Below are 57,671 nucleotides of genomic sequence, written 5' to 3'. Positions count from 1 at the left end.
GGACACGGACGTCTCGACGAGAGCTGCCGCAAGATCGCCCTGGAGCTGGGGATCACGCTGCCGAACCAGGCCTCGCCCCAGCAGGAGGGCTTCGTGCAGACCGTGGAGTCCACCACCGGCAAGGAGTTCGACTCCGTGGCGGTGAACATCATGCGGGTGACGCACGGTCAGATTTTCCCGGTGATCGCCAAGGTGCGGGCCAACACCCGTAACACGCTGGTCCGTCAGCTGGCCGACCAGGCCAACGACACGGTGCTGGACCACATCACGGTGCTGGAGAAGACCGGCCTGGTCAACCACGAGCAGGTCAACTTCCAGCAGACGAGCCCGCCCAAGATGCCGGAGGAGCAGGTGACGCCGCCGGCCCCGGCCGCGGGCGCACCGGTGCTCGTGCTGAAGATCCCGAAGGAGCTGGAGGACCTGAACACCGTGTCACCCGCGCCGACCCCGGCGCCGACGGTGAAGTGACGGCGGGGCCGCCGTGAGGTCACGGCGGCCGGCGGACCGTCTCAGGACCCGCGTCGGGGAGTGCCCCGGCGCGGGTTCTTCGGTGCGCCGCCGGCGCCCGTCCGGCGGCCCCCGGCCGAGTCCCGGCCGCCGGCCTTCTGCTGCTGCTTCTGCTGCCCCTGCTGTTTCTGTTGCTTGTGTTTTTGCTGATGTTTCGGTTGCTGTTGTTGTTGCTTCGGTCGCTTCTGTTGCTTCGGCTTCCGCTGGTCCTGCGTACGGTCCGCCTCCTGCCGGGTCCGGCGGCCCCGGGTGCTGTTGGCGGTCCGGCCGCGAACGATGCCGATGAAGTCGTCCACCAGGTCCGTCGTCGCGTCCTCGGGCCAGGCCAGCGCCACCCCGGACTCGGGGGCCCCGGCGAGCGGCCGGTGGGTGAGGTCCCTGCGGTGGTGCAGCCGGGCCAGGGACAGCGGCACCACCAGGACACCGATGCCCGCGGCGACGAGTTCCACGGCGTCGGCCGTGGTGGCCGGACGTTCGAAGGCCGGGCGGCCGGGCGGCCGGTCCCAGCCGAGGACGTCGTCGAGGGGGTGCAGCACGATCTCGTCGGCGAGGTCGTCCGGGGACACCTCGTCGACCGCGGTGATCACGTGGTCCTTGGGGACGACCACGACGGTCTGCTCGGTGTAGAGCGGAATGGCGCTGAACACGGTCCGGTCGACGGGCAGCCGGACGAGACCCGCGTCGGCGTCCCGGCTCCGCAGCAGCTCCGGCGCCCGGGAGGCGGGGACCTGCGTGAGGGTGAGGGGGACGTCGGGCAGCCGCTCGTTCCAGATCCGCACCCACTTGCCGGGCATCACCCCGGGTGCGTACACGAGCCGGAACGAGGGGGACACTTCCGAGCCTGTCACGCGGCCAGGTTACCGGCCGTGGTCGGCGGTCGCGCACACGCTCGATACGCTGGGCGCCATGACGTCGCACCAGAACACCCAGACCATGAAGCCCGCGACCGCGGCGAAGAAGCTGGGTGTATACCTCGAGGCCACCCCCGCCGAGTTCCGCGAGGGCGTGGTGTCACGGGCCGAGCTGAACGCGCTCCAGGCCGACCCGCCCCAGTGGCTGCGGGACCTGCGACGCGACGGCCCGCACCCCCGCCCGGTGGTGGCGGCCAAGCTGGGCGTCTCCATCGCCGGCCTCGCGCGCGGCGGGGTCACGGAACCGCTCACCACGGAGCAGATCGAGGCGCTGAAGCAGGAGCGCCCGGAATGGCTGGAGCGGGAGCGCGCCACGCAGGCCGAGGTCCGCAAGGAGACCGCACGCCTGAAGCAGCGGGACGCCGAGCGCGCCGCCGGACGGGACTGAACCGCCCGGCACCTTCCGCACCGGGGCTCCCCCTGACGCCCCCGGCACCGCGAACCCCGCCTCCCCCTCGAACGCCGGCCCGCTCCACCCCTTCCGGCGGATAGAAATATCTATCAGCATGGGGCCAGCACGCGCCCGCGAGGCGCAGTCGACCGTGCCCGGGGTGGGACATGCAGAGCCTCATGTGGAAGCAGGCCGTCGAGTGGCTGGCCGCGGCGGCCACCGATCCCCAGGCCTGCAAGCGGGCCTGGGACCACGGCACCGACACCGCCCTGTTGGCCGCCGGCCGGTACTGGGACGTGCTGAGTGTGCCCGACCGCCTCGGGCTGCTCGCCCTGGACGTCCTGTGGCGCGATCCGCTCAAGACGCCCGGGCCCACGCTGGTGGACGTCACGGCCCGCCGGGTGGGCTTCTTCCTGCCACCCGACCCGGACAGCGACTGGATCGGGTTCGGCGTGCGCCACGTCGGCCGGGGTTCCTGGGTCGCCGTCCCCCCGCCGTACCGGCCCGCGGGGCGGCTGGAGTGGCTCGTCCCGCCGGACGGCAGCGGAACGCTGCACGCGCCCGGCCCCCTGGAACAGGCTCTGCGCAAGGCCACCGGCACGCTCGCCGTGCTGGCGCCGGTCAGTGCGGAGCCGGTGGGGCCGGACGGCTGGTGAGGGTCTCCTCCCCGGCCCGTACGGCGCCGGGGCGCGCGGCGCCGCCGTCCCGGCCGGGGCGACGGTCGGAGGGAGCGCCGACGGCCGACGCCGGACTGGGGTCGACCGGGCTGTGGTCGACCGGACGGTTCGACGCGTGGTCACCGTCGCCTGCCCCTTCGGCCGGGGGAGCTTCGGCGCCCCCGCCCCGACCACCGAGGGGGTCCCTTTGGCGGTCGGGGCCCTCTTGGAGGTCGTGGCCCTCTTGGTGGTCGTGGCCCTCTTGGTGGTCGAGGCCCTCGTGGCGGTCGGGGCTCTCACTGCGGCCAGGGCGCTCGCGACGGTCGGGGCCCTCGTGGCGGGGTTCGTCGGTACGGGCCTCACCACCGGGTCCGTCGGCACAGCTGTCACCACCGGGTCCGTTCCCGGACGGGGTGGCGCGTGGCTCGTCACCGCCGTCCCTGCCGGGTCCGCTGTCGCTGCCGGGTCCGCCGTCGCTGCCGGGTCCGCCGTCGCTGCCGGGTCCGTCGGGGTGGTCTTCGACGCCGGGTACGCCGTCGTCCGCCGGGGCGACGGGTGGCTGCCCTCTGCCGGCGGTGCCGTCGGGCGCGGGACGACCGGGCGGCCGTCCCTCACCGGCGGCGCCGGCGGGCACGGGACGACCGTCGGCACGGCGGTCGGCGCCATGGTCGGCGGTACGACCGGCGCGGGGGTGTGCCGGGCGGTGGTCGTCGTAGGCGTCCGCCGGCGACCGGTCGGAAGTAGTCTGCCCGGCCACCGGGGACAGCAGGGGCAGCGGGACGCGGAAGGGCACGGACCGCGCGGCCGGCACCGTCGCCGGGCGTGCCGGGGCTGCTTCGTCACTGATCGCCACGTCGACGAAGGCGGGCGGAAGGGGCTCCTGGTGGCCCGGAACCGTGCGGCCCCCGGCCGCCCACTCCGCGACGAGGGCGGAGTAGATCGGTGTGTGACCGTCGTGTCCCGCCGCGGTTTCCGCGGACGGCCGGTGCGCGGCATCGTTCCCGAGAGGGCGCCGCGCCGTCTCAGTCCTGTCCATGTGGGGGCAACGGCGCACCCCGTACCGGCGGTACGCCGGAGGCTCCCCCTCCGCCGGGTCGGGTGAAGCGGTCACCCGTTCGGCCGAACATCGCGGTCACACAGGCATGCTGGAGCGCGACCTTCCGTTCAGAACACGACCTGCTCGCACACGAAGCGACAGACCCGGGACCACCCCGCCCGAGCGGAGCGTGGCGCCTCCCGGGCCGCACCCCTTACGGGAGGCACCGCACCACCGTCCCGGAGTCGCCGCGACCACCGTCCGGGGGTCGCCGCAGCGTCGCCCGGGCAGCGCCGGAAAAGGGCGGCCTCCGGGCCACCGCCGGCAGCGCACCGGCGGTCGTCGGCGGAAGGCGATCGGCGGACGGCCGTCGGCGGGAGGCGATCGACGGTAGGCGATCGGCGGGAAGGTCCTCGGTGAGAAGGGCTTGCGCCTCTCTCCGCCCCGCCTCCCCGCCTCCGCGCCTCCCCGCCTCCGCCCGGGACCGGCCGTTACAGGCGTTCGCCGGGCAGGTCGTCCACCGTCTCCCGCCGCTCCACCGGCACCGTCGCCACCGGCCCCGGGACGGGCACCGCGTCCTGTCCGAGCGCGCGGCCACGGGTCAGGCGCAGCGCGATGGGCTCGGTGTACCGGGCGGCGAGCGGGCCGAGGACGACGAGGATCAGCACGTAGGCCGTGGCCAGCGGGCCCAGGCGCGGTTCGACACCCGCGGTGACCGCGAGGCCCGCGATGACGATGGAGAACTCGCCGCGCGCCACCAGGGTGCCGCCGGCGCGCCAGCTGCCCTTGGGCGAGATGCCGGCCCGCCGGGCGGCCCAGTACCCGGTGGCGATCTTCGTCAGCGCGGTGACGACGGCCAGTCCGAAGGCGGGCAGGATCACCGGCGGGATGGACTGCGGGTTGGTGTGCAGACCGAAGAAGACGAAGAAGACGGCGGCGAACAGGTCGCGCAGCGGGGCGAGCAGATTGTGGGTGCCCTCGGCCACCTCTCCGGACAGGGCGATGCCCACGAGGAACGCGCCGACGGCCGCCGAGACCTGGAGCTGCTGGGCGAGCCCGGCGACGAGCAGGGTGAGGCCCAGCACCACCAGGAGCAGCTTCTCCGGGTCGTCGCTGGAGACGAAGCGGGAGATGATCCGGCCGTAGCGGACGGCGACGAAGAGGACGAGTCCGGCGACGCCGAGCGCGATGGCCAGCGTGATGCTGCCCGTGGCCAGGCCGACGCCGGCCACCAGGGCGGTGACGATGGGGAGGTAGACCGCCATCGCGAGGTCCTCGAGGACGAGGATGCTAAGGATCACCGGGGTCTCACGGTTGCCGAGCCGCCCGAAATCCCCGAGGCACTTGGCGATGACGCCGGAAGAAGAGATCCAGGTGACGCCCGCGAGCACCACGGCGGCGACCGGCCCCCAGCCGAGCATCAGGGCCAGCAGGGCGCCGGGCACGGCGTTCAGGGCCATGTCCACCAGCCCCGCGGGGTACTGCGTCTTGAGGTTGGAGACGAGGTCGCTGGCCGTGTACTCGAGGCCGAGCATGAGCAGCAGCAGGATGACGCCGATCTCCGCGCCGATGGCGACGAACTCCTCGCTCGCGCCGAGCGGCAGCAGCCCGCCCTCGCCGAAGGCGAGGCCCGCCAGGAGGTAGAGGGGGATCGGGGAGAACTGGAGCCGTCCGGCGAGGCGCCCCAGCAGACCGAGCCCGAGGATGATCGCGCCGAACTCGATCAGGAAGATCGCGGAAGAGTGCACGCGATCACTCCCTGCCGAGGATCTCGGCGGCGGCGTCGATGCCCTCGCGAGTGCCGATCATGATCAGGGTGTCCCCGCCGGCGAGCCGGAAGTCCGGCGCGGGGGACGGGATCGCCTCGGCGCGGCGCAGGACGGCCACGATGGAGACGCCCGTGTCGGTGCGCATCCGGGTCTCGCCGAGCACCCGGCCGTTCCAGTGCGAGATCGCGGAGAGCTCGATGCGTTCGGCGACCAGGCCGAGGTCGGTGGTGTGCAGGACGCTGGGGCTGTGGTGATCGGGCGTGAGCGCGTCGATCAGGGCGGCCGACTCGGCGGTGGTCAGACGCAGGGACTGGGCGCAGGCGTCGGGATCGTCGGTCCGGTAGACGTTCACCGTGCGCGCGCCGTCCCGGTGCGCGATGACGGACAGATGCTGGTGCTCACGCGTGGTGAGGTCGTATTGCACACCGATGCCGGGCAGCGGTGTGGTGCTCATCCGTGGAGCAGGCACAGCCCGTCCCCTTCCAGGTCTTCTCTTCGTTGCCGTCATGGGTGCCGGCATGCATGCGCACGGTTGATCCACACCCACGTCGCACATCGTGCCATCCCCCTGTGACGCCCCGGACGTGGGTGGTGTCACGGATGGACACCAAAACCGGCACGGATCTCCCATCACTCGTGACCGTTCCCGAGCAGGTCCGGACGGGTCCCGATCGGTGGGCGACGCCTCGTGACCGGACGGTGCCACTACCGCGCGGGGCGGCGGCGCGGGGCGGGTCGGTCCCGCGGGGCCGGCCGGCCCTGGGGTGCCGGTCGGTGCCGGGGGTCGGGTCGGTGCCGGGGGTCAGGTCGGTGCCGGTCGGCCGGTCGGTGCCGGTCGGCCCGGAACGGGGGGCCGATGGTCCTCCCTGTCCGGGGGCCGGGTGGGAGATCATGGAGACAACGAGACGAGGAGGCGCAATGAGCGGTCTGGTGGTCGTCGGGGTGGACGGTTCGGACTCGAGCCTGGCCGCGGTGGAGACGGCAGCCGAGGAGGCGAGGCGGCGCGGGGCCGGGCTCCACGTGGTCCACGCGTTCCTGTGGCCCGCGATGCACGTGCCCCTGGGTGCCCCGCCGGTGGGTCCCGCCGACGGCGGCCTCCAGGCGGTCGCCGACCGGCTGGTCGCCGACGCCGTGGAGCGCGCCCGGTCGGCGGCGCCGGACGTGGAGGTCTCGCACGCGGTGATCACCGGGGAGCCGCTCTCCGTGCTGGAGGCGCAGTCGCGCCGGGCGGACCTGGTGGTCGTGGGGTCCCGGGGCATGGGCGGCTTCGTCGGGCTGCTGGTCGGCTCGACGGCGGTGCACCTGGCGGCGCACGGCAAGTGCCCGGTCCTGGTGGTGCGCGAGCCGGGCACGCCGGACGGACCGGTCGTGGTCGGCGTCGACGGTTCGGCCGCCGGAGGCCGGGCGGTCGGCTTCGCCTTCGCCGAGGCGGCCCGGCGGGGCGCCGAACTGGTCGCGTTGCACGCCTGGACGACGTGGAACGCCCCGGCGCCCGCCCCGCAGGACTCCACGGAGCCGTACGCGAACGAACCGGGTGCACTGGCCGCGAACGAGGAACGGCTGCTCTCCGAGGCGCTGAGCGGGTACACCGAGCGGTACCCCGGGGTGAAGGTCCGGCACGAACTCGTCCGGGGAGGCAGCCGCGAGGCGCTCATCGAGGCGAGCCGGGGGGCCCGGCTCCTGGTGGTCGGGGCCCGCGGGCGGGGCGGATTCACCGGGCTGCTGCTGGGCTCGGTGAGCCAGGCGATGCTGCACCACGCCCACTGCCCGGTCGCCGTGGTCCGCGGCAACGACTGAGCGGCACGGACCGGGCGGCACGGACCGGGACGTCCGGCCCCTCCCCCGTCGTCCCGTGCGGCCAGGACGTGAGCCGCCCGCGCGTCACCGCGCCACCATGGGCCCTCAGGGGCCCGGCCCCGTCCGGCGGGACCGGGTATGGCGTGGGCCGCTCGTCCGTACGGAACGCGGTGACGCGGTGACCCGGTGACCCAGTGACGTGGGCCCGCTGCGTCCTCGTTCCGTCGACAACCCCCGCGGGCGGCCCGGCGGGGCGGCTCCGCGGACCGGGTGACGCGTAGGCGTGGCGCCGGACGGGTACCCCGCACGTACTGCCGGCGTCCGGACATCGGAGCACCCGTCGGCCGGTGCGGGCGGGACGGGGACGGGAGTGAGCGGTGAAGGACACGGTCATCGTCGGACTGGACGGGTCACCGTCCAGCCTCGCCGCGGTCGACGTCGCGGCCCGTGAGGCGCAACTGCGCGACGCCGAACTGCGCATCGTGCACGCCTTCCACCGCCTGGTGGACCTGGACCCGATGATCCACGGCGTCCTGGCCCGGGCCGAACGCCGCGCGTACGACCGCGCCCCGGGTCTGGAGATCGCCAGGACCGTCGCCCCCGGCGACACCCTCACGGTGCTGCAGAGCGAGTCGCGGCAGGCGGTACTGGCGGTGCTCGGCAGCCGGGGCCGGACCGGGTTCGGCGATCTGCTGCTGGGCTCGACGGTCGTGCAGCTCGCCGCTCACGGGCACTGCCCGGTCATGGTGGTCCGGGGCCGCCCGGACCCGCAGGGCCCGGTACTGCTGGCCGTGGACGGCTCCCCCGCCGGGGCCGCCGCCGCGCGGTTCGCCTTCGCCGAGGCGGCGATGCGCGAGGCCCCACTGGTGGCCCTGCACGTGTGGAACACCTGGAGTGAGCCGACGCCGTACGACGGGCCCGCCGACCCGCTCAACGTGCTGGTGGACCTCGACCAGCTGCGGGAGGTCCACCGCCGGCGCCTGGAGGAGGCGGTGGCTCCGTGGCGGGCCACGCATCCCCGTGTCGCCGTCGACCTCCGGCTGGAGCGGGGCCGCGTCCGGCACACGCTGCTGGAGGCCTGCCAGGACGCGCAGTTGGTGGTGGCGGGGGCTCGGGGGCACGGCGGATTCACCGGGATGCTGCTCGGCTCGGTCAGCCAGGCCCTCCTGCACCACGCCGACTGCCCGGTGGCGGTGGTCCGCGGCAAGGAGTGAGGTCCGGCCGGAGAGCACGCCGAGCACCGAGTCGTGCGGCAGACGCCGACCCGGGAGGGCGGTGAAGCGGGCCGACGCCGTTCACGAGTTCGGCCGGGACTCGGGAGGGTAAGGCGCGGGGCCTGGGCCGGGAAGGCACGAGACCCGAGCCGGGAAGCCACGAAACCCGACCCGGGAGGGCACGGAACCCGGGCCGGGACACTCATGAACTCGGCCGGAGCCGGCCCCGAACCGGGGCCGCGGTTGCGGCCCAGGCTTATACAGTGCGGCGGCACGTTCCGGGGGCGGCACGTCTGGCCCGGGCGCGGCCCTGCGGGGCGGCACGTCCCGCTCGGCGCGGCGTTCCTGGCGCGGACGGGTCCTCAACCAGGGCGGCGGTCCGTGGGCGGGGCGGTCGCGCCGGGGCGCAAGCCGTCACCCGAGGGCGGAGACCCCTGGGCGGGGCGGCGCTCCTGCGGGTCGGTCGTGCCCGGGGCGGGTGACAGGTCGGCTGCCACTCGGAATGCCCCGGCGCGCTCCCGTGCGCCCCCCTGGAGAAAGGTTTCGTCGCATCAGTTGGCCGGTTCGAGTGGGCAGGAAGAGGATTCGCGCCCCCTCCAAGGGGCCTTCGCCGCACTTCTTGTGTCGCCCGAGACAGGTGGTAGCCGATGAATCATCGCCCCGCGGGACACCCGCCCACGGTCTGGAAGACCGGCACTGCCCCCGGAATATTCCCGCCTCTCACGCATGGTATTGCCCTGTTCCGCCGTCCGCTGGAGTTCCTCGATTCCCTGTCCGCGCACGGCGACCTGGTGGAGATACGCCTCGGCCCGACCCGCGCGTGGGTGGTCTGCCATCCGCGGCTGGTCCACGAGATGCTGCGGGACGCCCGCACGTTCGACAAGGGCGGTCCCCTGTACACGCGGCTGCGGGGCCTGATGGGCGACGGCGTGGTCACCTGCCCGCACGCGGACCACCGCCGGCAGCGCCGTCTGCTGCAGCCCGCCTTCCGCCCGGCTCGGGTCGCCCGGCTCACCGGGCCGATGGGCGAGGAGGCGGAGGACCTGTGCCGCGCCTGGCGGGACGGCCAGGAGGTCGACGTCAGTGCGGCCATGATGACGGTGACGACCGGTGTGGTCAGCCGGGTGCTGTTCTCGGACGCGCTGGACCCGGCTCGTGCTGCCGAGGTGCGGGACTGCCTGTCCACGGTGGTGCGCGGCCTCTTCGTCCGCACGGTCGTGCCCGTGGACGCCTTCTTCCGTCTCCCCCTGCCGGGGCACCGCCGCTACACCCGGGCGGTCGCCCGGCTGCGGGCCGTCGTCGACGAGGTCGTGGCGCAGCGGAGGCGGACGGGCGGGGCCCGCGACGACGTCCTGGGCACCCTGCTCGCCGCAGCCGACGGCCCGGAGCCCGAGGTGACCGGCGGCGAGGTGCAGGACCAGCTCGTCTCCCTGCTGCTGACCGGCGCGGAGAGCGCGGCCCTGTGCCTGTCCTCCGCCTTCGGCTTCCTCGCCCTGCACCCGGAGGCCGAGCAGCGGATGCACGCGGAGGTCGACACGGTGCTCGCCGGGCGGGCGCGGCCCACCGCGGAGGACCTGCCCCGCCTGGTGTACACCCGGTCCGTCGTCGACGAGTCCCTGCGGCTCGCGCCACCGGGCTGGCTGTTCACCCGGCTGACCACCCGGGAGGTCGAGTTCGGCGGACGCCGGCTGCCCGCCGGGACGACCGTGCTGTACAGCCCGTACCTGCTGCACCACGCACCCGAGTCGTTCCCCGACCCGGAGCGCTTCCTGCCCGAGCGGTGGCGGCGGGGCGGCCCCGACGGGCCGTTCAGCCCGATGGTCCCGTTCGCCGCGGGAAGCCGTAAGTGCCTCGGGGACACCTTCGCCCTCGCCCAGGCCACGGTGACGCTGGCGACGGTCGCCCGGCACTGGCGGCTGCGCCACCGGCCGGGCCCGGTCCCGCCGTTGCGGCCCGCGGTCACGCTGGGGCCGCGGGCCCTGGTCATGCGCTGCGAACGGCGCCCGGAGCAGCCCGGCCCGGTTCCCGCCGGCACGGCGGCCGGGGCCGCGACGGCCGTCCCGCGTGCCCGCGCCTGCCCGCCCCCCGCGGTGCGGGTCCCCCGAGAGGCAGGTGACGCCGGTGGCCACGACGCCTGAGCTGGCCGTGACGCCCGAGGGGACCACGAGGACGGGATCCAGTCTCCTGGACCTGATCGACGCCCACCTGTACATGCCGTTCCCCGACGCCCGCAGCCCGTACGAACGGGACGTCGCGGAGGGGGTGGACACATGGCTGCGGGACACCGGCCTCGCGGCGGAGCCGGGCGTGACGGAGATGATCGTCCGCACCCGGCCGGCCGACCTGGCCTCGCGCAACAGCCCGGACATGGACGTCGAGTTGCTGCACATCGTGGCCCGGCAGATCGCCTACCAGTTCGTGTTCGACGACCTCGCGGAGGAGGTCGGCCGGTGCCGGCCCGGCCGGCTGCTGCCCCTGCTGCACGAGAGCGTCGCCGTGCTGCGGGACGACGCCTCCCCCGGCACTCCGCTGGGTGCGGCCCTCGCCGATCTGCTCCGGCAGGTCCGCGAGCGGTGCACCCCGGCACAGGCGGCCCGGTGGGCCTGGAAGAGCCGCGAATACGTCCACGGCCTGCTCCACGAAGCGGTGGCGCAGGCCCACACCCCTCCGGCCGGGGCCCGGTTGTGCACCTCCATCCGGGCGCTCACCGCGGGGGTCGAACCCTTCCATCCCCTGTGCGAGGCCGCCCAGCCCCGGGAACTGACCGGGGCCGAACTGCACGACCCGGTGATGCGCCGGCTGACCCGGCTGTCGGCCGACGCCGCCGTGTGGATACCCGACCTGTACTCCGCGGTGAAGGAGCGGCAGGCGGGTGAGCTGATCAACCTGGCCCTCGTCCACCAACGCGCGAACGGCTGCTCCCTGCCGACGGCGATACTGATGTCGATCCGTCAGATCAACGCGGTTATCCGGGAGTTCGAGGAGCTGTTCGAGGAGATCAGACCGCGCCTGAGCCCTTCGGCCGTCGGCTATGCGGAAGGGATGGCCGGCTGGATCCGTGGGTGCTACCACTGGTCCAGAACCGTCCCGCGGTACGCGGACACGGCCGAGGCGTCGGCTCTCCCCTGAGCCGGGCCGCTCCCGCGTCGCCCCCTGCCCATTCGCGCCTTCCTACCCCGGCGGGGCGCACATCAACCCACCGCCGACCGTGATTCACCCGTACTCGTCCCTCCGGCCCCGGACACCCTCCCGGGGCCGGGCGGGCGGCGTACGCTCTCCTGCCACCCCGGCCGAACGACAGGAAGCGGTACGGCACATGGCGAACGAGCTGCGGCACCAGCCCACCGAGCCGAGGCCGTTGTTCGAACGCCACCGGGAACTGGAGGCCGTCGAACGGGCGCTGGCCGCCCTGCGGGACACCGGTGACCAGGTGCCGCACGGCGGGCTGCTGACCTTCACGGGCCGGGGCGGGATGGGTAAGACGACCCTGCTCAACCGGACCCGCGACCTCGCCGCCGAACACGGCGTGACCGTGCTCTCGGGCAGCGGCGGGGCGGGCGGACAGGAGCTGGCGTTCCGTGTGGTGCGACGGCTCCTGCAACCCGCGCTGGCCTCGATGTCCGAGTCCGAACTGCGCGCCTTCCTCGGCAGTTGGTACGACATCGTCGGCGCCGCCCTCGGTCTGGAGGCCGGGCACGCCACGCACGTCCCGGACCCGACCGGCGTCCGCGACGGCCTCGACTGGGTCGTCACGCGCCTGGCCGTGCAGCGGGCCCCGCTGGTGCTGCTGCTGGACGACCTGCACTGGGCGGACGCCGAATCGCTCGGCTGGCTCATCTCCTTCGCCCCACGGGTGGCGGACCTGCCCCTGCTCATCGTCCTCGCCTACCGTCCCGAGGAGCTGCCGCCGGAGGCGGAACCGCTGCGCGCCCTCGCTGGCAGTCTCGGCGGACGCCCGTTCGAGCTCGCTCCGCTCACCGCGGGGAGCGTGGCCCGGATCGTGCGCGGCGAGGTCGGGGACGAGGCCGAGGACGCGTTCTGCGAGGCGTGCTGGGCCGTGACCGGGGGCAGCCCGTTCGAGGCCGTGGAACTGGCGATCCAGTTGGGCGAGCGCAATCTGAAGGGCACCCGGCAGGACCTGCGGGCGATGCGGGACCTCGCCGCGGCCATCGAGGGCCCCGGGCTGATGGACCGCCTGCACGCCATGGGCACCACCACGGTCCGCTTCGCCTACGCGGCGGCCGTGCTGGGCGAGTCCGTCTCGCAGGAACTCGCCGCCGCCCTCGCCGTCGTCGGCAGCGAGGCCGCCGCCGAGGCCACCGACCGGCTGCGCGCGGGCCGGATCCTGGCCGAGGACGACGGCAGCGGCGACGGCCTGGGCTTCGTCCACCCCCTGATCGCCACCACCATCTACCGTGCCATCCCCACCGGGCTGCGCGTCGGCCTGCACAACAGCGCCGCCGAGGCGATCCGCGCGGCCGGCTTCGGCCCGGCGGCCGCCGCACGGCACCTGCTGGAGGTGCCCTGCGAAGGCCGTCCGGAGGCGGTCGCGTGCCTGCGCGAGGCCGCCCGCGAGTACACCCGGGCCGGGGCGCCCGAGGCCGCACGACGCCTGCTGACCCGGGCCCTGCAGGAGCCGCCCCCGCCGGAGGAACGCGCCGCGCTGCTGCACGAGCTGGCCTGCTCGACGTTCCTGATCAAGCCCACCGCCACCGTCGCCCACTTACGGGAGGCCCTCACGGAGCCGGGAGTGGAACCGGAGCTGCGGGCCTCCCTCGTGTACCGGCTCACCCAGGCGCTGGCCCACACCGACCGGATGGCCGAGGCCGCCACGGTCGCCGCCGAGGAGGCACGACGGGCCCGCCACCCCCGCATCCGGCTGCGGATGCAGGCCGACGCGTTCGTCTGGAGCGCCTTCCGCACCGACGAGCCCGATCCGGCCGCCCGTTCCCGCCGGCTCGCCCGGCTGGCCGCCAGGGTGACCGGCCGCGGGCTGGAGGAACGGTACATCCTGGGCCTGCGCGCCTGGGACGCGGTGGTGTGCGGCGAGCCCCGCACGACGGCGCTCGGCCACGCCGAGGAGGCACTGCGGGGCGGGATGAGCTGGACCGACGAGAACCGGGGTTTCGAGGTGCCGGTCTCGGTGGCCCTGGTGTTCATGTACTGCGACCAGCCCCGGCGGGCCGAGGAACTCTTCGCCCAGGGCATGGCCGAATGCGAGGAGAAGGGCTGGCGTGGCTCCCACCTGGCCCTCGGACAGGCCCTGGCCGGATACATCCGCTACCGGCGGGGCTGCCTCGCCGAGGCGGAGAACCTGGTCCGCGAGGGACTGCGCATCGCCGACCGGGTCGAGGGCGCGGTGCCCGCGCAGTGGTTCGCCGTCGGCATCCTGATCCAGACACTGCTGGCCCGGGGCCGCCCGGCGGCGGCCCGCCGGCTCGCCGACCGCTACCGCTTCGGCTCCCTCGTCCCCAATGCCGTCATCTACCCCGACCCGCGCACCGTGTACGCCGAACTGCTGCTGGCGGAGGGCCGCCAGGACGAGGCCGCCGCCCTGCTGTCGGAGGTCGGGGAGTGGCTGGACCGGCGCGACTGGCGCAATCCCGCCTGGTGCTCCTGGCAGTCGGGGCTCGCCCGGGCCCTCGCCCGCAGCGCCCCCGATCTGTCCGTCCGGCACGCGCGGGACGCCGTGAAACGCGCCCGGGACTTCGGCGCCGCCTCGGCGATCGGGCGGGCGGTGCACACCCTGGCCGAGGTGACGGGAGGACCTGCCTCCCTCGACCTGTACGCGGAGGCCGTGGACCACCTGGAGCGCTCCCCCGCCGCCTACGACCTGGCCCACGCCCTGGTCGCACACGGGGCCGCCCTGTCCCGGAACGGACGGCTCCAGGAGGCCGCCGACCGGCTCTACCAAGGCTTGGAGGGAGCGGTGCACTGCGGGGCGGAGGCGCTGGCCGTCCGGGCCCGCGACGAACTGGCCGCCGCCGGACTCCGCCCGCTCCCCTTACGGTACGGACAGACCGACACCCTCACGGCCCCCGAACGCAAGGCCGCGGAACTCGCCGCGCGGGGCGTCACCGCGACCGAGATGGCCGGGGACCTGCACCTCACCGAACAGGGCGTACGGCACCTGCTCTCCTCCGTCTACCGCAAGATCGGCACCGACGCCTCGGGGCTCGCGACAGCACTCAAGTCCTTCCCCCGGCCGCGGTGTTGAGCCCACCGAGCACCGGAGGGCGGCGGCACGGCGGCGGACGGGGCCGACGGGGCGTGGCGGAGGCTGACGGGGTGTAGGAGGTGTTCGGCGGGGTCGGCGGTGTTCGGCGGTGTCGGAGGCGTCCTACTCCGAGGGCCCGTCGCACGCGTCCGACCTCTCGACCCGCTCGGTGAAGGAGACGATCAGACGCTTCATGGCGTCGGCGTCCTCATGGTCGGTGTCGAAGACCTGGAACCCCGTATAGAGCTCCTGACCGTACTTCTCGTCGACGCACCCCTTCGTCTTGCCGAACCCTTGGGTGCCGGAGTACACGAACCTGCCGTTCTCCGCACTCGCCTCCATCTCCCGCAGCGTCTGGCCGCGGAGGAAATGGGCAGTGTCCCGGCCTCCCTGCCACCAGGTCTGGACCGTCCTGACGGCAAGTTTTCCGTCGACGGAGACATCGCACCATGCCGTCCCCGGGCTGACGTCGGGCTCGACCGCGATTCTCCTCCCCGGCGGAAGAAACGGGGTGAGTTCTTCGGCGTCGACACGTGTGCCGCAGAAGGTACTGGGGACGGAGTAGTCCCTGGAGCCGTCATCGGATCCGCATGCCACGGCGGTGAGCACCAGGACGGGTAGAAGGACAGTGGTGGCCCGGGACGACAACCTCACGCCGGGGGACCGTCGCACGCATCCGACCTCTCGACGCTCTCGGTGAAGGAGACAATCAGACGCTTCATGGCGTCGGCGTCCTCATGGTCGGAGGCGTACGCCTGGAACCCGGTGTACAGCTCCTGACCGTACTTCTCGTCGACACATGCCTTCGTCTTGCCGAACCCTTGGGTGCCGGAGAACACGAACCTGCCGTTCTCCGCGCTCTCCGTCACTTCCTCGAGGGTCTGGCTGCGCAGGAAGTACGCGGTGTCCCGGCCTCCCTGCCACCATTTCTGGACCGTTCTGACAGCGAGTGTTCCGTCGACCCGGAGATCGCACCAGGTCGACGAGGGCCTGACCTGTGGGGTGACCGTGAGTTGCTTGCCCGGAGGCAGAAAGGGCGTGAGTTCCTCGGCGTCGACACTGGTACCGCAGAGGGTGCTCGGCACGGCGTAGTCCCTGGTCTTCTCCTCCGCACCGCACGCCGTGGCCATGAGAACTGCGACGAATCCCAGAACCGTGGCGGTGAATCCGACACCGGAGCGCCTCGCGGGGGACGGGCCGGAACGCGACCGCGTCGGAGTGACGCCTGCGGCAGACCGCTCGGATGCCGATGGACCGCACGGCCTCCGGCCCGACGATCCGGTCACGAGGTCGTCCTGCTTCCCGGGGTACGGCCGTCGACGATCGACTGCGCGTTGTAGTAGCCCTGCTCGCCGCTCTCCCGGGCCCACGTCTCCGCGTCGCCCGCGTCGACCATGCCGTGCGCTTCCGCGGCCAGCCGGGCCGCCTGGCCCGACCGATTTCCGTTGTTCTCCCAGCCCGTCTGCCACAACTCGCCGCGCGCGTCCTGCGAGTCCTCCAACTCCGTGCTCTCGAAGTCCTGGAAGACCGATTCCAGGACCGTGCCCGTGACCGTGGTGGTCGTGCCCCCCACGACGGCCCCGACCCACGGCGTCGCGACGAAGGACGTGCCGACGCCGACCGCCGTGCCCAGCCCGCCGGAGATGCTGCTCTTGAGCAGATCCATCGAATTCTTGTACTCCTCGTCCTTCTCCTTGCCTGCGGCTGCCAGTTCCTCCTGGCGGCCCAGGGCGAGGACGCCGGAGACCTCGCCGGACTTCTCGGCGATGCGCCGCACCACGCCCTCGGTGTCGTCGTCCACGACGAGGCTGTCGGGCAGGCCGGGGTTCAGGTGGTACTCCATCAGCTGGCTCATGTAGGCCTTCTGTCCGACCTCCACGGCCGCGTAGCCGTCCGGGCTCTGCCCCACCGCGAAAAGGAGCTTCGTGACGTCCCGGGGTTCGAGCACGGCCTCCTGCCCCTGGATCGGGAACATCCTCTGCGCCCGTTCCCACGACGTCGAGTCGGGATCGGTCCGGTCGGGTCCGTCGAAGGAGCGGTTGATGTCTGGGAGGTACTCGGAGGTGATCTGCCCGATGCTGTCGACCATGTGGCCGTGCTCCGAGAGGCGCTTGTCCGGGTCCTCGCCGATGGACGCCACCAGGCGCTCCATGAGGCGGGCCTGCTCGGCGGTGTGGTGGGGTGTGTCCGCTGTCGGCAGTTCACCGGCCGGATGGCCCGTGGTGGCCGCCTCCAGGGCCATCGCGAGGTTGTTCCGTCCGGCGATGCTCTCCTCGTGCTCGGAGTCGAAGTCGGCGGGCCAGTGACGTTCCTCGAAGAGGTAGTCGAAGTTGGTCAGTGACCTCCTGACCTCCTTGCCGTCCTTCGTCCCGGTGAAGTCGTGGTCCTCCTCCTCGGTGAGGAAGGTGTCGTTGAAGAAGGTGGTCGCGGCCCCGGGGTTGTTGGCCAGGGCCTTGAGGTAACCCGTCATCGGGTCCCAACCGGTGTCCGTTCCGGTGTGGTTGAGCGTCGCGTCGGGTCCCAGCCGCTGCCATGCGCCGTGCCGCCCGTTGCCGGTGAACTTCTTCTCCGTGGCCATCAGCCGGTCGCCGTAGCGGTTGAGGAAGGCGTCGTCGTAGTCTCCCCAGCGCATCAGGTTGCTCATCACCTGTCCGCCCAGCGGGAACCCGCCGCCCCTGCCCAGGGGTTGATCCACCAGGGCCACCATGCCGCCCTTCCACGAGGTCATCGCGGCGCTGTCGCTGTGGGTGGCGGTGGCGAGGGTGAGGCCGAGGTGCTTCTGGAGATCGTCGAACTGTTCGCGGCGGTCCATGCGCAGCTCCCGCCCGGTGTGGGGGTCGGTCACGCCCGCCCACAGGTCGAGGGTGCCGCGTGGTCCGAGGGTGGTGGCGAAGCTCTCGGCGAAGAGCGGGTCGGCAGAGTACTTCTCGAGCCCTGCGGCGAGCCGGTCGAAGTCGGCGGTGGAGAGGTCCTCCGGGTCCTTCCTGGCGAGCGCCGCGAGTTCGTCCGCTGCCCCGAGCGCTTCGGCCGCGGTGTCGCGGTCCCGGTAGGCGGCGTCGCCGAACCCGTGGTCGGTCTGGTCGGCCAGGGCTCTGAGCACCTTGGCGGCGGACGCGTCGCTCTCGGTGGCGCGGTCGAGGATGCCCTGGATCTCGTCACGCAGGGCGGTGACGTCGCCCGGGGTGTGGGAGGGCGGGGTATGACCCGCGGCGGCGCGGTCGGGGTGGACGTTCATGGTGACGGTGAACCCACCGTCACCGGTGCCGCGCACGGTCAGGTTCTTCTTGAGCGCCCGGTCGAGGGCTTCCGTCAACCGGGTGTGGTACTGCCGCAGTTCACCGGCGGTGTCCTTGAGGACGCCGTGGACGGAGGTGGCCTGGGTGTGCGCGTCCCTGATCTCGCCCGCCGTCCTGCTGATGAACGCCTTGGTGACCCGTGAGTTCTCACCGGCCCAGTTCGCCCGGTTGGCCGCGCGGTGCAGGCCCTTCTCGGCGTCCTCGGCGAGGGTGCTGAGGTTGCGGACCACGAGCGAGAAGTCCTCCACGGCGTCGTCGAGCAGCTTGAGGTTGGCGTGGCGCAGCGTCTCGAAATCCATGTCCCGGGTCCCGTCCGCTACTTCTTCTTGTCGCCGTAGATCGCGTTCTCGGCCCCGGCGGGACCGACCCGCTCGTCGAAGCCCGCGTCGAGGACGTCGATGCTGCTCATCTGCCGTCGGATGTAGTCCTCGTCACCGTTGTGGATCTTCTTGGTGACCTGCATGTGGTTGGCGATGTGGGCGCAGGCGTCGAGGACCGTGCCGAGCTGCCGGGACCAGCGGTTCGACACGTGCTGTAGGGCCGGCCCCAGTGCGAATCCCTGGGTGCTCAGATCGCTCGCCGCGCCGTCGACGCTCGTGTGGTCCAGACGGGCCTGGTCCCAGAGCTGGTTGTAGAGCGTGTGGGCGTGGCTGCCGATCCTGGCGAGGTCCGGCTGGTTGACGTTGAGGTCACCGGTGGTGCTGGGAGCAGCCGGGCCGGCCCCGGGTTCGAGCCGGTTGAGCCGCGTCCCCGTCTGGCCGCCGGGCCTGCCGTCCCTCGCTTCGGACTTCAACCGGTCCCACTCGTCCCATGCCACCGAACTTCCCCCTGCCCTCGTGGTCGACGTCGACGGGCCACCGCACGGGCCCGGGGCGGCAGCCTAGTGAGGGCCCCCGGGGCCCGGGGGATGCTGCATGAAGTCTTCACAGAGGACGACCCCCGCCCCGCACATCGGGGCCGGGAAGTGGGGCGGGCGACGTGTGCGGATGTCAGCGGGGGCCGGATGCCGGCCGAGATCGGATGGCATCGGGGGCGCTCACTGGGCGCGGTGTCGTGGAGGCCGCTCCTCGCACGTGGTGGGGCTCCGGTCCGACTGTGGCGGTGCCCGGACGGGACGAACCACCGGATGGAGCGGCTGTGACCGTTCGAGAGGGCCTCTCGTTCGGTGCGGCCGGACGCCGCTTCCACGGTGACGCCCGACGCGGCACTATCCGAGGAACGACAGCCGCACCTGACGTTCGGCATTGTCCTTGTTCGTGTCGACCAGGCACACCGACTGCCAGGTGCCCAGTTCGAGCCGTCCGCCGACCACCGGGAGCGTGGCGTGGGGCGGGACGATGGCGGGCAGGACGTGGTCGCGGCCGTGGCCGGGGCTGCCGTGCCGGTGCTGCCAGCGGTCGTCGGCGGGGAGCAGGGTGTGCAGGGCGGCGAGCAGGTCGTCGTCGCTGCCGGCTCCGGTCTCGATGACCGCGACCCCGGCGGTGGCGTGGGGTACGAAGATGTTGAGCAGCCCGTCGCGGCCGGCCGCGGCGTCCCGCAGGAACGCCTCGCAGTCGCCTGTGAGGTCGACGACCCGCTCCTCGGAGCCGGTGGACACGGTCAGGACTCGGGTGGTGAAAGTGGCGGACATGTTCTCCATCCTGACCCATGGACGGCTGCGTACTCCGCAATCGCGGCACGGTTCTCGGCGTGGCAGCGGGCGGGATCGGGGAGTGGCGGGGGGCGGTGCCGGACGGATCGGGTCAGTGGCCGGACCGGGACGAGCGCCGGGCCGGGAACGAGCGTGGGGCCGGGCACGAGCGTCGGGCCGGTGGGTGTCCCTGCCGGGAAGATCCACGCCCGGCGCAGCGTTAGTAGAAATGTGAACGATATACGTGAGGTCGAGGTCGTCGTCATCGGCGCCGGGCAGGCAGGGCTGGCCGGCGCCTATCACCTGCGGCGCACCGGCTTCGAGCCGGAGCGCGACTTCGTGGTGCTGGACCACTCCCCCGGCCCGGGCGGTGCCTGGCAGTTCCGGTGGCCCTCGCTGACGTACGGCAAGGTGCACGGCATGCACGCACTGCCGGGCATGGAGCTCACGGACGCCGATCCGGAGCGGCCGTCGTCCGAGGTCATCACGGAGTACTTCGACCGCTACGAGCACACCTTCGGCCTGCGGGTGCGGCGTCCGGTGGACGTCCGGGCCGTGCGGGAGGGGCCGGACGGACGGCTGCTGGTCGAGACGTCGGACGGCACCTGGTCGACCCGGGCGCTGATCAACGCCACCGGGACCTGGGACCGTCCGTTCTGGCCGCGCTACCCGGGCCAGGAGACGTTCCGGGGCCGCCAGTTGCACACGGCCCAGTACCCGGGGCCGGAGCCGTTCGCAGGGCTGCGGGTGGTCGTCGTCGGCGGGGGCGCTTCGGGCACCCAGCACCTCCTGGAGATCGCGCCCCTCGCGGCGGAGACCACCTGGGTGACGCGGCGGCCGCCGGTGTTCGTCGAGGGTCCCTTCGACGAGGAGGCGGGGCGTGCCGCCGTCGCCCTCGTGGAGGAGCGGGTGCGGCAGGGTCTGCCGCCGCGCAGTGTCGTGTCCGTGACGGGGCTCCCACTGAACGACGCGATCCGCCAGGGCCTGGCCGACGGCGTGCTGGACCGGCAGCCCATGTTCGACCGGATCACACCGGACGGCGTCGTCTGGGCGGACGGGCGGCGGGTGCCGGCCGACGTCATCCTGTGGGCGACCGGGTTCCGTCCCGCGGTCGAGCACCTGGCCCCCTTGCGACTGCGGGAGCCGGGCGGCGGTATCCGCGTCGAGGGGACCCGGGCGGTCGCCGACCCCCGCATCCACCTGGTCGGCTACGGCCCGTCCGCCAGCACCGTGGGCGCCAACCGGGCCGGGCGCGCTGCCGTGCGGGACATCCGGCGGCTGCTGGAACGGGAGCGGGTCGCGGCCTGACGTCCGTCGGGCGCATGCCGGAAACGGGAGCCGTTCACGGCCCGGACGCTCGTGGACGACCGCGCGGAACAAGAGCCGTGCACGTCCCACGGCCTGACCGCCGGGCACCCGCCGGACGGCCGCAGAACGACCGCTGGGCACTCGCCGGACGACCGCCGGAAGCAGGAGCCGGTCGCGGCCCGACCGGCTCCGACGGCCGGCCCGCTGCTCAGCCCTTCTTCTGCTCGGCCGCCTTCTTCTGTTCGGCGTTGAACTCGGCGACGTTGCGCTGGTGTTCCGCGTAGTCGGCGGTGAAGCGGGTCTCACCGGGCCGGACGGTGACGAAGTACAGCCAGTCCCCCGGCGTGGGATTGATCGCGGCGCGCACCGCCTCCTCCCCCGGGTTGTCGATCGGCGTGGGGGGCAGCCCCATGCGCTCGTAGGAGTTGTAGGGACTGTCGATCTTGAGGTCGGTCGCCGTGGTGCGCAGTGAGGACCGGTTGAGGGCGTAGTTGATGGTGGAATCCATCTGCAGCGGCATCCCGCGCTCCAGCCGGTTGAAGATCACTCGGGCCACCTTGCCCATGTCCGCTTCGGTGGCCGCCTCCGCCTGGACGATGCTGGCGATGGTGACCGCCTGGTAGACGTTCATCGCGTTGCGCTGGGCGCCGGCGGCGACGGGGGCGCCGTTGAACTTCTTGTTGGCCGTGTCGACCATCGTGGACAGCAGCTTCTCCGGGGTGGCGTTCTCGCCCAGCGGATAGGTGGCCGGGAAGAGGTAGCCCTCCGGGTTCCCCTCGGCCTCCTCCGGGAGGCTGAGCTTCGCCTTCGGCAGCGCCTTGCGCGTCGTGCCGGCGGGGAGGGCGAGGGCCTTGTCGACGGCCGCGTACACCTGGCTCGCGCGCCGGCCCTCCGGGATCACCAGGGTCGTGGGCCGGGACTCCCCGTCGTCGCCCAGGGTCAGCAGCGGCACCGCCACGGCGGTGCCGGCCACGACGGCCCCGGTCACGACAAGGGCGAGACGGCCCCGGCGCGTCAGTCGGATCGTGCTCCGTGGCGGAGTGTTCGTCTGCATGCGGGCACGGTAACCCGCGAAACTCCGCAAACCTGGCATATCGTCATCTTGTCGGCTCCAGTTGGGCATCCCGGCGTACCAGGGCGGCGTAGCGCCCGTCCCGCTCCAGGAGTTCGCGGTGGGTGCCGCGCTCGACGACACGTCCGGCGTCGAGCACCACGATCTGGTCGGCGCCCCGGACGGTGGACAGCCGGTGGGCGATGGTGAGCGTGGTGCGGTCGGCCGACAGCGCGTCGATGGCCTTCTGCACGGCGGCCTCGGTGCGGGTGTCGAGGGCGCTGGTGGCCTCGTCGAGGACCAGCACGGGCGGATCGCGCAGGATGGTGCGCGCGATGGCGAGGCGCTGCTTCTCTCCGCCGGAGAACCGGTGGCCCCGCTCGCCGACGATCGTGTCGTACCCGTCGGGCAGGGCCGCGATGTGGTCGTGGATCTGGGCGGCCTCGGCGGCGGCACGCAGCTCCTCGTCGGTGGCGTCCGGCTTGGCGAAGCGGAGGTTGTCGGCGACCGAGGCGTGGAAGAGGTACGTCTCCTGGGAGACCACGCCGACCGCGCGGGCCAGCGTGTCGAAGTCGAGGTCGCGGACGTCGACCCCGTCGAGGGTGACCCGGCCACCCGTCACGTCGTACAGCCGGGGCACGAGGTGGCCGAGCGTGGACTTGCCCGCCCCGGTGGAACCGACGACGGCGAGGCCGGAGCCCGCGGGGACGGTGATGTCGATGCCGTCGAGCACCGGGCCGCCCTTGCCGTCGTAGCCGAAGGTGACGTTCTCGAAGCGGACCTCGCCCTTGACGCGGTCGAGGCGGACCGGGTCCTCGCGCTCGGTGATGTCGACGGGGAGGTCGAGGTACTCGAAGATGCGCTGGAAGAGCGCGAGCGAGGTCTGGATCTGCACGCCGGTGGACAGCAGACTGACGGCCGGCCGGAACAGGCCCTGCTGGAGCGAGACGAAGGCGACGATGGTGCCGATCGACACCTGCGGTCCCCCGGTCTGCAGCGCGATGCCCGCGGTCCAGTAGATGACGGCGGGCATGGCGGCCATGACGATGGTGATGACGGCCATGCGCCAGCGGCCGGCCATGTTCGACCGCACCTCCAGGTCCACCAGCCGCTCGGACTCCTCCGAGAAGGCCCGGGTCAGGGAGTCGGAACGCCCCATGGTGCGGCCCAGCAGGATGCCACTGACGGAGAGCGACTCGGTGACCGTGGCGGCCATCGCCGCCATCTGCTTCTGGCGCCGCGTGGTGATCTTCCGGCGCTCGTCGCCGACCCGGCGGCTGATCCACACGAACAGCGGCAGCAGCACCAGGGTGACCACGGTCAGCCGCCAGTCGAGGGCGAGCATCGCGACGACCGTGGCGACCACGCTGGTCACGTTGGACACCAGCGAGGTGGCGGTGGACGTCACGGTGGCCTGCATGCCGCCGATGTCGTTGGCGATGCGCGACTGCACCTCGCCGGTGCGGGTGCGGGTGAAGAAGGCGAGCGACATCCGCTGCAGCCGCCCGTAGACGGCCGTGCGCAGGTCGTGCATGACCCGCTGGCCTACCGTCGTGGAGATCAGCGTCTGCAGCACGCCGAAGACGCTGGTGAGGACGGCGCCGGCGATCATGCCGAGGGCGAGCAGACTGAGCAGTCCGGTGCGGCCCTCGGGAAGGGCCACGTCGAGGATCGCCTTCAGCAGGAACGGGGTGGCGACCGAGACCAGCGACGCCGCCCCGACCAGCAGGCCGACGACGGCGAGACGACCCCGGTAGGGCCGGAACAGCCGCAGGATGCGGCGCACCTGCCGGGGTTGCCGGTCACCGTCGGCGGGCGGGGTCCAGGCGGGCTGGTGGTCGGGGTGCATGGTCTCCTTCCCCCGTCTCTCTCCTTCGGCGGGTGGCCGTCCTGGTCGCTCACGCGGCCGGGTCACCGGACCCGTTCATTGTTACCACGTTCATTGTTACCTGCATTCACAATGAACGACGTCCTGATAATGTTCCCGTATGACCACCCCCGACCCCGACGGCCGGCTGGCCGAGCAGTTGCTGCGGCTCACCCGTCGGGTCCACCGCATCCAGAAACGCCATCTGGAGCGGCGCGAGGTCGGCGTCACGCCGGCCCAGTCCCGGCTGCTGCGGACGCTCGCCCACTACGACTCCCCGCCGCGGATGGCCGACCTGGCCGAGCGGCTGGAAGTGGTGCCCCGGGCGGTCACGACGCTGGTCGACGGGCTGGAGGCCGCCGGCAAGGCGCGACGGGTGCCCGATCCGGCCAATCGCCGGGTGATCCGCATCGAACTCACCGACGCGGGCCGGGCCGCGCTGCGCGAACTGCACACGGCCCGCCGGGCCGCCGCCGAGGAGATCCTGGCGCCGCTGGACGACGAGCAGCGCGCGGTCCTCGGCCACCTGCTGGACACCCTGGTCGACGGAACCGTCCCCCCACCCTGCCACGACGCCGCGGGCTGACCGCCGCCCGCGCCCCGAGGGAGCAGGGCACGGGGAATCGCCGGTTCCGGACGGTGGCGCGGAAAACCGCTTGCCCCGCCACACGCAGCGGGGTCAACCTGTCACGGTTTGCTGCCGCCCTCCCCGGACGGCGCACGCCTCCTGTCCACCGCGACCGACGCACGTCCGGTCGCCTCACCCGCACCCCACGCCCCCAGCCGCACGCGCACGCGTGGTTCACGCCGGTCGCACCGGCGTGCCGCCTCCCCGCGACGCACCGCAAGCAGCCCGGCCGCCGACCGCCGCCCCGCCCCGCCCCGCCCCGAGACGAGCCACTGACGACGTCATGCAGATCCAAGACCTTCCGTATCGCGATCCCGGTGTGCCCGACGCACGCTCGGGACCCCGCTTCCTGTGGTGGCTCTTCCGCAACCAACTGGCCGGGCAGGTGAAGGCCCTCGCCTGGGGGCTGATGCACTTCGCCGCCGTGGCCTCGCTGCCGTTCGGTGTCGGCCTCGCCGTCCAGGCCGCCGTCGACCGCTCGGGCGCCGGGCTCGCACGGGCGGGCGGCCTGCTGGCGCTGGCCGGAATCGGCCTGGCGATCGGCGACACCTTCCTGCACCGGGCCGCCGTCACCAATTGGATCACCGCCGCCGCCCGTGTCCAGCAGCTGCTGGCGCGCAGGACCACGCACCTCGGCGCCGCCCTCACCCGGCGCGTCGCGGCCGGAGAAGTGGTCGCGGTGTCCACGGGCGACGTCGAGAAGATCGGCTGGTTCGTGGAGGCGCTGTCCCGGTTCACCGCGGCGGCCGTGACGATCGTGGCCGTCTGCGCCGGCCTGGTCGTCCACCAGCCGGCGCTCGGCCTCGTCGTCGCCGTCGGACTGCCGGTCATGGCGCTGGCGGTACTGCCGCTGCTTCCCCACGCCACCCGGCGGGCCGACGTCCAGCGGGAGAAGTCCGGCCGGGCCACCGAGCTCGCCTCGGACACCGTGGCCGGACTGCGCGTGCTGCGCGGCATCGGCGGCGAGGAGCTGTTCCTCGACCGCTACCGCCGCGCCTCCCAGGAGGTCCGGCACGCCGCCGTGCGCAGTGCGCGGATGTGGTCGCTGATCGCCGCGGTCCAGGTGTTGCTGCCCGGGCTGCTGCTGATCGCCGTCGTCCTGTACGGCGTCCACCTGGCCCGCCAGGGGCGCCTGGCCGTCGGCGAACTGATCACCGTGTACAGCTCCGTGATGCTCCTGGCGTACCCGATGCGCCACTTCGAGGAGATCGCCATGGCCTACTCCTTCTCCCGGCCGTCGGCCGACCGTGCGGCGCGGGTGCTGTCCCTCCAGCGGCCCACCGACACCACGGGGACACGGCCGGCCGAGTCCCCGTCCGGTGACCTGTACGACCCGGAGACCGGGCTGCTCGCGCCACAGGGCCTGCTGACGGCCGTGGTGTGCGGGGATCCGGACGCCGCGGGACGGCTGGCCGAACGGCTGGGCGGCCACGCCGCGCAGGAGGGTGCCCCGGTCCTGCTGGGCGGGGTCCCCCTCGACGACCTGCCCCTGGACGCGGCGCGGGCCGCCGTCCTGGTCCAGGACAAGGACCCGGTGCTGCTCTCGGGGAGCCTGCGGGACCTCCTCGACGTGCCGGCGTCCGGCCGGGTCGCGCCGTCGGCGGCTCTGGACGCGGCGCAGTGCGCGGACGTGCTGGCGGCCCTGACGCAGGGATCGCACGGCGTCGAGGATCCGTCGGAGACGCGCATCACCGAGCGCGGACGGTCCCTGTCGGGCGGCCAGCGGCAGCGGCTCGCGCTGGCCCGCTCCCTGGTCGCCGACCCGGAGGTGCTCGTACTGGACGAGCCGACGTCGGCCGTGGACTCGCACACCGAGGCCCGGGTCGCCCGGGGCGTGCGCAGCCTGCGATCCGGGCGCACCACCGTGGTGTTCACCTCCTCGCCGCTGCTGCTGGACCGGGCGGACCGGGTGGTGTTCCTGCACGACGGGGCCGTCATCGCCTCGGGCCGCCACCGCGAACTGCTCGGCACCGAGCCCCGGTACCGGGCCGTGGTCACACGGGAGACCGGGCACGAATCGGGGCACGAAACGGACCCCGATGCGCGGGCCGGGACGCTGGACCCGGACGCGGCCGACGTCACCGCCCGCGGCGCCGGGTCGGCCGGTCGGCCGGTGGGTCCACGGGGGGAGGCCGGCGGGGCCGGGGTCAAGCGTGCGGAGGCCGGCGTTGCCGAGGTGGAGCGCGCGGAGACCGTCCGGAGCGGGGGCGGGAGCGGGAGCGAGGGCGGGACCAGGAGCGGGAGCGGGAGCGGGGGCGTCGATGTGGAGCGGCTGCGTCCGGACCGGCTGCGCGAACCGCACGGGCCGGAGGAACGGGAAGAGATCGAGGAGACGGCATGATCGGCGTCGCGCCCCCCGCCCACGACCCGGCGGCTCCAACCGCGGCGGGCACCCTGCCGGTGGGTGCCAGGGCCACCGTCCGCGCCTACGTGGGCGAGCTGCTGCGCCGGCACCGGCGGGCCTTCGCGGCACTGATCACCGTGAACACGGTCGCCGTCCTCGCCTCCATGGTGGGGCCCTACCTCCTGGGGCGGCTCGTCGAGCACGTCCCGGACCCCGACCTCGACCCGCACCTGGAACGCACCGCCGCGCTGTTCGTGACGGCGCTGCTGGTGCAGGCGTTCTTCGTCCGGCAGGTGCGGTTGCGCGGGGCGGTGCTCGGCGAACGGATGCTGGCCGATCTGCGCGAGGACTTCCTCGTACGGTCCGTCGGCCTGCCGCCCGGGGTGCTCGAACGGGCCGGCACCGGCGACCTGCTGTCCCGGATCACCACCGACATCGACCGGCTCGGCAACGCCATGCGCGAGGCCGTGCCGCAGCTGGCGATCGGCGTGGTGTGGGCGGTGCTGTTGCTGGGCGGCCTGGTCGTCACGGCGCCCGAACTGGCACCGGCCGTCCTGTTGGCCGTGCCGCTGCTGGTGGCGGGCTGCCGCTGGTACTTCCGGCGCGCACCGGCCGCGTACCGTTCCGAGGCCGCCGGGTACGCCGCCGTGGCCGCGGCGCTCACCGAGACGGTGGACGCGGGGCGGACCGTCGAGGCGCACCGCCTCGGGGAGCGGCGGGTCGCGCTGTCGGACCAGCGGGTCAGGGAGTGGACCGCGTGGGAGCGCTACACCCTCTGGCTGCGGTCGGTGCTCTTCCCCGTGGTCAGCCTCACCCACGTGACCGTGCTCGCCTCCGTCCTGATGATCGGCGGGGTGTTCGTGCTGTGGGGCTGGATCGGTGTGGGCCAGCTGACGACGGGCGCGCTCATCGCGCAGATGCTGGTGGACCCGGTCGGGCTGATCCTGCGGTGGTACGACGAGCTGCAGGTCGCCCAGGTGTCGCTGGCCCGGCTGGTCGGCGTACGGGACATCGAGCCCGCTGCCGGCGACGCCGGGCTCGTCCCCCAGGGACGTCACGTCAGCGCGGACCGGGTGCGCTTCGGGTACCGGGAGGGCGTCGACGTGCTGCGCAAGGTCTCCCTGGAGGTGCCGCCGGGCACGAGGCTGGCGCTGGTCGGCCCGTCGGGCGCCGGCAAGTCCACGCTGGGCCGGCTGCTGGCGGGGATCTACGCGCCCCGGGCCGGTCGGGTCACTCTCGGCAGCGCCGAGCTGGCCGGAATGACCGCCGAGCGAGTCCGGACGCACGTGGCACTCGTCAACCAGGAGCACCACGTCTTCGTGGGGTCGCTGCGCGACAACCTGCGGCTGGCCCGCGCCGGTGCCGGGGACGCGGAGCTGTGGGCGGCGCTCGGCGCGGTGGACGCGGACGGCTGGGCCCGTGCGCTGGACGACGGCCTGGACACCGAGGTCGGCTCGGGCGGGTCGGCGCTCACGCCCGCCCAGGCCCAGCAGATCGCGCTGGCGCGGCTGGTGCTGGCGGATCCGCACACCCTGGTGCTGGACGAGGCGACGTCGCTGCTCGACCCGCGCGCGGCCCGGCACCTGGAACGGTCCCTGGCCCGGGTCCTGGACGGCCGGACGGTGATCGCCATCGCGCACCGCCTGCACACCGCCCACGACGCGGACGTCATCGCCGTGGTGGAGGACGGCCGGATCAGTGAGCTGGGCAGCCATGACGAGCTGGTCGCGGCGGACGGCGCGTACGCGGCGCTGTGGCGGTCCTGGCACGGGTGACCGCCCGGGGCGGGGGCTCTGCGGGGCCGCGACGGTCCAGGACGGGACCGCGACGTTCCGGGGCAGGGACACTCCGGGGCAGGGACGCTCCGGGCAGCGGTCCCGGCCTGAGGAGCCGGGACCGGGAAGGCCGGCGCCGGGAGGGGTCCGGGGTGAGCCCCCGGGTCTGGCCGAGGGGGCGGAGCCCCGGGAGGCGGCCCGGACCGAGGGTGGGCGGTACCCAGGATCCCTGGCCGCGCATACCGCGGCACACGTCGGCCGGCCCGGCGGCACCGCACGCCGGGTGACACTGCCGCTGGGCGTTGCGCGGTCCCCGGAACCGGGTGAGGCGACAGCCGGCATGGCGCGGCCCCGGCGCGGGGCAGGTCGCGGCTGGCGTTGCGGGGTCCCGGAGCGGGGTGAAGGCTGGAGGCAGGAGTCGGGCACCGGCTCGGGGAGCACGCACCCGGGATCCCGGCGGATCCGGGAAGGGTGGCACCGGTGTCCCGTACGAGGGCGGTCCGGCGCGGGCCGCGGCGGGAACGCGGGCGGCCCGTCCCCACCCCTGGAGGTACCCGTGAAAAGCGCCGAAGGATGGGGAGACGACGTCTACCAGCCGGACGCGTCCGACATTCAGGACGACGCCGGACTCCTCGACGCCGAGGACACCTTGATGGACGACGGTGTCGACGACCCCCTGGACCGTGGCTGGTCACCGCCCGAGCGGCCCTGGGCCGTGGAGCAGAGCGGCGTGACGGCGGGGGAACGCCGCCGGGGCGAGACCCTCGACCAACGGCTCGCCGAGGAACTGCCGGAACCGACCGCTCCCGGCGGTGACGGTCTCGGTGACTGGGAGGACGGCGACGGGGAACTCCTGGACGACGAGGTCGGCGCGGTCCGCTCCGGCCGGCTGGTGGCCCCCGACGAAGGGGCCCACGAGGACGAGGAGGAGGCTCTGGTCGCCATGGACGTCGGCATCGACGGCGCGGCCGCTTCCGCCGAGGAGGCCGCCATGCACATCGTGGACGAGGACACCCTGCCCGGCTGATCCTCCCCCGGTTCCGGCCATCCCCCGGTTCCGTCCCTCCGACGGTCACCACCTGTCGGCCGCACGTCGACCGCTCGCTTCGTACCCGTACCGCCCGGACCGGCCGAGCGCCCGTCCGCGACGCCCGAGGAGCATCCATGCAGCAGGACAAGCACCCCGACTACCACCCCGTCGTCTTCCGCGACCGGGCCGCCGGGTACGCCTTCCTGACCCGGTCGACCGCGACCAGCGAGCAGACCATCGACTGGGACGACGGTCAGACCTATCCGGTGGTGGACGTGGAGATCTCCTCGGAGAGCCACCCCTTCTACACCGGCAAGGCCAGGACGGTGGACACGGAAGGGCGCGTCGCCGCCTTCGAGCGCCGCTACGGCGGCGGCCAAGGCACCGGCTGAGCGGCGCCCCGACCTTCCGCGTGAGCCCGGTACGGCCCCGTTCCGCGTGAGCCCGGCCGACCCCGTTCCACATGAGCCCGGTCCACCCGGTTCCGCATGGCGCGGGTACGGCCCGGTTCCGCGTGGGGCCGGTACGGCCCCGGGCCGTTCCGGTGGGCCGCAGGCCGTTCCGGTGGGCCGCGGGGCGCCGGCCGCGGCCCGTGACGAGTCCGTGGCCTTCAGGCGCGCGGGGCCCGGGGCGGCCGGGGAGCGCCGGATGGCGTCGGGGCCGGCCGGGGCGTCAGATGAAGTTGAGTGCCGCCGCGCCGCCCACACCGCCGAGCAGCATGAACGCGGGCATCAGCACCTTCAGCTCCACCCAGCTGCCGGCCCGGAACCTGAGTGCCTTGGGCGGACCGATCGGGTACCACCGCTTGCGGCCCACGGGTATGGGCCACAGGATCGGGCAGCCCGAGACGGTGAGCGCGTCGCCGATGTCGTGCACGAGCGCGCCGAGCACGATCGGCAGGCCGAGCCACAGGTACTCCTGGCCGGGTGCCGTGAACAGCCAGTCGGAGCCGTTGCCCGGCTGGTCCAGGATGCCCGCGATGATCCACGCGCTGGTCCCGGCCAGCAGCCACACCAGGACGTCGCTGCTGGAGCCGCGGGTGGCCCGCCACAGCAGGCCCTCGATGGCCAGCACCATGTGCACGAACAGGATCGCCAGCACCGCCCAGCGCCCGCCGTAGATCGCCAGGGCCGAGGTGCCGGTGCCGATCAGGACGGCCCACAGCCAGGTGTGGGTGAGGGTCCGGTGGCCACCGGTTCGACGGGGGTCGCCCTGTTTCTTCGTCGCTTTGTAGACCGCGAAGGAGAGTTTGTCGACGATCTCGCAGAGCCATCGCGACAGCGGTCCGAACGACCGCGAGATGGTGGCCGCCTTGTGGTCGAGGTCGGGGGCGAGTGCGGCTCCCGCGCAGATCAGCGCACCGGCCAGCAGCACCGGCCAGGGCATGGGCTTCCCGGCGGCGGCGGTGGCCGCGCCGACGCCGAGCCAGGCGGCGGCGCCCGACAGTGAGTGTGCTGGTCCCATCATCGCCGTGGCCCGCCCCATTTCTTGTGCTGTGCCGCCCCGTTGACCCGGTGCGTCGACGTCCCCTCGGCGGAACAGCGTAGCCTTCGCGATCTTCGGTCCCGCATCCGATTCCCGCATCGGGTGACCGGGCAGGCAAGATGGGTGCGTGACCCTCATCGATCAGCTGCCGACGACCGCCGACCCCGATGCCCTGTACGAAGCCTTCGAGTCGTGGGCCGTCGAACGCGGTCTCACGCTCTATCCGCACCAGGAGGAGGCGCTGATCGAGGTGGTCTCCGGGGCGAACGTGATCGTCTCGACGCCCACCGGTTCCGGCAAGAGCATGATCGCGGCAGCCGCCCACTTCGCCGCTCTGGCGCGCGACGAGGTGACCTTCTACACGGCGCCGATCAAAGCGCTGGTGTCGGAGAAGTTCTTCGAACTGTGCAAGATCTTCGGCACGGAGAACGTGGGCATGCTGACCGGTGACGCGTCCGTGAACGCGGACGCCCCGGTCATCTGCTGCACCGCCGAGGTGCTGGCGTCCATCGCGCTGCGGGACGGCCGCCGGGCGGACGTGGGCCAGGTCGTCATGGACGAGTTCCACTTCTACGCGGAGCCGGACCGCGGCTGGGCCTGGCAGATCCCGCTGCTGGAGCTGCCGCAGGCGCAGTTCGTGCTGATGTCGGCGACGCTCGGTGACGTCTCCTTCTTCGAGAAGGACCTCGCCCGTCGCACCGGCCGCCCGACCGCGGTGGTCCGGTCGGCGACCCGACCGGTCCCGCTGTCGTACGAGTACCGCTACACGCCCCTCACCGAGACGCTCACCGACCTGCTGGCGGCCCGGCAGGCACCGGTGTACATCGTCCACTTCACCCAGGCGCAGGCCGTGGAGCGGGCGCAGGCACTGATGAGCATCAACATGTGCACGCGGGAGGAGAAGGACCGGATCGCCGAGCTGATCGGCAACTTCCGTTTCACCACCCGCTTCGGCCGCAACCTCTCGCGGTACGTCCGGCACGGCATCGGGGTGCACCACGCCGGCATGCTGCCCAAGTACCGGCGGCTGGTGGAGAAGCTCGCGCAGGCCGGTCTGCTGAAGGTGATCTGCGGTACCGACACGCTCGGCGTGGGGGTCAACGTGCCGATCCGCACGGTGCTGTTCACCGCGCTGACGAAGTACGACGGAAGCCGGGTGCGCACCCTGCGGGCCCGGGAGTTCCACCAGATCGCGGGGCGGGCCGGACGCGCCGGCTTCGACACGGAGGGCTTCGTCGTCGCCCAGGCGCCGGAGCATGTCGTGGAGAACGAGAAGGCGCTGGCCAAGGCGGGCGACGACCCGAAGAAGCGCCGCAAGGTGGTGCGCAAGAAGGCGCCCGAGGGATTCGTGGGGTGGACGGAGCAGACGTTCGAGAAGCTGATCGCCTCCGAGCCGGAGCCGCTGACCTCCCGGTTCCGGGTGACGCACACCATGTTGCTGTCGGTGATCGCCCGCCCCGGCAACGCCTTCGAGGCGATGCGCCGGCTGCTGGAGGACAACCACGAGCCGCGCAAACAGCAGCTCCGGCACATCCGGCGGGCCATCGCCATCTACCGCTCGCTGCTGGACGGCGGCATCGTCGAGAAGCTGGACACCCCGGACGCCGAGGGCCGGATCGTGCGCCTCACCGTGGACCTGCAGCAGGACTTCGCGCTGAACCAGCCGCTGTCCACGTTCGCCCTGGCCGCGTTCGAACTGCTGGACCCGGAGTCGCCGTCGTACGCCCTGGACATGGTGTCGGTGGTGGAGTCCACGCTGGACGACCCGCGCCAGATCCTCGCCGCCCAGCAGAACAAGGCACGCGGTGAGGCCGTCGCCGCGATGAAGGCGGACGGCGTCGAGTACGAGGAGCGCATGGAGCGCCTCCAGGACATCACGTACCCGAAGCCGCTGGAGGAGCTGCTCTTCCACGCGTACAACACCTACCGCAAGAGCCACCCCTGGGTCGGCGACCATCCGCTGTCGCCGAAGTCAGTGGTGCGGGACATGTACGAACGGGCCCTGTCCTTCACCGAGTTGGTGGCGCACTACGAGCTGGCCCGCACCGAGGGCATCGTGCTGCGCTACCTCGCCAGTGCCTACAAGGCGCTGGACCACACCGTGCCGGACGACCTCAAGTCGGAGGACCTGCAGGACCTGATCGCCTGGCTGGGCGAGATGGTGCGCCAGGTGGACTCCAGTCTGCTGGACGAGTGGGAGCAGCTGGCCAACCCGGAGACGATGACCGCCGAGGAGGCGCAGGAGAAGGCCGACCAGGTCAAGCCTGTCACGGCCAACGCGCGGGCCTTCCGGGTGCTGGTGCGCAACGCGATGTTCCGCCGGGTGGAGCTGGCGGCGCTCGACCGGGTGGACGAACTGGGCGAGCTGGACGCCGAGTCCGGCTGGGACGCCGACGCCTGGGGCGAGGCCATGGACGCGTACTGGGACGAGTACGAGGAGCTCGGCACCGGGCCCGACGCGCGCGGCCCCAAGCTGCTGCTGATCGAGGAGGAGCCGGAGCACGCGCTGTGGCGGGTCCGGCAGATCTTCGACGATCCCAACGGCGACCACGACTGGGGCATCAGCGCCGAGGTCGACCTGTCCGCCTCCGACGCGGAGGGCCGCGCGGTCGTGCGGGTCACCGCCGTCGGCCAGCTGTGAACGCGGAGGCACACCACTCATGACGAGTCCGGCCGACAGCCTCGTCGTCCTGCTCGACCTCGAGCAGATCGAGGTCAACATCTTCCGGGGCCGCAGTCCGCAGGAGTCGCTCCAACGGGTCTTCGGCGGCCAGGTGGCGGGCCAGGCGCTGGTCGCCGCGGGCCGCACCACGGACGGCGACCGCCCCGTGCACTCGCTGCACGCGTACTTCCTGCGCCCGGGCCGTCCGGGGGTGCCGATCGTGTACCAGGTGGAACGGGTGCGGGACGGCCGGTCGTTCACCACCCGCCGGGTCACCGCGGTGCAGCAGGGCCGCACGATCTTCAATCTGACCGCCTCCTTCCACCGGCCGGAGCCGGCCGCCTTCGAGCATCAGGTGCCGCCCGCCCGGGAGCTTCCGGAGCCCGAGTCGCTGCCGACGCTGGCGGACGAGCTGCGTGCGCATCTGGGCGAACTGCCGGAGCAGTGGGAGCGCATGGCCCGCCGTCAGCCCTTCGACATCCGTTACGTGGACCGGCTGCGCTGGGACCCGGACGAGGTCAGGGACGCGGAGCCGCGCAGCGCCGTGTGGATGCGGGCGGTCGGCCCGCTCGGCGACGACCCGCTGGTGCACACCTGTGCCCTGACCTACGCGAGCGACATGACCCTGCTGGACGCCGTGCGCATCCCGGTCGAGCCGCTGTGGGGGCCGCGCGGCTTCGACATGGCGTCGCTGGACCACGCCATGTGGTTCCACCGTCCGTTCCGCGCGGACGAGTGGTTCCTGTACGACCAGGAGTCACCGGTGGCCACGGGCGGACGCGGGCTGGCCCGCGGCCGGATCTACGACCGGCGGGGACGACTGCTGGTCTCGGTGGTGCAGGAGGGCCTGTTCCGCGCGGTGTAGGCCGACCGCGGGGCGACGGCCCCCGGCCCGGTCCGGCCTCGGGTGACCGGCGCGCGCCTCCGGTGCCGCGGCAGGCGGCGCAGGGGAGCGGCCCTCCGGCCGGGGTCCGCCGGCAGCGCGCGGCCGGTTCCGTCCGGGAGCCGCGGGGCGGGGCGCCGGCCGGTGGGCGCGCGCCTCGGCCACCAGCCGGGCCAGTTCGGCCCGCAGCCAGGCGATCTCGTCCGGATCCTGCGCCGTCACCACCTCCCGTGCCAGGACAGCGGCCGGAGAGCCCGGGGCTCCGTGGACCGGTGGTCCGGGCCGGGAGAGGATCACCCGCCATCGCTCGTGGGGGTCAGGGACGGCCCTGGAGAGGTGGAGCGGGGAGAGCAGCGCCGCCACGGCTCCGGCCCTCGCCCACGGGTCGTCGCCCGCCCGGCGGAGCAGGAGGCCCAGATGCCGTTGGCGCCAGTTGCGGGGCCTCGGGTCGAGGCCGGCGTCGAGACGGCCCCGCGGTGCTCCGGCGGTCCGGCCGGTGAGCAGATGGGCGTTGCGTGGATCGTCGGCGAACTGCCGTACCTCGTCGGCTGAGTAGAGCCAGACCACGGTGCGGTGGCGGGTCAGGCGGAAGGCCACCGGCACCAGCATCCCGAGCCGGGCGAGCCGGGTGAACCTCTCCTTGGGCACGCCCATCAGCGCGGCGCCTTCCGCGGTGTCCACGATGGACAGCCTGTCCTGCAGGACACGGGGCCCGTCAGGGCCGGGCCGGGGCCGGGGCGGCCCGTCGGGGAGGGACCGGGGCAGGTGCGGCCCGGAACGGTCGCGGCGGGACCGGGGCAGGTGCGGCCCGGAGCGGTCGGGACGCGGCCGTCCCGCCGGACGCGGCCCTGCCCTGCGCTCCCCTGCGTGGCGCCCTCCTCCCCGGTCGCCGCAACCGATGCGGTCGCCGTACCCGGTGCAGTCGCTGTACCCGATGCGGACGCGCTTTCGGTCTCCGTCCCGGTCGCGGTCTCCGTCTCGGTCCCGGTCGCGGTTTCCGTCTCGGTCTCGATTCGGGATTCCGTCTCGACCGCGGTTTCCGTCTCGATCGCGGTCGCGGTCGCAGTCGCCGCCCGTCGACAGGTCGAGCCCGGGTGCCATCCCCTCGTGGCCGAGCCCTCCATGGTGGTGTGCGGCGCGTCCGCCGTGGGGGTCCCGGGACGTCGCGGGTGGTGGGCCGGCGCACGCGCCCCCGTTACCGAGGCTCGTCGCGGGCGGCGCGCCGGCGGGCGTGCCCGGGTACGTGATGGTGGCGTGCGCGAGGCGTGCGGTGTGCTCGGCGGGTGCGGTGTGTGCGGTGCGTGCGGTCATGGCCGTCTCCCCCGTGAGGCGTGCGGCGGGCGCCGAGTGCGCCCGTCAGGAAGACGGTATCCGCTCGGTGACTCTCCGTGGCGACCCTGTGGATAACTGCCAAGCCGTCATCTGCCGTACGGGAACGCCCAGGTCAGAGCTGGGTGCCGGGATCGGCGCCGGGATGCCGGGGGTCGACCCCGAGGTGTTCGCCCACCCGGCTGACGAGCAGGGTCATCTCGTAGCCGACGCGGCCCAGGTCGGCTTCGGCGCCGCTCAGGACGCAGAGGCAACTGCCGTCGCCGGCGGCGGTGACGAAGAGGACCGCGTCGTCGAATTCGACGAGCGTCTGGCGCACCTCACCCGCGCCGAAGTGCCGGCCCGAGCCCTTGGCGAGACTGTGCAGTCCGGAGGAGACGGCGGCGAGGTACTCCGCGTCCTCCCGGCGCAGCCCGGTGCTCGTCCCCGTCACCAGCCCGTCGTTGGACAGCACCAGTGCGTGCCGTATGTGCTCGACGCGCTGGGTGAGATCGTCCAGCAGCCATTCGAGACCCTGGTTCTGCGCCATGTCGTGCCTCTCCCCCTGTGCTCGCTGCACTCCGCCGCACTCGACGTGGAACGTCCCCTGCCGCTTCCCCCCGGCGGGCTTCCCCCCGGGCCAGCCTTCCCCACGATCGGACGCCGGGCAAGAAGAATGGGCATCATGGGACAGAAGATGACCGACGAGGAGTGGCGGGAATTCGTCTCGTACGGGACCCGCACCGGCAAGCTGTGCACCGTTCGCGGCGACGGGAGCCCCCATGTGGCACCCGTCTGGTTCCTGATCGACGGTGACGAGGTGGTGTTCAACACCGGCAGCGGCACCGTCAAGGGGCGCAATCTCGCCCGTGACGGCAGGGTCGCCCTCTGCGTGGACGACGACCGCCCTCCGTTCCACTACGTCGTGCTGCAGGGCCGGGCCCGGCTGTCGGAGGATCCGGCCGAACTGCGGCACTGGGCCGCCCGGATCGGCGCGCGGTACATGGGTGAGGAGCGTGCCGAGGAGTTCGGCCGCCGCAACGGTGTGCCCGGCGAACTCCTCGTCCGGGTCGCCATCGACAAGGTGGTGGCGGAGAAGGGCGTCGCGGACTGAGCCCGGGTGCGACGGACCGGATACGGGATCATGCGGCCATGAGCGATCACCACAGCCACGTGCAGGAGTTCTTCGCCGCCCGGGCCGCGGACTGGGACCGCCGGTTCCCCGACGACGGCCCCGCCTACGCTGCGGCCGTCGCCGCACTCGGGCTGCGCCGGGGAGACCGGGTGCTGGACGCCGGGTGCGGCACCGGGCGTGCCCTGCCGCCGCTGCGCGCGGCCGTGGGTGCCTCCGGAACGGTGATCGGCGCCGATCTGACCCCTGCCATGCTGCACCAGGCCGCACGGGCGGGCCGTGACCGGGACGGGGCGTTGCTGCTCACCGACGCGGCGGCGCTGCCGCTGCGCGCGGGTGCGCTGGACGCCGTGTTCGCCGCCGGCCTGATCGCCCATCTGCCACATCCCGCGCAGGCGTTGCGGGAGCTGGCCCGGGTGGTGCGGCCCGGCGGGACGCTCGCGCTCTTCCATCCCGTCGGTCGGGCCGCGCTCGCCGCGCGCCAGGGCCGCCGGCTGACCGGGGACGATCTGCGCGCCGAGCCCAACCTCCGTCCCCTGCTGGCCGGTTCGGGCTGGCGGATGACCTCGTACGCGGACGAGGACGCCCGGTTCCTGGCGCTGGCGTCGCGTGCGCGCTGACGGCAGTCCCGGGGGTGGCGGCGGCTTCCGGCCACCGTGGGCGCCCCGGCCGTACGGCCTCTTCTGCCGCCGGTCCGTCCGACCGTACGTTGAGTGACAGGAGTCGAGTGACTGACAGGGCACGAACGGTCGGCGGCAGAACCCGTACTGGGGAAGGTGGACCGTATGTGGGACAGGATCCGTGACGGGTTCGGCAGACTCGTCGGCGGCGGACGCTCCGGGGAGAGGACCGAGGCGGCACCGCGGGAACGTCCGCACAACCTCTTCGAGGCGGCCGCGGCCTACGTGACAGCCCGCGTTGAGGACGACCAGGACGGGATCGAGGAGGCGTCCGGCTGGGTGTCGCCCGAGGCGCTGTCCTTCGGGGTGAACGAGCTGGCCTGTCGGGCCGTCGTGGCGCTCGCCCGGGAACGCGGCGAACCGCCGGGGGCCGTCGCGCGGGCGTTGCTGGGGCTGCCGGCAGCCTGACCTGCCCGGCCCGAAGGGCCGATTCGTCCCCGTCCGGCCGGAAAGCTGCAGCTTGGAGGGCTCCCGCCGGGCCGTGACAAGGTCCGCTGAGTCGGTCTAGTGTGCGCGCCGAGGGACGAACCGACGGGGAGGCTGGGATGGCCGGGACGGACGAGGAAGCCGTCGCCGCCACGGAGGACGCGCTCTATGTGCTGACGGCCGTGCTGCTGACGCCGGCGAAGTTCCCGAGCGTGCTGGGCGACGACTATCCGGAAGCGTGCGCGGCGCTCGGTCTCGCGCCGGTCGCCGACGGGTACGGGCTGGTGCTCGGTCAGGACGGCGAGGGCGCCCGGTGGACCGTCGTCGTGGACGACGTCTCACTGGTCGCCGTGGCGATCGCCTCCTGGGACTGCGGCATGGAGCACGATCTCTCGCCGGACGAGCGCACGGTCGTCGCCGCGCTGCCCGGCTGGCCTCTCGCGGTCGCCGTGGCCGCGCCGGACGTGCCGGCGCCGCACGACCCCGACCCGGAGATCGCCGGGCCGGCGTTGACGCCGCCGGACACGAGCGTCTGGGGACCGGCACAGCGCCGCCTGGGCGCCGACGAGATCGCCCTCCAATGGGCGACCTGGCGGGACCAGATCGACGACTCCGCGTTCGTCACCCCGTCCTCCGCAGCCACCGCCGGTGGCGACGGCAGCGGCACGGAGACGAGCGCGAGCCCAGGCACAGGCACCGGCACAGGTGAGCCTGACCCGGGTGGTTCCGACGGAGGCGGGGCCGGTGCCTCCGGTGCGGACGGCGCGACGGAACGGCGGGACACCGGTTCGGGAACGGACACGGACACGGCCCGCAGCTCCGGCGAGGCGCGGGACACGGGCGCCCCGGAGGGTCCACCCGCTTCGGGCCACTCGCGCATCGCGGACGCCGGGGACGGGCAGCCGAAGCACAGCGGTATCCGCCGCGTGCTGGCGGAGGCCCGCGCGTACGTCGACTCACCGCCGCCGCTCGGCCGCGTGCGGTCGTCGTTCGCCTCCGGCGAGGCGCGCACCCTGCGCGCCGACGGCCCTGGCTGGTCCATGGTGGCGAGGACCGACGACATCGCCTTCGTCCTGCTGGACGACGAACCCGGCGAGGTACTGCCGGTGGGCCGGGGTCCGGAACTCCCCGGCCTCCTCCAGGCCCTCGACGCGATGGCTGTGCGCCCGCTCTGACCCGACGGCCGCTCTGACCCGCCGGCCGCTCCGACCCGTCGGCCGCCCTGTCCGCCGCCTCACGGCCGGCGGCCGGGCGGGAACCGGTACCGGGCAAAGCAGCAGGCCCCTGCCCGGTACGGTTCCCGCACGGTCACGTCCGACCGGGGGCAGCTCGGCGACTCGGCCCGACGGCGCCCCTCCCTCGGTCCGGTGCGCGGGGATGTCCGGCCCGGCACCGCCCGTCGGTTCGGTGCGACGGCCGCGGTGTCAGCGGCTCAGCGGCCCAGCTCCTTGCGGGAGACACGGCGCAGCCTGCGCCGCTGCGCGGGGTCCAGGGTGAGGTATGCGGCGGCCGGGACCCCCAGGATGATCAGCAGCGCGGCCCACCAGGGCAGCCAGATGAGCAGGATGAGCCCGGCTGCCACGCCCCCCGCGGCAATCTTGGCGTTGTTCGACATGAGTGTCGCCTCCTTCGCGGCCACTGCCGCTCTCTGTCGTGAAAACGGGCCCGCGCCACCCACGGTTCCTGACCGCGACCCTGAAACGACCCTGACGTGCGCCCCTTAGGGCCTGTCGTCTCCTTCCCGTCGTCCGCCCGAAGGGCAGGCCGTGCCCGTCCCGAAGCGCAGACCGTGCGCGCCAGGTGCGTGCACGGCGTCGCGGCAGACGGAAACGTGCTGACAGCGCCCAGCGTCCTCCCCCAGCGGGCAGGAGGCCAGTGGTCGGGACCGCGCCGTTGAGCGCGACCCTGTACCGCCGCGGCGGTACCGCCCCGGCGACCCGTGCCCACCGGGCGCCCCGAAGACCGGCCCGTACCGCCCCAGCGACTCCGAGCCCACCCCGCCTCGCCCCGGCGACCCGGCTCCGTCCGGGCGACGCCCCCGTACGCCCACTTCCCGCACCCCGCACCCCGCACCCCTCGCCCGCCGGCCCCGCACGGACCCCCTGAACGGGGTGTATCCTCGGCGGCCCGACCTTCACTAGTCAAGTTTGAGGACTCACCATCACCGCAGACGCCGCACCCCTCCCCTCGTCGTCCTTCCGTCCCTTCGCGCCCGCCTGTCGTTCCGCCCTGTTCCTGCCCGGCACCCCCGCCCGCACCGGCCGGGTCGCCTTCTGGTGCCCGGGCTGTCCCGGTTGCTCCGACGCCCCCGACGCCCCTGACGGGCCGGACGGGTGGGAGGGGCCCCTTGGCGCACCGGCGGCGTACGGGGCGACGGTCGAGGAGATCACGGTCGCCGTTCCCCGGGACACCGGCATCGGGCTGGTCCGTCTTCCCGCCGTACTGGTGCCCGTCCGCACGGCGCTGCCGATCCTCACCCGCGCGCGGACCGGCGGGGACGGGGACGGCTGCCGGGTCGGACACGGGGCCCGGCCCCCGTCCCCGTCCCCTTCCCGGTCCACGCTCTTCTGGGGTTCCGCCGCCCTGCACGCCCTGCACCTGGTGGCGCGCGGCCTGCTGCTGCCCGGGCTGACCGCCGACGACGAGGATGCCTGGCGGATCGGCCCGCTGGGCGCGGACGATCTCGAGGCGCTGCGCCGGCTGGCAGCCGCGATGCCGCCCGAGGCGCACGCCGCACCCCTGGACGGCGCCGATCCTCCCCGCCTGCCCGAGCCGGGGCACCTTCTGCGCGCCTTCCTCGACGCGGTCGCCGACTCCCTGCCCCGCTCCCCCGCCGCACGCCTGGTCACCGGCAGCCCCGCCTACGCCGTGCCGGAGCCCCAGCACCTGCCCGAGCTGCGCGACTGGGCCGCCGATGTCGCCGCGGGGCACGACGCGGGGGTCCGGCTGTCGCTGCGGATCGAGCTCCGCCACCCGGCACCGGAGTCGCCGGGCCTCGCGGGAACCACCGCCACCCCCGGCCCCGGCCCCGGCGACGCCCCGGGCGGAGATCCCGGCTTCCACGACGCCGCCCCCCACACCGAACCGGACGACGCCCCCGACGACGTCACCGTCCGGGCCGTGCTCCAGGTGCACAGCGTGAGCGACCCGGCCCTCGTCGCCGACGCCGCCGACGTGTGGACCGGGGCGTCGTCCGGCCCCGCCGCCGGCCCCCGGACCACGCACGACACGCTGCTCGCCCTGCGCCGCGCCTGCCGGGCCTGGCCACCGTTGTCGCCGCTGCTGGCGGCCGCCGTGCCGGACGCGGTCGACCTGGCCGACGAGGACGTCACCGACCTGCTCGGGGACGGCGCCCGCGCGCTGGCCGGCGCGGGGGTCGAGGTGCACTGGCCCAAGGAGGTGACCCGCGGTCTGACCGCGCGGGCGGAGATCGGTCCCCCCGCCGGGTCCCCGGCGGCCGGCACCGGCGCGGGGCCGTCGCTCCTGTCGGCAGACGTGCTGCTCACCTTCGACTGGTCGCCGGCACCCGGTGACGAGCGGCGGCTCACCCGCGAGGAGCTGGACCGGCTCGCCGAGGCGCGCCGGCCCGTCGTCCGGCTGCGCGACCGGTGGATCCTGGTCGACCCCCGCTCCGTGCAGCGCGCCCGCGCGAGCCAGCCCCGTGCGGTCGCTCCCCACGACGCGCTCGGCGCGGCCCTCACCGGGTCGTTGGAGGTGGACGGCCGACGGATCGAGGTGCGTCCCACGGGCCGGCTCGCGACACTCCGGGACCGGATCGCGGACCCGGACGCTCAGGACCCCGTGGAGCCGCCGGCCGCGCTCGCCGCCACGCTGCGCGACTACCAGCGGCGCGGCCTGTCATGGCTGGCGCGGACCACCTCACTGGGACTGGGCTGCTGCCTCGCCGACGACATGGGGCTGGGCAAGACGGTCACCCTGATCGCCCTGCACCTGCACCGGCAGACCGATCCCGGGGCCGCCGGCCCCACTCTCGTGGTCTCTCCGGCCTCGCTGATGGGCAACTGGCAGCGGGAGATCGAGCGGTTCGCGCCGGGCACCCCGGTGCGCCGCTTCCACGGCCCCCGGCGCGCCCTGGACGACCTCGCCGACGACGGGTTCGTCCTCACCACGTACGGCACCATGCGCCTGGACGCGGAACGGCTGGCCGGAGTCGACTGGGGCCTGGTCGTGGCCGACGAGGCCCAGCACGTCAAGAACCCCCACGCGTCGACGGCACGCCGGCTGCGGACCATCGGAGGACGGGCCCGGGTCGCCCTCACCGGCACGCCGGTGGAGAACAACCTGTCCGAGCTGTGGGCCGTCCTCGACTGGACGACACCCGGGCTGCTGGGCCCGCTCCCCGCCTTCCGCAGGCGGTACGCGGACGCCGTCGAGGGCGGGCGGGACCCGGCCGCGGCGGAACGGCTGTCCCGGCTGGTGCGGCCCTTCCTGCTGCGCCGTCGGAAGTCGGACCCGGGCATCGCGCCGGAACTGCCGCCCAAGACGGAGACCGACCACGCCGTGTCGCTCACCGAGGAGCAGGCCGCCCTGTACGAGGCGGTGGTGCGCGAGGCCCTGGAGGAGATCTCCGGCGCGGACGGCATGGAGCGGCGCGGCATGATCGTGAAGCTGCTGACCGGGCTGAAGCAGATCTGCAACCATCCCGCGCAGTTCCTGAAGGAGGACCGTCCGGTGCTCACGGGCCGGTCCGGAAAGCTGGACCTGCTCGACGAACTCCTCCCCACCGTCCTCGCCGAGGGGGCGGGCGTCCTGGTCTTCACCCAGTACGTGCGGATGGCCCGGCTCCTGGAGCGGCATCTGGCCGCGCGCGGGGTGCCGACGCTGCTCCTGCACGGCGGCACCCCGGTCACCGCGCGGGACGCGATGGTGCGGCGCTTCCAGGATGGCGAAGTGCCCGTGTTCCTGCTGTCGTTGAAGGCCGCGGGTACGGGGCTGAACCTCACCCGGGCCGAACACGTCGTGCACTACGACCGCTGGTGGAACCCCGCCGTCGAGGCCCAGGCGACCGACCGCGCGTACCGCATCGGGCAGACGCGGCCCGTGCAGGTGCACCGGATCGTCACCGAGGGGACGGTCGAGGACCGCATCGCCGCGTTGCTGCGGCGCAAGCAGGAACTGGCCGACGCCGTGCTGGGCTCGGGTGAGGCCGCGCTGACGGAGCTGTCGGACGCGGAGCTGACGGATCTGGTGGAACTGCGGGAGGAGCTGCGATGAGCCGGTACGACGGTGCGGACACCGATCCGGTGCGCACGTTCGCGGCGTTGCCACCCGCCCACGGGCGGGCCTTCACCCGGTCGTGGTGGGGCCGGGCGTGGGTGTCAGCCCTGGAGGGAACGGCGCTGGACGCGGGGCAGGTGAAGGCGGGACGCAGGCTCGCACGGTCAGGGGCGGTCGGCGCGGTGTCGGTACGGCCGGGTCGGCTCACGGCCGTGGTCCGGGAGCGGGACGGAACCGCCCACCGCGCGGACGTGCTGGTGCGGGAGCTGTCCGACGAGCAGTGGGACCGCTTCGTGACGATGGCAGCGGCGCGTTCCGGGCACGTGGCCGCGCTGCTCGACCGGGAGATGCCGACGCATCTGGTGGAGGACGCCGAGCTGGCGGGCGTGGACCTGCTGCCCGGACTCGGCGAGCTGGAGGCGGAGTGCGACTGCGGGGCGTGGGACCACTGCGGGCACACGGCGGCGCTGTGCTACCAGGTGGCGCGGCTGCTGGACGAGGATCCGTTCGTGCTGTTGCTGCTCCGGGGGCGGGACGAGCCGGCCCTGCTGGAGGCCCTGCGGGCGGGGAACACCGCTCCCGCCGGGCCGGCCGACAGCGCGCCGAAGGGAGTGGACGCGGCCGACGCGTACGCGACCGGGCACATCCTGCCGCCGCTCCCGGACCCGCCGCCGCTCCCCGACGCCCCGGGGTCACCGCCGTCCCTGGACACGGAGACCGCACCAGCGGCCGGCGTCGATCCACAGGCCCTGGAGTTCCTCGCGGCGCGGACCGCGGCGGATGCCCACCGGCTGCTCGCGGAGGCGCTCCGGGGCGGACCCGCGCACCGGCCGGCGCTTCCGGAGCCGACGGCGGCCCAGGACGCGGTGCGCCTGGCGGCCGGGGACCCTCCGGCCCCGGTGGCGGCCCGCCTCGCCGAGGGATCGGGGCGCGGCCGGGCGGGGATGGCGGCGGCCGTGGCGGCCTGGCGGCTGGGCGGGGCGGAGGGCCTGACCGTCCTGGACGAGGAGTGGACCGTCGAGGGAGGGACGGCCGTCCGCGCACGGGAGGCCCTCGACGCGGCCTGGGAGGAGTCCGAACGGCCCGCGCTGCGCGCCCGCGCGAACCGGTGGACGGTCGTCGGGTCGCCCCTCCAACTGCGCCTGGACCGGGCCGGGCGCTGGTGGCCGTACCGGGAGGAGGACGGCCGCTGGGTCCCCGCGGGGGACGCCGACCGGGATCCGGCGACGGCCCTGGCCACGGCCGAGCGGGCGGCCGACGGCCGGGACGCCGGGACCTGAGGCTCGGGCCTCCGGCCCCACCGGAGGGAACGGGCGGGGCCGGGGACCGGAACCGGGGAGTACGGGGAGGGCCGCTCCGGGGTCGGGGGCCAGGTGCCGGGGCCCGACACGGACCGAAGCGGGGCCGGAACCGGAGTGGGACCGGCCCGGGCCGTACCGGGACCGGAGCGGGATACTCCGGCATGGGCCACTTCGGGACGGGTCACTCCGGGACGGACTACTCCGGGACGGGCAACAGCGACTCCAAGCCGCTGGGGAGGTTGCTGGGCAGACCACTCGGGAGGTCCGTCGGGAAACCGGACGGCAGCTCGGTGGGCAGCTCCGACGGCAGCTCGGTGGGCAGTCCGGACGGCAGCCGGCTCTCCAGGCCGCTCGGCAGCTCGGACGGGATGCCGAGCGACGGGTCCGGGGAGCCCCGGGTTCCCGTGCTGCTCTCACCCGGCTCCCGCTCCGGACCGTCGTCGCCGTCCGTGGCCATGAACACCAGCAGCGACACGGCGGCGACGCCCACCATGACGGCGAGCAGGATCAAAATCAGCCTGCGCCCCCCGCCGGGCCCGCGCCCGGGGCCGCCGGAGTCGTCGCCGTAAGGCTGCTCCGGCGGACCGGGAGGTCCGGGCGGGCCTGGCGGACCGGGCGGTGGGGCCCCGCCGTCGGAAGGCGGGCCGCCGTGGGAGGGGGGTCCGCCGTAGGAGGGCGGTCCGCCCCGGGAAGGTGGCCCGGAGCCGCCGCCCGGCGGGGGCGTGTCGTCCGGCGGGCCGGAGGGCGGCTGGGGCGGTACGGGAGGCATGGCCATACCTGTCATCGTCGCCTCCGCGACGCCCGGGAGCGAGGGGTTCGCACGGCGTGGACGGAGTTGACGGGCATTCGGGCCGCGTGGGCCGGCTGCCGGGCCGCCCGCGCCAGGACCACGTGCGCGGGCGGCGCCGGTGGGGTCGCGCGCGGCCTCTGCCCCGGCGCGGACGCGCGCCCCGTGCCGAGGGCCCAGTGTGTCCGGCAAGGGTGCAGGTCCCGGAACTGCTCAGTCCTTGCTGCGCGTTGATGCGCCGCCGCCCGGCAGTGGGCGGGGGCGGGAAGGACCTGACGGAGACGATCGCTCTGCTGGTGCGCCGGTCCACGACTCCGCAGCCGGGTACGAGTTCCCGCCCGGGACCGGGCGAGGCCGGCCGGGCCAATCAGGTCCGGACCGGACCGGACCGCCTGCCCCGGCAGGACCCGACGCACCCCGACCGCAGTCAGCCCTCCCCGCACCCGGCCCGGCCGAGCCGCCCACCGCACGAGGCCGTGGGTGGGACGCCGCACGAGGCCGAGGGTGAGGCGCCGCACGGGCCGGTGCGCGGACGCCGCGCGGGGCCGTGGGCGGGGATCGCCCAACGCGACGGCGGGCCGGCGACGCCCGGGGCCGAAGACGGGGACCGCCCAACGTGACGGCGGGCGAGCGCCGCCCGGGGTCGTGCGCCCCCACAGCTCACGACCGCGCGCACCACCGCCCATGACCGTGCACGGACCCCCCAACGCGACGGCGGGTGCCCACCGCACTGAACCGTGGGCGCCCCAGCGCACGCAAACCACTGCGGGGCGCCGCACAGCAGCCGCACAGCAGCCGCGCGGCGCCCCGTGGCTCACTCAGCCCCGGGCGCCCAGCAGGTGGTCCATCGCCAGCTGGTCCAGGCGCTCGAAGGCCATGCCGCGCGCGCCCGCCGCCTCGGGGTCGAAGTCCTCGAAGGCGGACCGGTCGTCGAGCAGGGCCCGCAGCCCGTCGGCGGCGGTGGGCTCGGCCAGCTGGTCCAGGCGGGACGCGCGCAGCGCCTCCTGGACCTCCGGGTCGGCGCGGAAGGCGGCGGCTCGCTCCTTGAGGATCAGGTAGTTGCGCATGCAGCCGGCCGCGGACGCCCACACGCCGTCCAGGTCCTCGGTGCGCGGCGGCTTGAAGTCGAAGTGCCGCGGGCCGCTGTAGCCGGCCGACTCCAGCAGGTCCACCAGCCAGAACGCGGCCCGCAGGTCGCCGGCGCCGAAGCGGAGGTCCTGGTCGTACTTGATGCCGGACTGGCCGTTGAGGTCGATGTGGAACAGCTTGTCCGCCCACAGCGCCTGCGCGATGCCGTGCGGGAAGTTCAGCCCGGCCATCTGCTCGTGGCCGACCTCCGGGTTGACGCCGAACAGTTCCGGGCGCTCCAGCTTCTCGATGAACGCCAGGGCGTGGCCGACGGTGGGCAGGAGGATGTCGCCGCGCGGCTCGTTGGGCTTGGGCTCCAGGGCGAAGCGGAGGTCGTAACCCTGCTCGGTGACGTACTCGGCGAGCAGGTCGAAGGCCTCCTTCATGCGGTCCAGGGCGACCCGCACGTCCTTGGCGGCGCCCGACTCGGCGCCCTCGCGGCCGCCCCAGGCGACGTAGACCTGCGCGCCGAGTTCGACCGCGAGGTCGATGTTGCGGATGGTCTTGCGCAGCGCGTAGCGGCGCACGTCCCGGTCGTTGGCGGTGAAGGCGCCGTCCTTGAACACCGGGTGGGTGAAGAGGTTGGTGGTGGCCATCGGCACCTTCATGCCGGTGGCGTCCAGCGCCTGCCGGAAGCGCTTGACGTGTCCCTCCCGCTCGCTGTCGCTCGCGCCGAACGGGATCAGGTCGTCGTCGTGGAAGGTGACGCCGTGGGCACCCAGTTCGGCCAGGCGCCGTACCGACTCGGCGGGGTCCAGGGCACGCCGGGTGGCGTCACCGAAGGGGTCCCGTCCCTGCCAGCCGACGGTCCACAGGCCGAAGGTGAACCTGTCCTCGGGGGTGGGCTGGTAGTTCATACCGCGGCTCCTTGCTCGCTGAGGCAACGCCGAGACTATTTCGTCATGGCGGTTTACAAATTAGTATGCGGGAGCATTCCTGGGAAGAGTCACCCCGCCGAGCCGCGGAAGAGGGAGTTACCGATGTCAGCAGCCGAGGGTCCGCTCGTCGTCGGCGTGGACACGTCCACGCAGTCCACCAAGGCGCTGGTCGTCGACGTGGCCACCGGCAGGATCGTGGCGAGCGGCCAGGCCCCGCACACGGTGACCACGGGGGCCGGCCGGGAGAGCGACCCGCGCCAGTGGTGGGACGCCCTGGTCGAGGCGCTGAGCCAGTGCGGGCAGCCCGCGCACGAGGCCGCGGCGGTGTCCGTGGGCGGCCAGCAGCACGGTCTGGTCACCCTCGACGCCCACGGGGAGCCGGTGCGCCCGGCGCTCCTGTGGAACGACGTGCGGTCCGCGCCGCAGGCCCAGCGGCTCACCGAGGAGTTGGGCGGCGCCAAGACCTGGGCGGAGCGCACGGGCAGCGTGCCCACCGCGTCCTTCACGGTCACCAAGTGGGCCTGGCTCGCCGAGCACGAGCCCGACGCGGTGCGGGCCACCAGGGCCGTGCGGCTGCCCCACGACTACCTCACCGAGCGGCTCACCGGGCAGGGCACGACCGACCGCGGCGACGCCTCCGGCACCGGCTGGTGGTCCTCCGGCAGCGAGGCGTACGACGAGGAGATCCTCGCCCACGTGGGGCTCGACCCGGCGCTGCTGCCCCGCGTGGTGCGACCCGGCGAGGTGGCCGGGACCGTGCGCGACGGCCACGGCCTGCCGTTCTCCAAGGGCACCCTGGTCGCGTGCGGCACCGGCGACAACGCGGCCGCCGCCCTGGGGCTCGGCGTGCGCCCCGGGATGCCGGTGATGAGCCTGGGCACCTCGGGCACGGTGTACGCGGTCTCGCGGCGGCGGACGGCGGACCCGACCGGCACGGTCGCCGGTTTCGCCGACGCGCGGGGCGACTGGCTGCCGCTGGCCTGCACCCTCAACTGCACGCTCGCCGTGGACCGGGTCGCCGCGCTGCTGGGTCTGGACCGGGAGGCGGTGGAGCCCGGCCGGGGCGTCACGCTCCTGCCGTTCCTGGACGGTGAGCGGACCCCGAACCTCCCGAACGCCTCGGGGCTCCTGCACGGTCTACGGCACGACACGACCGGCGGGCAGCTGCTCCAGGCCGCCTACGACGGTGCCGTGCACTCCCTGCTCGGCGCCCTCGACCTGGTGCTGGAGGAGGACGCGGACCCGTCGGCTCCGCTGCTGCTGATCGGCGGCGGGGCCCGGGGCAGGGCCTGGCAGGAGACCGTACGACGGCTGTCCGGGCGGCCCGTGCAGGTGCCGGAGGCCAAGGAACTGGTGGCCCTCGGTGCCGCGGCCCAGGCAGCCGGCCTGCTGACCGGCGAGGACCCGGCCGCGGTCGCGCGCCGCTGGAACACCGCGGCGGGGCCGGTGCTGGAGGCCGTGGAACGGGACGAGGAGACCCTGGCCCGGATCTCCGGGATACTCTCCGACGCGGCCCCGCTCCTGGACGCCGACCACGGCCCGCGGACCGGCTGACGGACCCGCCCGGCCGACGGCCACGTCACGCCGGGCGTCACCCGAGGGCACGCCCCCGCGGGACGCATCACCCGCGGTACGCGGTACGCCGACACGGGGGCGCCATCCGCGGTGCGCCGCCCGGTCCGTCGGACGGGCCGCCCCGCGGCACGGGGGCCGCGGGGCGGCGGAACCGCGCGCGCGTCGCACCCACGATCCGCGGGCGGCACCCACCATCCGCAGCCGGCACCCACCGGAGCAGCCACGCCCCGCCGCCCGCCCGTCACCACGCGACGGCGCCACGACCGAGGACTGACTCACGCATGACCGCACCACCGCACCGGACCCGCCCGAGCAGCCCCGGGACCGCGCTGCCCGACACCCAGCAGGGCATGCGCCGCCGCAACCTCTCCCGCGTGCTGCACACCGTGCGCGCCGAGGGCCCGCTGTCCCGGGCCTCCGTCGCCTCCCGCATCGGCCTCACCCGGGCGGCGGTGTCCACCCTCGTCGACGAGCTGATCCGCGCCGGGCTCCTGGACGAGCTGGGTCCCGAGCGGCCCGGCCGGGTCGGCCGTCCCGGGTCGGCGCTCGCCGTCAGCGGCCGGGGCCCCGCCGGGATCGGTGCCGAGGTCGGTGTGGACCACCTGGCGGTGTGCGCGGTCGACCTGCGGGGCGAGGTCCGGGCCCGCACCGTGCGCCAGGCGCCGAACCGGGGCCGCTCCCCCGAAGAGGTGCTCGGGGAGCTCACCGGGCTGATAGGCCGGGTCGTCGCCGAGGCCGAGGGTCAGGGACTGTGGCCGGCCGGGCTCGCCGTGGCCGTGCCGGGTCTGGTCGCGCGCGACGCCCGCACCGTCGTGCGAGCACCGAACCTGGGCTGGCAGGACACCGACCTCGCCGCCCTGCTGCCGGAGCGGTTGCCGCTCACGGTGGCCAACGAGGCGAACTTCGGTGCGCTCGCCGAGCTGTGGCTCGGCGAGGACACCCCGCGCGACTTCCTCCATGTGTCCGCCGAGATCGGCATCGGCGCCGCCCTGGTCGTGGACGGCCGCCTGTTGCACGGCAACCGCGGCTTCGCGGGCGAGCTGGGTCACGTGCCCGTCCATCCGGACGGCCCGGAGTGCCCCTGCGGCGGGCGCGGCTGCCTGGAGCAGTACGCGGGCGAGGAGGCGGTGCTGCGCGCGGCCGGTCTGGCGCCGGGCGAGGACCGGGTGGGTCTGCTCGCCGGCCGCGCCGACCGGGGCGACACCGCCGTGCGGCAGGCGCTGCACGACGCGGGCACGGCGCTCGGCATCGCGCTCACCGGAGCCGTGAACCTGCTCGACCCCCAGTCGGTCGTGCTGGGCGGTGCGCTCGCCGGACTCGCTCCGTGGCTGCTTCCGTCACTGCGCGCGGAGCTGGCCGGCCGCACGGCGGGCCCGGCCTGCCCGGTCACCGTCTCGCCGCTGGGCCCGGAAGGACCCCTGCTCGGGGCGGCCCACTCGGTGGTGCGGTCCGTGCTCGACGACCCGGCGGGCGTGGCCGCCCGGACGGCCTGACCTGGCGTCGGCGGGCGGTCGACGACCCGACCCGACGTCGGCAACCGGAGGCCGACCGGCGCCCCTTCACGAAGCCTTCCCGGCGCGGACGACGGACGGCCGGCAGTCAGCCGTCAGCGATCACCGATCAGTGACTGCCGGTCGGCCGCCGGCCGCCGGCGGCTGGTGACGGGCGATCGGACGTCCGGTCGCACCCCCACCCGAGTGCCTTTCACGGCCGTCGCCCTGCCGAGCGTGTCCCGGACGCCGCTCGGGCCGCTCTCCTGGTGTACTGCCCCCTGTCCTGGGACAGTTGACACGACATCAGAGGGGCGGGTGCCGGTGAGACCTCGCGACGGGCGGTTCGGGGCGGGCAGGCCGGTCCTCACGTTGCTCACGGCCCTCGGGCTGCTGGCCGGCGCGGGTCTGGCCGGGGCGCCGCCCGCCGAGGCCCTGCGGGCGGGGGCGATCGACGTCGCACCGGGCGTCACCTACCGGGAGTTCGACCTCCCGGCCGCGCACGGAACGGCGCACGCGCACCTCCTCACCGTCGACCTGCGCGACCCGCGCGTGCGGGTCGGCCTGCTGCACCCGGGCGCGGTGGCCGCGCGGGCCCGGGTGTCGCTGATGGCGGACCTGCGGAGCGCCGTCGCCGGGATCAACGGCGACTTCTTCAACATCACCGAGACCCAGCACCCGGGGGTCGCGGCGACCGGCGCGAGCGTGGGACCTGCGATCGCGGACGGGCGGGCGCTGAAAGCGGCCGTCCCGGACGGGCAGCGGTTCGGCCCGGCGCTGCCGCCGGGTACGACGGCCGAGGCCGTGTTCGGGGTGGGCGTGGACCGGCGGGCCCGCCGGGACCGGCTCACCCTGGACGGCTCGGTCCGCACCCCTACGGCCCGGCTGCCGCTCGGCGGGCTCAACCAGTACGCGCTGCCCGTCGGGTCCGTCGGGGCGTTCACTCAGGCGTGGGGCAGCGTGTCGCGAGTCCGCGCCACCTGCGGCACGGACACCGACCGGGCCGCCCCGTGCAGCACCGACACGCACGAGGTGACGGTGCGCGGCGGACGCGTCGTCTCCGTCTCCGGTACGCCCGGCAGCGGTCCCGTCACGCCGGGCACCACCGTGCTGCTGGGTCGTGAGGAGGGGGCCCGCCATCTGCGGGCGCTGGACGTCGGTGATCGGGTCAGGGTGAGGCACCGGCTGGTCCCGGCGGTGAGCCGCGTCCCGTACCGCCTGGCCGTCGGGGGTTACCCCGTGCTGGTGGGCGGGCTGCCGCTGCCGGGGCTGGACGACACCGCCTCGGCGGTGCGGACCGCCGTGGGCACCGCAGGCGGTGGCCGGCGCCTGCTGCTGCTCGCGCTGGACGGCGCGCCCGAGTACCGCGCCGGGCTGACCGTCGCCGAACTCGCCGCCGCCCTGCGGGAGCTGGGAGCCGTCGACGGCTTCAGCCTGGACGGCGGCGGCTCGTCGACGCTGGTCGCCCGTGCGCCCGGGGCGTCCGTCGTCTCCGTGCTCAACCATCCCACCGGGGGTGCCGAGCGTCCGGTGCCCAACGGGATCGGGGTCTTCGCCACGGGCTGACACCGGCCCGTCGGCAGCGGAGCGGGCCGGTGCGTCAGGGCCGCAGGCTGCCGACGATGTCGGCGGTGGCCGTCAGCCCGCTGTGGATCGTCGGGGCGATGTTCGTTCCGGCCAGGTAGAACCCGAGCAGCAGGCAGACCAGCGCGTGGGAGACCTTCAGGCCGCCGTTGCGCAGGAAGATCACCGCCAGGACCGCCAGGAGCAGCACCACAGAGATGGAAACGGCCATCGTCAACCTCCTCCGCCGCGTCCGCTTTCGCGGCGTTCGGCCGCAAGTGTGGCGTAGCGGAGGGTTCGTCCGGGCGGCTGAGGTGTCCGCCGAACGTGTGGTGTCTACCGGGGGCGGTGGCGTTCGAGGAAGGACCGCAGGCCCGCGAGGTCGTCGGTGTTGAGGTGGTCCACGCCGGCGTCGGCCAGGGCGCCCCACAGCGCGTCGCGGGCGGGGCCGGGCTGGTCCGGGGTGGCCCAGAACCGCACGCGCCGGCCGCGCGCGTGCGCGGCGTGGACGATCGCGCGCAGCCTGCGCTGCTCGGCCGCCGGGAAGGGTCCCGCCCCCTGCCAGGTGAAGTGCAGGTTCCAGTTGTCGCTGATCAGCGGGATAAACGAGGCGGGCGCACGCCCGTCGAGGTCGCTCAGCCGGCCGTCGTAGAAGGCGTGCCGCACCCGCTGCGCCGCCAGGGGTTCCCGGGCCGCGCGGTCTCCGGACACGACGGCGGTGACCGGGCCGGGCAGGACCCTGCCGTGCGCGAAGGTGGTGAACAGGTGCCGGTGGCGGCGCAGTCGGCGGTGCAGGGCGAGGTAGGTGGACGCGCCTTCGGTCTTCAGGTCGATGAGCAGCTGGAACGGCCTGCGGTGCCCCCGGTGGACGGATCCGCCGTGGGCCCGGACGCGGGCGGCGAGCGGTTCGAGGTAGAGGGATTCGAGGGTGCGGGACGGATCGAGGTCCTCGGCGTCGTGGGCGACGAGGAGGCGGCCGTCGACGAGGAAGACGTCGGCCTCGACGCTGCCGAAACGGTGGTCGAGGGCGTCGAACAGGGGGCGCGGGTGCTCGTAGTCGTTGTGGGCGTGGGCCCGCCACAACGGGCGTGGACGGTGCCGGTGTTCGCCGGCCAGCGCCTGGCCGGCGGGCAGGGCGACGCCGGCGGCGACGGCCGCGCCGAGGGTGGTGAGGGCTCTGCGACGGGTGGTGAGGGGCATGCTCCGCCTCCCGGGGAGTTCCGTACCGGACCCGGCGAGTATGCGGCTCACGGGGCGTCAGGAGGCAGGCATGGAGCTGAAGTTGGCCGAACGTCCCCGGTGCGTTCACCTGCGCGGGGCGTGGGCCGGGAGGGCTTGCGCAGCGCGATGCGGTTGCGGGCCCCAGGGCGGGACCGGGCGGACCGTGCGGTGAGCGGAGGGGCCGTGCGGACCGCCGTGAGGTGAGCGGGCGGGCCCTGCGGACCGCCGAGCGATGAGCGGGCGGGCGACGAGGGCGGGGTGCACCACGGGCACGCCCTCGTCCACGGTCACCGCACGGCGGTCCGTGCACCATGTGCCGTGTGCCATGTGCCGTGCGCCGTGCGCCGTGCGCCGTACGGGCCCCCACGGGCCGTGGATCCGCGGAGGTCGACCCACCTCCGGCACACGGGCCGGGCCCGCCCCTTGCGAGGGGCGGGCCCGGCCCGTGTGCAGGGCGGTCGGCCGGCCTGACGCAGGGGCGAACGGCCGGCCGCCGGACGGTCAGGGCGCCGGCAGGTCCACCAGCCCGGCCAGGGCCTCCCGGTGGGCGCCCGCCGTGCCGAGGGCCAGCGCGTCGGCCTTGGCGCGCTTCAGACGCAGATGCACCGGGTGTTCCCAGGTCATGCCGATGCCCCCGTGCAGTTGCAGCGCCTCCTCGGCCGCGTGCACGGCCGCCGGCGCGGCGTACGCCTGGGCGACGGCGACCGCCACGTCGGTGTCCTCCCCGGTAGCGAGGGCGTCGGCGGCGTTGCGGGCGGCGGCGCGGAGGCCGGCCACCTCCAGCCACAGCTGGGCGAGCCGGTGCTTGAGCGCCTGGAACCCGCCGACCGGACGGTTGAACTGCGTGCGCTCCTTGAGGTACCGCACGGTGTCGGTCAGTGCCCCGTCGGCGAGGCCGAGCTGCTCGGAGGCGAGCAGGCCGGCTCCGGCGCGCAGGGCGCGGCGCACGGCGGGTTCCGCGTCGCCGAGGCGGCGGCCCGGCGCACCGTCCAGGACGACCGTGGCCACCGGACGGGTCGCGTCGAGGGAGACCTGCGGGGTGACGGTCGCGGCGGTGGCCTCGACGGCGTACAGGCCGCCGTCGTCGGCGGGGACGAGGAGCACGTCGGCCGCGGAGGCGTCGGCGACCCCGGTGACCTGGCCGGTGAGCCGGCCGTCCACGGCGCGCACGGTGTGGTGGGTGCCGCCGGGCGGGACGTGCAGCGCGACCGCGAGCGCGGCGGTCACGGTGGCGGACGCCAGCTGCCTCAGCAGGTCGTCGGCTCCGCACTCCAGCAGGGCCTCGGTGGCGACGACGGCGCTGGTCAGGTACGGCACCGGGGCGACCGCCCGCCCCAGCTCCTCCAGGACGACGGCGGCCTCGCGGTGGGTGGCGCCCTGGCCGTCGAGTTCCTCGGGGACCAGCAGGCCGGCGAGGCCGATGTCCTGGGCGAGGGCCTTCCAGAGGGCGGGGTCGTGCGGGGCGGCCGACTCGGTGCGGGCGATGACGTCCACCGGGTCGCAGCGGTCGGTGAGCAGGTCGCGGACGGCGGCGCGCAGCGCCTCCTCCTCCCGCGTGTACAGCAGGTCGCTCATCGGGCCAGGTCCTTCCAGGCGACGTCCTTGTCGGTGCGCGGCTCGGGCGGCAGGCCCAGGACACGCTCGGCGACGATGTTCAGCAGGACCTCGCTGGTCCCGCCCTCGATGCTGTTGCCCTTGGCCCGCAGGTAGCGGTACCCGGCTCCGCGTCCGGTGAAGTCGACGTGCTCGGGGCGGCGCATGGTCCAGTCGTCGTACAACAGGCCCTCCTCGCCGAGGAGTTCCACTTCCAGGCCGCTGATCTCCTGGTTGAGGCGGGCGAAGTTGAGCTTCATGCCCGCACCCTCGGGGCCGGGCTGGCCGGCGGCGAGCTGCTGGCGCAGGCGTTCGCCGGTGAGCCGGGCGACCTCGGCGTCGACCCAGAGGGTGAGCAGCCGCTGGTGCAGGTCGTGGGTGCGCAGGTCGGGCCGTTCGCGCCAGGTGCGCGCGGCTGGGCCGATCATGCCGCCCTCGCGGGGCAGCCGCATGCCGCCGATGGCGACGCGTTCGTTGTTCAGCGTGGTCTGGGCGACCCGCCAGCCGTCCCCGGTCTCCCCCAGGCGGTGGGCGTCGGGGATGCGGACGTCGGTCAGGAAGACCTCGTTGAACTCGGCCTCGCCGGTGATCTGGCGCAGCGGCCGGACCTCGACGCCGGGGTCCGTCATGTCGCAGAGGAAGTAGGTGATGCCCCGGTGCTTGGGCACGTCCGGGTCGGTGCGGGCGATGAGGATGGCCCAGCGGGCCACGTGGGCGCTGGACGTCCACACCTTCTGCCCGTTGACGACCCAGGTGTCGCCCTCGCGGACGGCGCGGGTGCCGAGGGCGGCCAGGTCGGAGCCGGCGCCCGGCTCGCTGAACAGCTGGCACCACACCTCCTCGCCGGTCCACAGGGGGCGCAGGAAGCGACGTTTCTGCTCGTCGGTGCCGTACTGGAGGATGGTCGGCGCGGCCATGCCGAGGCCGATGCCGATGCGCCGGGGGTCGTTGTCGGGAGCGCCGGCGGCCTCCAGTTCGGCGTCCACGACGGCCTGGAGGGCCCGGGGTGCGCCGAGTCCGCCGAGGCCCTGGGGGTAGTGCACCCAGGCGAGTCCGGCGTCGAAGCGGGCGCGGAGGAAGTCGAGGCGGGCGGCGCGGGCCTCGTCGGTGCCGTCGGCCGGGATGCGGGCGGGCGGGTGCGCGGCCAGGAAGTCCCGGGTGCGGCGGCGCAGTTCGGCGGCGGCGGTCATGCCGCTGCTCCTTCCGTCGAGGGCGAGGGCAGCACCGCGACCCGTCCGGTGGTGACGCCGTCGGCGACCCGCTGCACGGCGGCCGCCGCCCCGGTGAGGGGGACGCGCTCGCTGACCAGGGGCTTGATCGCGCCCCGGGCGGCCAGGTCGGTGAGCTGCTCGTGGCAGTGCTGGACCAGCTTGGGGTTCCTGGTGTTGTAGAGGCCCCAGTGCAGTCCGAGGATGGAGTAGTTCTTCACCAGGGCGTGGTTCAGGCCCGGGCTGGGGATCGTGCCGCTGGCGAAGCCGACGACGACGATCCGGCCCTCGAAGGCGACGACCTTGGTGGACTGGGTGTAGGCCGGGCCGCCGACCGGGTCGTAGATCACGTCGGCGCCCCGGCCGCCGGTGGCCTCCTTGACGGCGGCGATGACGTCCTGCTCGCGCCGGTCGACGACGACGTCGCAGCCGAGCCCGCGCGCGACCTCGGCCTTCTCCGCGCCGCCGACCACGCCGATGACGGTGGCTCCGGCGGCCTTGCCGAGCTGGACGGCCGCGCTGCCGACGCCGCCGGCCGCGGCGTGCACCAGCAGGGTCTCCCCGGCCTCCAGGCCGGCCCGGCGGTGCAGGCCGAACCACCCGGTCTGGTAGCCGATGTGCAGGGCGGCGGCCTCGGCGTCGTCCAGGGCGTCCGGGGCGGGCAGCAGCGCGGCGGCGTCCGCGAGGGCGTACTCGGCGAAGCCGCCGTGCGGCAGGGCCGGGGTGGCGAGCACGCGACGGCCGTCCTCGGTCTCGCCGCAGATCTCCACGCCGGGGGTGAAGGGCAGCGGCGGCCGGACCTGGTAGTGCCCCCGGCACATCAGCGCGTCGGGGAAGTTGATGTTGGCGGCGCGGACCTTCAGCAGCACCTGGCCGTCCCCGGGCGTCGGTATCGCCGTGTCCGTCAGGCGCATCACCTCGCCCGGCTCGCCCAGCTCGTGTATCTGCCATGCCTGCATGCGGAGCCTCCACGGGGTGCGTCGTCGTGTCCCCTGACCGGGTCCACCGCATACTAAGCGGTCGCTTGCCGCGTGGGAACCGTCCGGTGCCGGTCCGTGCCGCCCGGCCACCGTCGCCGCCGGTCACGGGCCCTCCGGGCGCGGGTCCTGACGGGTGTCCGCGCGTCCGGCCCCTTGCCCTGCGGACGGACCGACCCTGACGTACGTCCGCCGCCCGGGCGCATGCCCTCCGGACAGACGCTGACGTGCGTCCGCGCCCGGTCACGCGCCCTTGGGGCGGGCTCGGACGTGCATCCGCTCGCCCTGCGGGCCGAACAGGCTGAGGAACTCCACCGGCCCCTCCCCCGTGGAGCCGAACCAGTGCGGCACCCGGGTGTCGAACTCGGCCGCCTCTCCCGCCGTCAGCACCACGTCGTGCTCGCCGAGCACCAGCCGCAGCCGGCCGGACAGCACGTACAGCCACTCGTAGCCCTCGTGGGTGCGCGGCTCCGGTTCCAGTCTCCGCTGCGGCTCCAGCACCTTGTAGGCCTGGAGGCCGCCGGGCTGGCGGGTGAGCGGCCAGTGGGTGCGCCCGCCCCACACGATGGGCCGGGACCGCACCCGCGGGTCGCCCACCGGTGGCGCGCCGACCAGTTCGTCCAGGGGCACCTGGTGGGCCTGCGCGATCGGCAGGAGCAGTTCCAGGCTGGGTCTGCGCAGGCCCGACTCCAGGCGGGAGAGGGTGCTC

At 74.2% G+C, this 57,671-nt stretch carries 47 protein-coding genes (2 of these 47 only partly in view); 25 read left to right on the top strand and 22 right to left on the bottom strand.

All coding sequences use genetic code 11. The features are described 5' to 3' along the window. Positions 1–468 carry the 3' portion of a DUF4142 domain-containing protein gene (locus tag AB0F01_RS23975; protein WP_362099310.1) on the top strand. It extends 282 nt beyond the left edge of the window, so only the last 468 of its 750 coding nucleotides appear in the window; its start codon lies beyond the left edge, outside the window; the stop codon is at positions 466–468. 41 nt (positions 469–509) lie between these two features. Here AB0F01_RS23975 and AB0F01_RS23970 read toward each other — a convergent pair whose 3' ends face one another. Continuing rightward, positions 510–1,355: a LysR family substrate-binding domain-containing protein gene (locus AB0F01_RS23970; protein ID WP_362099308.1), complete on the bottom strand. Its 846-nt coding sequence runs from the start codon at positions 1,353–1,355 to the stop codon at positions 510–512. A 58-nt stretch (positions 1,356–1,413) separates the two neighbouring features. On the opposite strand from AB0F01_RS23970, the gene AB0F01_RS23965 reads away from it, so the two are divergent. Continuing rightward, positions 1,414–1,806 (top strand): DUF5997 family protein, encoded by a 393-nt coding sequence (locus AB0F01_RS23965; protein ID WP_362099305.1) that lies wholly within the window; start codon positions 1,414–1,416, stop codon positions 1,804–1,806. 170 nt (positions 1,807–1,976) lie between these two features. After that, positions 1,977–2,465 (top strand): hypothetical protein, encoded by a 489-nt coding sequence (locus AB0F01_RS23960; protein WP_362099303.1) that lies wholly within the window; start codon positions 1,977–1,979, stop codon positions 2,463–2,465. A 1,527-nt stretch (positions 2,466–3,992) separates the two neighbouring features. On the opposite strand, the gene AB0F01_RS23955 is transcribed toward AB0F01_RS23960, so the two are convergent. Next, positions 3,993–5,249 carry a cation:proton antiporter gene (locus tag AB0F01_RS23955; protein WP_362099301.1) on the bottom strand — a complete coding sequence of 419 codons (1,257 nt, stop codon included), beginning with the start codon at positions 5,247–5,249 and terminating at the stop codon, positions 3,993–3,995. Positions 5,250–5,253: 4 nt separating this feature from the next. Then, a complete protein-coding gene (locus AB0F01_RS23950) occupies positions 5,254–5,739 on the bottom strand; it encodes a TrkA C-terminal domain-containing protein (RefSeq protein ID WP_362099298.1) in 486 nt (161 codons plus the stop codon). Between the two features lie 449 nt (positions 5,740–6,188). Between AB0F01_RS23950 and AB0F01_RS23945 the strand changes: the two genes are divergently transcribed. The 5 genes from AB0F01_RS23945 to AB0F01_RS23925 all read left to right on the top strand — a co-directional run bounded on the left by AB0F01_RS23945 (position 6,189) and on the right by AB0F01_RS23925 (position 14,498). Further along, entirely contained in the window at positions 6,189–7,067 is an 879-nt protein-coding gene (locus AB0F01_RS23945) for a universal stress protein (protein ID WP_362099295.1), read from the top strand. A 377-nt stretch (positions 7,068–7,444) separates the two neighbouring features. After that, positions 7,445–8,281, top strand: a complete 837-nt coding sequence (locus tag AB0F01_RS23940; protein WP_362099293.1) for a universal stress protein — start codon at positions 7,445–7,447, stop codon at positions 8,279–8,281. A gap of 647 nt (positions 8,282–8,928) precedes the next feature. Next, positions 8,929–10,419 (top strand): cytochrome P450, encoded by a 1,491-nt coding sequence (locus tag AB0F01_RS23935; RefSeq protein ID WP_362099290.1) that lies wholly within the window; start codon positions 8,929–8,931, stop codon positions 10,417–10,419. Then, positions 10,403–11,410, top strand: a complete 1,008-nt coding sequence (locus AB0F01_RS23930) for a sesquiterpene cyclase (RefSeq protein ID WP_362099287.1) — start codon at positions 10,403–10,405, stop codon at positions 11,408–11,410. Before AB0F01_RS23935 ends, AB0F01_RS23930 begins: the two co-directional genes overlap by 17 nt. A gap of 187 nt (positions 11,411–11,597) precedes the next feature. Beyond that, a complete protein-coding gene (locus AB0F01_RS23925) occupies positions 11,598–14,498 on the top strand; it encodes an AAA family ATPase (RefSeq protein ID WP_362099285.1) in 2,901 nt (966 codons plus the stop codon). Positions 14,499–14,621: 123 nt separating this feature from the next. On the opposite strand, the gene AB0F01_RS23920 is transcribed toward AB0F01_RS23925, so the two are convergent. From AB0F01_RS23920 to AB0F01_RS23900, 5 genes are all read right to left on the bottom strand, one after another. Further along, on the bottom strand, positions 14,622–15,107 hold the full coding sequence (locus AB0F01_RS23920; RefSeq protein WP_362099282.1) for a hypothetical protein: 486 nt from the start codon (positions 15,105–15,107) through the stop codon (positions 14,622–14,624). 41 nt (positions 15,108–15,148) lie between these two features. After that, positions 15,149–15,583: a hypothetical protein gene (locus AB0F01_RS23915; RefSeq protein WP_362099279.1), complete on the bottom strand. Its 435-nt coding sequence runs from the start codon at positions 15,581–15,583 to the stop codon at positions 15,149–15,151. Between the two features lie 197 nt (positions 15,584–15,780). Next, positions 15,781–18,093 carry a DUF6571 family protein gene (locus AB0F01_RS23910; protein WP_362099276.1) on the bottom strand — a complete coding sequence of 771 codons (2,313 nt, stop codon included), beginning with the start codon at positions 18,091–18,093 and terminating at the stop codon, positions 15,781–15,783. Positions 18,094–18,110: 17 nt separating this feature from the next. Beyond that, complete coding sequence (locus AB0F01_RS23905) at positions 18,111–18,611, bottom strand: hypothetical protein (RefSeq protein ID WP_362099273.1); 501 nt, start codon at positions 18,609–18,611, stop codon at positions 18,111–18,113. A 390-nt stretch (positions 18,612–19,001) separates the two neighbouring features. Further along, on the bottom strand, positions 19,002–19,424 hold the full coding sequence (locus AB0F01_RS23900; RefSeq protein ID WP_362099270.1) for a YjbQ family protein: 423 nt from the start codon (positions 19,422–19,424) through the stop codon (positions 19,002–19,004). Between the two features lie 231 nt (positions 19,425–19,655). Here AB0F01_RS23900 and AB0F01_RS23895 point away from each other — a divergent pair, with 231 nt between their 5' ends. Beyond that, positions 19,656–20,732, top strand: a complete 1,077-nt coding sequence (locus AB0F01_RS23895) for an NAD(P)-binding domain-containing protein (RefSeq protein WP_362099267.1) — start codon at positions 19,656–19,658, stop codon at positions 20,730–20,732. Between the two features lie 208 nt (positions 20,733–20,940). On the opposite strand, the gene mltG is transcribed toward AB0F01_RS23895, so the two are convergent. Together mltG and AB0F01_RS23885 are read right to left on the bottom strand one after the other, a co-directional pair. Further along, positions 20,941–21,786, bottom strand: a complete 846-nt coding sequence (gene mltG / locus AB0F01_RS23890) for an endolytic transglycosylase MltG (RefSeq protein WP_362099264.1) — start codon at positions 21,784–21,786, stop codon at positions 20,941–20,943. Positions 21,787–21,829: 43 nt separating this feature from the next. After that, a complete protein-coding gene (locus tag AB0F01_RS23885; RefSeq protein WP_362099261.1) occupies positions 21,830–23,632 on the bottom strand; it encodes an ABC transporter ATP-binding protein in 1,803 nt (600 codons plus the stop codon). Between the two features lie 139 nt (positions 23,633–23,771). On the opposite strand from AB0F01_RS23885, the gene AB0F01_RS23880 reads away from it, so the two are divergent. From AB0F01_RS23880 to AB0F01_RS23860, 5 genes are all read left to right on the top strand, one after another. Further along, positions 23,772–24,236, top strand: a complete 465-nt coding sequence (locus AB0F01_RS23880; RefSeq protein WP_362099258.1) for a MarR family transcriptional regulator — start codon at positions 23,772–23,774, stop codon at positions 24,234–24,236. Positions 24,237–24,561: 325 nt separating this feature from the next. Next, positions 24,562–26,619, top strand: a complete 2,058-nt coding sequence (locus tag AB0F01_RS23875; protein ID WP_362099255.1) for an ABC transporter ATP-binding protein — start codon at positions 24,562–24,564, stop codon at positions 26,617–26,619. Next, positions 26,616–28,397 (top strand): ABC transporter ATP-binding protein, encoded by a 1,782-nt coding sequence (locus AB0F01_RS23870; protein ID WP_362099252.1) that lies wholly within the window; start codon positions 26,616–26,618, stop codon positions 28,395–28,397. The genes AB0F01_RS23875 and AB0F01_RS23870 overlap by 4 nt, the downstream gene beginning before the upstream one ends. Before the next feature lie 556 nt (positions 28,398–28,953). Then, positions 28,954–29,424, top strand: coding sequence for a DUF5709 domain-containing protein (locus AB0F01_RS23865; protein ID WP_362099250.1), 471 nt, complete (start codon positions 28,954–28,956; stop codon positions 29,422–29,424). 137 nt (positions 29,425–29,561) lie between these two features. Then, complete coding sequence (locus AB0F01_RS23860; RefSeq protein WP_362099248.1) at positions 29,562–29,819, top strand: type B 50S ribosomal protein L31; 258 nt, start codon at positions 29,562–29,564, stop codon at positions 29,817–29,819. 280 nt (positions 29,820–30,099) lie between these two features. Here the strand turns inward: AB0F01_RS23860 and AB0F01_RS23855 are convergent, their stop codons facing one another. After that, on the bottom strand, positions 30,100–30,894 hold the full coding sequence (locus AB0F01_RS23855) for a metal-dependent hydrolase (RefSeq protein ID WP_362099245.1): 795 nt from the start codon (positions 30,892–30,894) through the stop codon (positions 30,100–30,102). Between the two features lie 145 nt (positions 30,895–31,039). Here AB0F01_RS23855 and AB0F01_RS23850 point away from each other — a divergent pair, with 145 nt between their 5' ends. Together AB0F01_RS23850 and AB0F01_RS23845 are read left to right on the top strand one after the other, a co-directional pair. After that, a complete protein-coding gene (locus tag AB0F01_RS23850; protein WP_362099242.1) occupies positions 31,040–33,553 on the top strand; it encodes a DUF3516 domain-containing protein in 2,514 nt (837 codons plus the stop codon). Positions 33,554–33,572: 19 nt separating this feature from the next. Next, positions 33,573–34,439, top strand: coding sequence for an acyl-CoA thioesterase II (locus tag AB0F01_RS23845; RefSeq protein ID WP_362099239.1), 867 nt, complete (start codon positions 33,573–33,575; stop codon positions 34,437–34,439). Here the strand turns inward: AB0F01_RS23845 and AB0F01_RS23840 are convergent. After that, positions 34,332–35,558, bottom strand: coding sequence for a DUF6397 family protein (locus tag AB0F01_RS23840; protein ID WP_362099411.1), 1,227 nt, complete (start codon positions 35,556–35,558; stop codon positions 34,332–34,334). The genes AB0F01_RS23845 and AB0F01_RS23840 overlap by 108 nt on opposite strands. A 343-nt stretch (positions 35,559–35,901) precedes the next feature. Beyond that, the gene (locus AB0F01_RS23835) at positions 35,902–36,315 is read right to left on the bottom strand and encodes a roadblock/LC7 domain-containing protein (protein WP_362099236.1); all 414 of its coding nucleotides are present in this window, start codon (positions 36,313–36,315) and stop codon (positions 35,902–35,904) included. A gap of 135 nt (positions 36,316–36,450) precedes the next feature. On the opposite strand from AB0F01_RS23835, the gene AB0F01_RS23830 reads away from it, so the two are divergent. From AB0F01_RS23830 to AB0F01_RS23815, 4 genes are all read left to right on the top strand, one after another. After that, the gene (locus AB0F01_RS23830) at positions 36,451–36,879 is read left to right on the top strand and encodes a PPOX class F420-dependent oxidoreductase (protein ID WP_362099233.1); all 429 of its coding nucleotides are present in this window, start codon (positions 36,451–36,453) and stop codon (positions 36,877–36,879) included. A 38-nt stretch (positions 36,880–36,917) separates the two neighbouring features. Then, positions 36,918–37,517, top strand: a complete 600-nt coding sequence (locus AB0F01_RS23825; protein WP_362099231.1) for a class I SAM-dependent methyltransferase — start codon at positions 36,918–36,920, stop codon at positions 37,515–37,517. A 165-nt stretch (positions 37,518–37,682) separates the two neighbouring features. Continuing rightward, on the top strand, positions 37,683–37,985 hold the full coding sequence (locus AB0F01_RS23820; protein ID WP_362099229.1) for a hypothetical protein: 303 nt from the start codon (positions 37,683–37,685) through the stop codon (positions 37,983–37,985). 137 nt (positions 37,986–38,122) lie between these two features. Next, positions 38,123–39,178: a hypothetical protein gene (locus AB0F01_RS23815; protein ID WP_362099226.1), complete on the top strand. Its 1,056-nt coding sequence runs from the start codon at positions 38,123–38,125 to the stop codon at positions 39,176–39,178. A 257-nt stretch (positions 39,179–39,435) separates the two neighbouring features. Here the strand turns inward: AB0F01_RS23815 and AB0F01_RS23810 are convergent, their stop codons facing one another. Next, positions 39,436–39,618: a hypothetical protein gene (locus AB0F01_RS23810; protein WP_362099223.1), complete on the bottom strand. Its 183-nt coding sequence runs from the start codon at positions 39,616–39,618 to the stop codon at positions 39,436–39,438. Between the two features lie 614 nt (positions 39,619–40,232). Between AB0F01_RS23810 and AB0F01_RS23805 the strand changes: the two genes are divergently transcribed. Together AB0F01_RS23805 and AB0F01_RS23800 are read left to right on the top strand one after the other, a co-directional pair. After that, on the top strand, positions 40,233–43,238 hold the full coding sequence (locus AB0F01_RS23805; protein WP_362099408.1) for a DEAD/DEAH box helicase: 3,006 nt from the start codon (positions 40,233–40,235) through the stop codon (positions 43,236–43,238). Further along, the gene (locus AB0F01_RS23800; protein ID WP_362099220.1) at positions 43,235–44,521 is read left to right on the top strand and encodes an SWF or SNF family helicase; all 1,287 of its coding nucleotides are present in this window, start codon (positions 43,235–43,237) and stop codon (positions 44,519–44,521) included. The genes AB0F01_RS23805 and AB0F01_RS23800 overlap by 4 nt, the downstream gene beginning before the upstream one ends. 217 nt (positions 44,522–44,738) lie before the next feature. Here AB0F01_RS23800 and AB0F01_RS23795 read toward each other — a convergent pair whose 3' ends face one another. Both AB0F01_RS23795 and xylA read right to left on the bottom strand, forming a co-directional pair. Beyond that, complete coding sequence (locus tag AB0F01_RS23795) at positions 44,739–45,053, bottom strand: hypothetical protein (RefSeq protein ID WP_362099218.1); 315 nt, start codon at positions 45,051–45,053, stop codon at positions 44,739–44,741. Between the two features lie 1,094 nt (positions 45,054–46,147). Continuing rightward, entirely contained in the window at positions 46,148–47,314 is a 1,167-nt protein-coding gene (xylA, locus tag AB0F01_RS23790; protein WP_362099215.1) for a xylose isomerase, read from the bottom strand. A 123-nt stretch (positions 47,315–47,437) separates the two neighbouring features. Between xylA and xylB the strand changes: the two genes are divergently transcribed. From xylB to AB0F01_RS23775, 3 genes are all read left to right on the top strand, one after another. Then, positions 47,438–48,889 carry a xylulokinase gene (gene xylB / locus AB0F01_RS23785; RefSeq protein ID WP_362099212.1) on the top strand — a complete coding sequence of 484 codons (1,452 nt, stop codon included), beginning with the start codon at positions 47,438–47,440 and terminating at the stop codon, positions 48,887–48,889. Positions 48,890–49,191: 302 nt separating this feature from the next. Beyond that, the gene (locus tag AB0F01_RS23780) at positions 49,192–50,403 is read left to right on the top strand and encodes an ROK family transcriptional regulator (protein ID WP_362099209.1); all 1,212 of its coding nucleotides are present in this window, start codon (positions 49,192–49,194) and stop codon (positions 50,401–50,403) included. A 321-nt stretch (positions 50,404–50,724) separates the two neighbouring features. After that, a complete protein-coding gene (locus AB0F01_RS23775) occupies positions 50,725–51,966 on the top strand; it encodes a phosphodiester glycosidase family protein (RefSeq protein ID WP_362099206.1) in 1,242 nt (413 codons plus the stop codon). A gap of 34 nt (positions 51,967–52,000) precedes the next feature. Here the strand turns inward: AB0F01_RS23775 and AB0F01_RS23770 are convergent, their stop codons facing one another. The 6 genes from AB0F01_RS23770 to AB0F01_RS23745 form a co-directional block, all read right to left on the bottom strand. Beyond that, on the bottom strand, positions 52,001–52,195 hold the full coding sequence (locus tag AB0F01_RS23770) for a hypothetical protein (RefSeq protein WP_164333472.1): 195 nt from the start codon (positions 52,193–52,195) through the stop codon (positions 52,001–52,003). A 104-nt stretch (positions 52,196–52,299) separates the two neighbouring features. Continuing rightward, the gene (locus tag AB0F01_RS23765; RefSeq protein ID WP_362099203.1) at positions 52,300–53,163 is read right to left on the bottom strand and encodes a phosphatidylinositol-specific phospholipase C/glycerophosphodiester phosphodiesterase family protein; all 864 of its coding nucleotides are present in this window, start codon (positions 53,161–53,163) and stop codon (positions 52,300–52,302) included. Positions 53,164–53,685: 522 nt separating this feature from the next. After that, positions 53,686–54,759, bottom strand: coding sequence for an acyl-CoA dehydrogenase family protein (locus tag AB0F01_RS23760; protein WP_362099202.1), 1,074 nt, complete (start codon positions 54,757–54,759; stop codon positions 53,686–53,688). Then, positions 54,756–55,967 carry an acyl-CoA dehydrogenase family protein gene (locus tag AB0F01_RS23755; protein ID WP_362099199.1) on the bottom strand — a complete coding sequence of 404 codons (1,212 nt, stop codon included), beginning with the start codon at positions 55,965–55,967 and terminating at the stop codon, positions 54,756–54,758. The genes AB0F01_RS23760 and AB0F01_RS23755 overlap by 4 nt, the downstream gene beginning before the upstream one ends. Continuing rightward, the gene (locus AB0F01_RS23750) at positions 55,964–56,944 is read right to left on the bottom strand and encodes an NADPH:quinone oxidoreductase family protein (protein WP_362099197.1); all 981 of its coding nucleotides are present in this window, start codon (positions 56,942–56,944) and stop codon (positions 55,964–55,966) included. Before AB0F01_RS23750 ends, AB0F01_RS23755 begins: the two co-directional genes overlap by 4 nt. Positions 56,945–57,205: 261 nt before the next feature. Beyond that, positions 57,206–57,671, bottom strand: partial view of an XRE family transcriptional regulator gene (locus AB0F01_RS23745; RefSeq protein WP_362099194.1) — the 3' portion only. 107 nt of this gene lie beyond the right edge of the window; only the last 466 of its 573 coding nucleotides appear in the window; its start codon lies off the right edge, out of view — the gene reads right to left on this strand; its stop codon occupies positions 57,206–57,208.

Origin of the sequence: Streptomyces sp. NPDC029526, from assembly GCF_040637405.1 — a bacterium.
Taxonomy (GTDB): domain Bacteria; phylum Actinomycetota; class Actinomycetes; order Streptomycetales; family Streptomycetaceae; genus Streptomyces.
This window is presented reverse-complemented; position numbering and strand designations above follow the sequence as displayed.

Excerpts from the sequence above, each read along its gene's own strand:
- AB0F01_RS23965 (WP_362099305.1), top strand. The coding sequence starts at position 1,414 with ATGACGTCGCACCAGAACACCCAGACCATGAAGCCCGCGACCGCGGCG.
- AB0F01_RS23960 (WP_362099303.1), top strand. The coding sequence starts at position 1,977 with ATGCAGAGCCTCATGTGGAAGCAGGCCGTCGAGTGGCTGGCCGCGGCG.
- AB0F01_RS23945 (WP_362099295.1), top strand. The coding sequence starts at position 6,189 with ATGAGCGGTCTGGTGGTCGTCGGGGTGGACGGTTCGGACTCGAGCCTG.
- AB0F01_RS23935 (WP_362099290.1), top strand. The coding sequence starts at position 8,929 with ATGAATCATCGCCCCGCGGGACACCCGCCCACGGTCTGGAAGACCGGC.
- AB0F01_RS23925 (WP_362099285.1), top strand. The coding sequence starts at position 11,598 with ATGGCGAACGAGCTGCGGCACCAGCCCACCGAGCCGAGGCCGTTGTTC.
- AB0F01_RS23910 (WP_362099276.1), bottom strand. The coding sequence starts at position 18,093 with ATGGATTTCGAGACGCTGCGCCACGCCAACCTCAAGCTGCTCGACGAC.
- AB0F01_RS23900 (WP_362099270.1), bottom strand. The coding sequence starts at position 19,424 with ATGTCCGCCACTTTCACCACCCGAGTCCTGACCGTGTCCACCGGCTCC.
- mltG (WP_362099264.1), bottom strand. The coding sequence starts at position 21,786 with ATGCAGACGAACACTCCGCCACGGAGCACGATCCGACTGACGCGCCGG.
- AB0F01_RS23885 (WP_362099261.1), bottom strand. The coding sequence starts at position 23,632 with ATGCACCCCGACCACCAGCCCGCCTGGACCCCGCCCGCCGACGGTGAC.
- AB0F01_RS23880 (WP_362099258.1), top strand. The coding sequence starts at position 23,772 with ATGACCACCCCCGACCCCGACGGCCGGCTGGCCGAGCAGTTGCTGCGG.
- AB0F01_RS23875 (WP_362099255.1), top strand. The coding sequence starts at position 24,562 with ATGCAGATCCAAGACCTTCCGTATCGCGATCCCGGTGTGCCCGACGCA.
- AB0F01_RS23870 (WP_362099252.1), top strand. The coding sequence starts at position 26,616 with ATGATCGGCGTCGCGCCCCCCGCCCACGACCCGGCGGCTCCAACCGCG.
- AB0F01_RS23860 (WP_362099248.1), top strand. The coding sequence starts at position 29,562 with ATGCAGCAGGACAAGCACCCCGACTACCACCCCGTCGTCTTCCGCGAC.
- AB0F01_RS23855 (WP_362099245.1), bottom strand. The coding sequence starts at position 30,894 with ATGATGGGACCAGCACACTCACTGTCGGGCGCCGCCGCCTGGCTCGGC.
- AB0F01_RS23845 (WP_362099239.1), top strand. The coding sequence starts at position 33,573 with ATGACGAGTCCGGCCGACAGCCTCGTCGTCCTGCTCGACCTCGAGCAG.
- AB0F01_RS23840 (WP_362099411.1), bottom strand. The coding sequence starts at position 35,558 with ATGGCACCCGGGCTCGACCTGTCGACGGGCGGCGACTGCGACCGCGAC.
- AB0F01_RS23835 (WP_362099236.1), bottom strand. The coding sequence starts at position 36,315 with ATGGCGCAGAACCAGGGTCTCGAATGGCTGCTGGACGATCTCACCCAG.
- AB0F01_RS23830 (WP_362099233.1), top strand. The coding sequence starts at position 36,451 with ATGGGACAGAAGATGACCGACGAGGAGTGGCGGGAATTCGTCTCGTAC.
- AB0F01_RS23825 (WP_362099231.1), top strand. The coding sequence starts at position 36,918 with ATGAGCGATCACCACAGCCACGTGCAGGAGTTCTTCGCCGCCCGGGCC.
- AB0F01_RS23820 (WP_362099229.1), top strand. The coding sequence starts at position 37,683 with ATGTGGGACAGGATCCGTGACGGGTTCGGCAGACTCGTCGGCGGCGGA.
- AB0F01_RS23815 (WP_362099226.1), top strand. The coding sequence starts at position 38,123 with ATGGCCGGGACGGACGAGGAAGCCGTCGCCGCCACGGAGGACGCGCTC.
- AB0F01_RS23810 (WP_362099223.1), bottom strand. The coding sequence starts at position 39,618 with ATGTCGAACAACGCCAAGATTGCCGCGGGGGGCGTGGCAGCCGGGCTC.
- AB0F01_RS23800 (WP_362099220.1), top strand. The coding sequence starts at position 43,235 with ATGAGCCGGTACGACGGTGCGGACACCGATCCGGTGCGCACGTTCGCG.
- xylA (WP_362099215.1), bottom strand. The coding sequence starts at position 47,314 with ATGAACTACCAGCCCACCCCCGAGGACAGGTTCACCTTCGGCCTGTGG.
- xylB (WP_362099212.1), top strand. The coding sequence starts at position 47,438 with ATGTCAGCAGCCGAGGGTCCGCTCGTCGTCGGCGTGGACACGTCCACG.
- AB0F01_RS23780 (WP_362099209.1), top strand. The coding sequence starts at position 49,192 with ATGACCGCACCACCGCACCGGACCCGCCCGAGCAGCCCCGGGACCGCG.
- AB0F01_RS23770 (WP_164333472.1), bottom strand. The coding sequence starts at position 52,195 with ATGGCCGTTTCCATCTCTGTGGTGCTGCTCCTGGCGGTCCTGGCGGTG.
- AB0F01_RS23765 (WP_362099203.1), bottom strand. The coding sequence starts at position 53,163 with ATGCCCCTCACCACCCGTCGCAGAGCCCTCACCACCCTCGGCGCGGCC.
- AB0F01_RS23760 (WP_362099202.1), bottom strand. The coding sequence starts at position 54,759 with ATGAGCGACCTGCTGTACACGCGGGAGGAGGAGGCGCTGCGCGCCGCC.
- AB0F01_RS23755 (WP_362099199.1), bottom strand. The coding sequence starts at position 55,967 with ATGACCGCCGCCGCCGAACTGCGCCGCCGCACCCGGGACTTCCTGGCC.
- AB0F01_RS23750 (WP_362099197.1), bottom strand. The coding sequence starts at position 56,944 with ATGCAGGCATGGCAGATACACGAGCTGGGCGAGCCGGGCGAGGTGATG.